The following is a 57,231-nucleotide window of genomic DNA, read 5'->3' on the forward strand; positions in this document are numbered from 1 at the left end:
TACAACGCCCTTCGCCTGCAAGGAAAACCCGGAAAGGTCGCGCTCATCGCAATCGCCCGAAAACTGCTCGTCACAGCCAACGCACTCGTCAAAGCAGACACGCCATATCAAGGTAAGACCCTTGACACATGAGACAGTCGCCGGGTGCGCACGAGCTGGCGCTCACGCGCCCCGGAATGACGCCCCGTGGCGGATCGCGGCGATCACGCGCACGTATCGACCGCCACGCGCCGTCGTCATCGAACCGTCATTTGCCGCTCCTACGGTCCCGCGCATCAATCAGGACCGTGATGATGATCAGGCATGTTGTGGCGGCGGCGGTTGCGTCGCTGATGTTGGTTTCGGCTGCCCCGGCCCAGACGATCTATCCGATCGACCGCGCCGAGATTCTGGTCGGCGCAACGTTCGATCTGAAGGTCGAGTTTGCCGACGAGGTCGCGGCCGACAAGGCGACGCTCACGGTCAACGGCGCCGACGCCGCGAGCGTGTTCGGCAAGGCGCCGGAGCTGATCGCGCGCGAGGCCGGCCAGCCGCGATCGGCGCTGCTGCTGCGCGACGTGACGCTGAATAAGCCCGGCCGCTACACCATCGAGGCCGGCGACGGCGCGGCACGCCGCAGCGTGAGCTGGACGGTGTACGACACCGGGCCGCGGCGAGCCAGGAACGTGATCCTGTTCGTCGGCGACGGGCTGTCGCCGGCGCACCGGGTGGCGGCGCGGCTGCTGTCGAAGGGCATCCAGCAAGGCCGGGCGCTCGGCAAGCTGGCGATCGACGACATGCCGCAGATGGCGCTGGTGTCGACCGCCGGCAGCGACTCGATCATCACCGATTCCGCCAATGCCGCCAGCGCCTACGCCACCGGCCACAAGGCCGCGGTCAACGCGATGGGCGTCTATGCCGATCGCACCCCCGACCCGTTCGACGATCCCAAGGTCGAGACGCTGGCGTCGCTGGCCAAGCGCCGGCTCGGACTGGCGGTCGGCATCGTGACCAATACAGAGGTCGAGGACGCGACGCCCGCCGCGGTGATCGCCCACACCCGCCGCCGCGCCGCCTACGACCAGATCGTCGCGCAGTTCTACGCCGCGCAGCCCGACGTGCTGATGGGCGGTGGCGCCGCTTACTTCCTGCCGAACAGCGCCGGCGGCAAGCGCAAGGACGACGTCGATTATCTGGCGAAGTTCCGCGACGCCGGCTACGCGGTCGCCACCAACGCGACCGAGCTGGACGCAGCAGGCAAGGAGAACCCGCGAAAACTGCTCGGCCTGTTCGCGCCCGGCAACATGGACGGCGTGCTCGACCGCCGCTTCCTCAAAGGCGGCGGCGTCGCGAAGAACCCGGATCAGCCCGATCTCACCCAGCAGGTCGCGGTCGCGCTCGATATCTTGGCGAAGAACGAGGCCGGCTTCTTCCTGATGGTCGAGTCCGGGCTGATCGACAAATACGCCCATGCGCTCGACATGGAGCGCGCCGTCTACGACACCATCATGCTCGACAACGCGGTGCGCCAGACCCGCGACTGGGCGCGTGCGCGCGGCGACGACACGCTGATCCTGGTGGTGGCCGATCACAACCATCCCAACGCGCTGGTCGGCACGGTGCGCGACGATCTCGCCGAGGGCGACGACGTGCCGCTGCGCGAGCGGATCGGCGTCTACGACCGCGCCGGCTTCCCGAACTATCCGGCGCCGGACCAGGACGGCTATCCGGACCGCGTCGACGTCAGCCGGCGGCTGGCGATCTTCTCGGCCAGCCTGCCGGATCACTACGAGACGCTGCGGCCGAAGCTCGACGGACCGAACCAGCCGACCGAGGCCGGCGACAAGCCCGGCACCTTCAAGGCCAACGACAAGTACAAGGGCGTGCCCGGCGCGGTGCTCAGAATCGGCAATCTGCCGGCGATGATGAACGCCAGCGTGCATTCCGGCGAGGACGTGATCCTGACCGCCGCCGGCCCCGGCAGCGACCGGGTCCGCGGTTCGATGGAGAACACCGACGTGTTCCGGGTGATGGCCGAGGCGCTGGGGCTAGGCGCCGAGGCCAAGTAACGGCGCAGCTCACGCCACCCGCACCGAGTCCATCGCGAATGGGGCGCCGGCCGAGACGCCGCTCTGCTGCAGGTCGAGCAGCCCGGCGATCTCGGCATTGGGCCGGGCGTGGCTGAACAGATAGCCCTGCGCTTCCTGGCAGCCTTCGGCGCGCAGCCAGCGCAGTTCCGCTTCGCTCTCGACACCCTCCGCCGTGATGGTGACGCCGAGACCGCTGCCGAGGCTGATGATGGCGCGGACGATCGCCTGGGATTCGCGGTTGTCGCACAGCCCGCGGACGAACGACTGATCGATCTTGATCTTGTCGAACGGGAAGCTGCGCAAGTAGCTCAGCGACGAGTAGCCGGTGCCGAAATCGTCCATCGAGATCCGCACCCCGAGCGCGCGCAGCGCGTGCAGCGTCGCCAGCACCTGGCTGCTCTTTTCGAGCAGCAGCGTCTCGGTGATCTCCAGCTCCAGCCGGCGCGGCGGCAGCCCGGACTGCTTCAGCGCGTCCATCACCACCGACAAGAGGTTGCCGACGCGGAATTGCAGCGGCGACAGATTGACGGCGACACGGACGTCGTCGGGCCAGCGCGCCGCGTCCATGCAGGCCGAGCGCAGGATCTGCGCGCCGATGGCGTTGATCAGGCCGGTGTCCTCGGCCACCGGAATGAACTCGGCCGGCGAGATCATGCCGCGCTCCGGATGCGGCCAGCGCACCAGCGCTTCGCTGCCGGTGATGCGGCCGTCGGCGAGCCGGACCAGCGGCTGATAATACGGGCGCAGCACTTCGTGCTGCAGCGCCGCGCGCAGATCTGTCTCGATCTTGCGGCGGGCCTGGGCGCGCGCATCCATCCCGGCCTCGAAGAAGCTGAAGGTGCCGCGGGTGTCCTTCTTGGCGCGCGACAGCGCCATGTCGGCGTTCATCAGCAGCTTTTCGGAATCGTCGCCGTCGCCGGGCGCCACCGCGATGCCGATGCTGGCACCGACCACCACCGAATGACCCTGCAGCAGATACGGCTCGGCGATCGCGTGCAGCAATCGCTTGGCGAGCAGCACGATGTCCTCGGGCCGCTTGATGCCGGTCTGGATCACCGCGAATTCGTCGGAGTTGAGCCGCGCCAGCGGGTCTTCCTCGCGCAGCGTCGAGCGCAGCCGGCGGGCGACGCCGCGCAGCAGCTTGTCGCCGACGGCGTGGCCGAGCGTGTCGTTGACCGCCTTGAAATTGTCGATACCGACGAACAGCACCGCGATCTTCTCGCCGGTGCGGCGGGTGTGGATCAGCAGCTCGTCGAGCCGCTTGCGCAGCGAATTGCGGTTCGGCAGCCCGGTCAGGCCGTCGTGATGCGCCATGAAGGCGAGCCGCATCTCGGCGCGCTTGCGCTCGGTGATGTCCATCAGCGCCAGCAGCACCGCCGGTTCGCCGTTGTAGACGAGTTGCCGCGAATAGATCGCCAGATCGATCAGCGATCCGTCGGCCTTGACGTGTTTCCAGGTGCGTGCGGTGCGCTCCTCGTGGGTCTGATCGCCGGCCCACGGCAGCTCGGTGTCGAACGCCTGCAGGCGGCGGACGGTCAGCGAGGCGAATTCGGACGGCGAATAGCCGTAGTGCTCGACCGCAGCGTCGTTGACCGCGAGGATTCGTTCGTCGTTCAGCGCGCAGACGATCATCGGCACCGGGTTGCTGTCGAACATCAGCCGGAACGACGCCTCGCGTTGCTTCAGCTCGGTGATGTCGACGCGCAGGCCGATGATGCCGCCGTCCGAGGTGGTGCGTTCCTCGATCTGGATGCAGCGACCGTCGGCCAGCACCTGCTCGTGGCTGGGGCCGGGATTGAACATCCGGGCCAGCCGCTCGGCGATCCACTCCTCTTCCCGGCCGATCGCCTCGGGGTAATCGCCGCGCGCGATGCCGGTCCGCAGCGTGTCCTGGATCCGCGCTCCGGGTTTGAACTGATCGGCGCTGGCCTTGTAGATTTCCGCGTAGCGCTTGTTCCAGAGGATGTAGCGACCGTCGGCGTCGAGAAACACGATGCCTTGCGGGATCAGGTCGATGGCTTCGCGCAAACGCTCGTGCGAACGCCGCGCCTGTTCGAGCGCGGCTTTGACGGCGCGTTCGCCGGCCTCGGCCGGAGCGTTCCTCCGGCGCCCGGGCTTCGACACCAGCTTCGGCGTCGGCATCCCGCACCTGCGGGATGGAGCGCTGACGGATTCCGGGCGGTATCGCGCCGCCTTCTTCTTTTTCAGCCGAAACTGCGGCATCCGCCACGCCCCACCACGCAAATGACGCCCTTGTTGTGCAATAAGTGTCTGAAAAAATTGTATAACCGCAGCATCGGGCCCGCCCCGCCGAGACGCCGCAGGATTCGGCGCTGCCTGATTGGCGGGCAGAACGACACTGTGTTCCGGTGCCAGGCGACCACTCCTCGGACGAATTCCGGAACCGGAGCCGGCATTCACCGGCTTCCTGCCTATGCGTTGAGCGATCTTGTGTCCGCCGCTGCAAGTTTCACCAAGGTTGCTTAGAGTTAGCAGGTCCTTAAGGAAGCCGAACGGACGGATGCGCGGGCCCCTGCGCGGCACGCTCGTTGCGGCGTGACGCGATCACGATCGAGATCGGCGGCAGGCTTGCGGTATAGTGGACCCATGCGCCCCGCGATTCTCGCCGTCCCGACGTGGTTCGCCGCTCTGCTGGCGACGATGATGACGTTCGTCACCGCCGCCGCAGCCCAGGACAAGGGCACGGTCAACCCCAGACCGCTGCCGCCCCTCGCCAATCCGAACGACCCGCAGCTCGCCGCCCGCGAGCTGTTCGCCCGCAAGCCGCTGCCGGCCGCGCTGCCGCCGCGACCGATCGGTTTCTACGCCAAGGGCTGCATGGCCGGCGGCGAGGCGCTGCCGGTCAACGGACCGACCTGGCAGGTGATGCGGCTGTCGCGCAACCGCAATTGGGCGCTGCCCGAGACGGTCAGACTGATCGAGCGCGTCGCCGCCAAGGCCCACGCCCAGGCCGGCTGGCCCGGCATCCTCGTCGGCGACATGTCACAGCCGCGCGGCGGGCCGATGCTCACCGGTCACGCCAGCCATCAGGTCGGGCTCGACGCCGACATCTGGCTGACGCCGATGCCGGACCGCCGCCTGTCGCGCAACGAGCGCGAAGAGATGTCGGCGGTGATGATGGTGCGCCGCGACCGGCTGGATATCGACCCGCCGGCCTGGACTTCGACCCATTGGAAAGTGATCCGCGCCGCTGCGCTGGAGCCCCGGGTGGACCGGATCTTCGTCAACGCGGCGATCAAGAAGGCGTTGTGCCGCGAGGCCAAGGGCGACCGGAGCTGGCTGCACAAGGTGCGCCCGATGTACGGCCACGACTATCACTTCCACATCCGGCTGAGTTGCCCGGCCGGCGTCGACGGCTGCACGCCGCAGCCCGCGCCGCCGCCGGGCGAAGGCTGCAGCGCGTCCGACTTCGCCTATTGGTTCAGCGACGCAGTGCTGCATCCGAAGCCGCCGACCAAGCCGCCGCCGCCGCGGCACCAGCTGACGCTGTCGGAGCTGCCGGCCGAATGCCGCGCCGTGCTGAACGCGCCCGACAAGAAGCCGGACTGACCGTTTCCAAAGCGTCTGGGCTAAACGCCTGCGAGCAGCGACCAGATTTCCGACAGCTTGGCCTTCAGCTTGGCGAACCGGGTCGGCGGCGGCGCTTCGTCCTCGTCTTCCGGCAGCCGCAGCCCGACCACGTTGACGCGTCCGCCGCCGAGGCTGCGCGCCACCAGCACGATCGAATCCAGCGGCAAGGTCGCGCCGACCATCGGCGCGTGGTCGAGATGGATGTCGAAGTAGTCGGCCAGCGTCAGCGCCTCCTGGCCGCTCGGCACACTGACCCCGTAGGCGGCGGCGAGATCGCCGAGCGAGGTCTCGCCGGGCACGATGAAATCGCCGAGCAGGTGCGGGTCCGGCGCGGTCGACGGCGGCATGTCGACGAAGAAGCGGTCGAGCGCCGCGGCTTTCTCCGGCGGCGCCAGCAGATAGACATAGTCGCCCGGCGCGACCGGCTCCGCCTCCTCCGGCGTCAGGATCCGCTCGTCGCGGATCACCAGCGTCGGCTTCGACCAGGACGGGATCAGGCCGCGTTTCAGATACAGGCTCTTCGGCCGCACCGCATAGCCGACCAGCTGCTGTTCGAGCTGGCCCGGCAGATCCAATTCGATGCGGCGCGGGCCGCGATCGCTGCGCGGCAGCGCGACGTGCAGCCTGCGGGCCGCCGGCGCCAGCGTCCAGCCCTGCAGCATCAGCGAGATCAGCACCACCACGAAGGCGACATCGAAATACTGGTAGGCGTTCGACAGCCCGACCAGCATCGGGATCGAGGCGAGGAAGATCGCGACGGCGCCGCGCAGGCCGACCCAGGCGATGAACAGCCGCTCCCGCCAGTTGAACCGGAACGGCGCCAGACAGATGAACACCGCGAGCGGCCGCGCCACCAGCATCAGGGCCAGCGCGATCACCACCGCGGGGCCGATGCTGCTCATCAGCCGCTGCGGCGACACCAGCAGGCCGAGCAGCACGAACATCACGATCTGCGCCAGCCAGGTCGCGGCGTCGAGAAACGCCACCACCGAATTGTGCGCGCGGGTCGGCTGATTGCCGATGATCATGCCGGCGAGATAGACCGCCAGGAAGCCGGAAGCATGCGAGATCTGCGCCGCACCGAATACCACCAGCGCGGCGGTGGTGACGAACGGCGCATGCAGGCCCTGCGGCAACGCCACCCGGTTCAGCGCCATCACCACGATGCGACCACCGACCACGCCGATCAGGGCGCCGAGCACGCCCTGCTGCAGCAATTCGAGCACGACGTCCCAGATCGAGCCCTGGCCGCCATGGGTGATCAGCTCGACCAGCATCAGCGTCAGGAACACTGCGAACGGATCGTTGGTGCCGGATTCGACCTCCAGCGTGGCGCCGACGCGCGGGCGCAGCCGCAGGCCTTGGGAATGCACCAGCAGGAACACTGCGGCAGCGTCGGTGGAGGCGACCACGGCGCCGGCCAGCAGCGCCTCGACCCAGCTCAGGTCGAGCATGTATTTCGCCACCGGCGCGGTGATCAGCGCCGTCAGCAGCACGCCGAAGGTGGCCAGCCCCATCGACGGCGCCAGCACCGCCTTGATGCTGGAGAACCGGGTCTTCAGCCCGCCATCGAACAGAATCAGCGCCAGCGCCACCGAACCGACCAGATAGGTGGTGCCGAGATCGTTGAAATTCAGCCCGCCGGGACCGGCATCGCCGGCCAGGATACCGACCACGAGGAACACCAGCAGCAACGGCGCGCCGAACCGCAGCGCCAGCAGGCTCGACAGGATCCCCGCCATCACCAGGACCGAGCCGAGCAGAATCGCGATGCTGACCGAGTCGAGGGACTCCATTGCCTCTCTGCGATTTGGGGTGAAGGACGCGCCTCGCATCCTTATCGTCGCCGGGTCGCGGCGCCAAGTGCGCGATGCGCCGGCGGCCGGCGCCATGCCGGGCCGGCGGAGCAGGCGGCCGGTGCCTGCGCTTGCTGCGCGCTGCCGCGGTCACTAGATTGGGGTTCAAATCATCCGCACGCCGAAAAGACTGGACCGCATGAGCTACGTCGACGCCTCCGAAGCCGCCCTGCGCAAGACCGGGCAGATCAAGCTGCACGGGCCTGCCGGCTTCGCCGGGATGCGCAAGGCCGGCCAGTTGGTGGCGCGCTGCCTCGACGAACTGGTCGACATCGTCAAACCGGGGGTCCCGACCTCGAAGATCGACGACTTCGTCCGCGAGTTCGCCTTCAGCCACGGCGCCTATCCGGCGACGCTGATGTATCGCGGCTATCGCTACTCGACCTGCACCTCGCTGAACCACGTGGTCTGCCACGGCATGCCGGGCGATCGGCCGCTGAAGGAAGGCGACATCGTCAACATCGACGTCACCATGATCCTGGACGGCTGGTACGGCGACTCCAGCCGGATGTACCCGGTGGGCCCGATCGCCCGCAAAGCCGAGCGGCTGATCGACGTCACCTACGAGTCGCTGCTGCGCGGAATCGCCGCGGTCAAGCCGGGCGGCACCACCGGCGACATCGGCCACGCCATCCAGAGCTTCGTCGAGCCGCAGCAGATGAGCGTAGTGCGTGACTTCTGCGGCCACGGCCTCGGCCGGCTGTTCCACGACGAGCCGAACATCATCCACGTCGGCAGCCCGGGTCAGGGCGTGGTGCTGAAGCCGGGGATGTTCTTCACGATCGAGCCGATGATCAATCTCGGCAAACCCTATGTGAAGATTCTGTCCGACGGCTGGACCGCGGTGACCCGCGATCGTTCGCTGTCGGCGCAGTTCGAACATTCGATCGGTGTCACCGAGGACGGCTGCGAGATCTTCACGCTGTCGCCGAAGAACCTCGACAAGCCGCCGTTCCAGAGCTGAGCGGATCCGTCGTCATTCCGGAGCGCGCCGTCAGGCGCGAACCCGGAATCCCAATGTCAGTGCGAAGAGAGATTCCGGGTTCGCGAGCGATGCTCGCGCCCCGGAATGACGCGTTGCGAGACCTCGCTCCGCGGAGCAAGCGCAGCGCGCGTAGGGTGGGCAAAGACGCTTGCGCCGTGCCTCTCCCCACGCAGCGCGCGCCCCCTCTCCCGCCTGCGGGAGAGGGTCGGGGTGAGGGCGTCACGGGCACTGCGGTTGCGGTGAACTAACCGGCCTTCCGGGCTTTGCTACCCGCCACGCTCCGTGCGGGCTTCTTTCCCTTCGCCGGCTCTTCCTTCGCCTTGCCGGCACCCTGGCCGGAGATCGGCAGCAGCATTTCCTTTTGGCCGGCTGCCGTCTTGCGCTTCTTGGCTTTCGCGGGCTTCGCGGCGGCGGGCTTGTCTGCAGCTGAGCTCTTGGGCGCAGCAGCCGGCGCCGACTTGCAGCTTTCGCCGAGGCTCCGGCGCAGCGCATCCATGAGGTCGACGACATTGTCGCCGCGCGGCCGGGCCTGCGGCTTGACCGGCTGGCCGGCCATCTTGCTGTTGATCAGTTCGGTCAGCGCGCTTTCGTAGTGATCTTCGAACAGGTCGGGCTGGAAATGGCCGGACTTCTGCTCGACGATGTGCTTGGCGAGATCGAGCATGTCCTTGGTGATCTTGACGTCCTGGATGTCGTCGAAATAGTCGGCGGCGTCGCGCACCTCGTAGGGATAGCGCAGCAGCATCCCGACCAGGCCTTTGTCGCGCGCCTCCAGCGCGATGACGTGCTCGCGATTGGTCAGCACCACCCGCGCCAGCGCCACCTTGTCCATGCTGCGGATGGTCTCGCGGATCACCGCGTAGGCGTCGTGGCCGACCTTGCCGTCCGGCACGATGTAGTACGGCCGCACCAGATACAGATCGTCGATCTCCGAGCGCGGCACGAACTGATCGATCTCGATGGTGCGGGTGGATTCCAGCGCGATGTTGTCGAGTTCGTCCTTGGTGATCTCGATGTAGCTGTCGGTGTCGACCTTGTAGCCCTTCATGATCTCGTCGGATGAGACCTCGTCGCCGGTTTCGGCGTCGACCTTCAGGTATTTGATCCGATGGCCGGTGGCCCGGTTGATCTGGTTGAAGCTGATCTTCTCGGAATCCGAGGTGGCCGGGTAGAGCGCCACCGGACAGGTCACCAGCGACAATCTCAGAAAGCCCTTCCAGTTGGCGCGGGGGGCCATGACGCATACTCCACTGCTACTCGAACCGGACTCAAAGCCGGAAGGACTCGGATTCGTTCCCCGGACCGACTATCTTGAGTGCCGAGGAGCGTCAGCGGAGCCGCCGCCATGGTCGATCGTCCCCGGGAATTGCCGCGCGATCTTGCGACGCGGATGGCGCGGCGCAGCACGCCGGCCGACGGCTTCCTGCGCGAGACCTTCGTGCTGCCGCGCCCCGCCGCGCGCGCCAAGGCGAAGGCGTTTCTCGAGGCCTGGCCCAAGGCCGCCTATATGAGCAGCGTCGAGAGCTGGCGCGAATTGCCCGGCGACACCATCGAATTCACCATGCGCCGGTTGCCGAGCGCCGACTGAGCCCCCGCCAGCCTGTTAACCGCCGGGCGCCACGACCGAATTCCGGTTGCAAAAGCCGTCCGGCACGGCATGGTTGTGACGACCGGACCATGCACGGCGGTGGAATTGCCGATGGACGACGCCGAGCGATCGCAGCAAGCGGGATTTGCTGAAGCGCCGCATTATCACGGCCATCGCGAGCGGCTGCGGGAGCGGTTCCGCGAGGCCGGCGCCGACGCGCTGTCCGACTACGAGCTGCTGGAGCTGGTGCTGTTCCGGGCGCTGCCGCGCCGCGACGTCAAGCCGCTGGCCAAGGCGCTGATCGCGCGGTTCGGGTCGTTCGCCGAGGCGGTCAATGCGCCGGCCGAGCGGCTGCGCGAGGTCAGCGGGCTCGGCGAGGTGGCGATCCTCGAGATCAAGCTGATCGCCGCCGCGGCGGCGCGGGTGACCAAGGGACAGGTCAAGCAGCGCACCGTACTGTCGTCGTGGTCGGCGGTGATCGACTATTGCCGCACCACCATGGCGTTCGCCGACAAGGAGCAGTTCCGCATCCTGTTTCTGGACAAGCGCAACCAGCTGATCGCCGACGAGCTGCAGCAGGTCGGCACCGTCGACCACACCCCGGTGTACCCGCGCGAGATCGTCAAACGCGGGCTGGAATTGTCCGCGACCGCGGTGATCATGGTGCACAACCACCCCTCCGGCGATCCGACACCGTCGCAGGCCGACATCCAGATGACCAAGTCGATCGTGGCGATCGCCGAGCCGCTCGGCATCGCGGTGCACGATCACATCATCGTCGGCAAGAACGGTCACGCCAGCCTCAAGGGGCTGAGGCTGATTTGAGGTTGACCGCGCAGGCTACCCTTGCCCCGCGCGGCGCCCTCGGCGTCGCTGACCGCGTCCGGCCGATTGGCGATCTGCTGGACGCCACTTGGCTGACCGGCCGGTGCGGGTGAAACGGAACTTTGCGGTAATCGATGATGGAAGAACGAAGATTCCGCCGAAAGTCTGTGATTGGTCGTTAAGAGATTTCGTTGACAATTCCTCGCGGGTCACCACGTAATGTGCCCGCATATCCGCTACGCCCGTAGGCGGGCAACGTATCAAACCCCTGCGGGAAACCGTGGGGGTTTTTATTTTGAAAGTTGCTGTTCTTATCGACGGCGGCCATCTGCGGGTTGCTGCGAAGCGCGCAGGACATAGGTACGACCCTGATTTTATTGAAAAAATGGCGCACTTATGCGTCCACGAGGGCGAATCCCTTTTGCGTGTGCTCTACTATGATTGCCCGCCGTTCAATGGCGAAGTGAAACTGCCTGTCTCTGGAAACCCTTACACCTTCGCCGGCTCGGACAAGTGGCTGCGCGACTTGGCGGCGAAAGACTTGTTCGCGGTCCGCAGAGGGGTCCTGAAATTTCGCGGCTACAAGCCAAAGAAAGTACCCGTTGCGACACAAGCGCTGACCGACGAGGACTTCGCGCCTGACTTTGAGCAGAAGGGTGTAGATATGAGGATCGGGCTCGATATGGCGAACTTTGCGGCCGATAGGACGGTTGACCGGATCATTTTGGTCACTGGCGACACTGATTGCGTTCCAGCTATGAAGAATTGCCGCATACGCGGTTTGCAGGTGGTTCTGGCCTCAGTCCCGCCCAACAGTGTGGCTGCTGAGCTGTTGTGGCACTCAGACTTCGAGCGAACGGTCGGCTGGCCCTAGTCTCCGAGTCTTCTTATGCACGTCCTAACTAGGACAGTACGGCTGACCGCGGGCGTTAGTCCGCGTTCGGCTTGGTGTCGGGACCGGCCGAGCGCACCAGCCGCACGGCGAGGCGGATGCCCCGGCTGTTGCTGTCCGGATGGCCGTCGACGAAGTCGAAATTCCAGTACAGATCGAGCATGCCGTACGGCGTGACGGTCCAGTATTTGGCGAGGCCCTCCTCGGTCGGCACGATGTCGGGAAACACCGTGGTATCGACCACCGGGCTGCCGCAGTCGCTATCGACGAGACTTTCGAGCTCTGCGCCCGACGGCACGCGCCAGCCAGCACCGGCACTGCCCGCCGCCGCGATCACCTGATCGAGGCCGAGATAGCTGACCGCTCCTTTGCAGCCGGCGTTGCCGCTCCAACTGTTGCCCACCGAGCAGCGCTGCCAGATCAGCCCGGTGCGCTGGTCGATCGCCTCTGCGGCCGTCAGACGAAAACGCGTCTGATGGCCGCTGCGGTCGCGGTCGTAACAATCGGCGCGGACGGAGGAGGCGGCGAGCGACAGCGCAGCACAGATCAACGCGGCCGCCACACTGCGATGCGATCTGCCGGCCCCAGCCTGCTCGCCGCGCCTGATCATGATGCCGGCTTGCCGAACGCTCCGTGGCGCCCTTCGCCCTGCGCGAAGCGGGTGGCGCCGGACAGGGTTTCGCCGGACTGGATCACTTTCAGCCCGCCGCGCATCTCGTTCATGATCGCGTCCTCTTCCGGCAGGTCCCATTGCTGCAGGGCGGACAGCCGGTCGGCGCGCAGGCAGGTCTGCGGGAATTGGGCGATCTGCTTGGCGAGCTCGATCGCCTGCGGCCGTGCTTCGCCGCGCGGCACCAGACGGTTGGCGAGCCCCATGCGCAGCGCCTCGGCGCCGCCGACCGGACGGCCGGTGAGGATCAGATCCATCGCCTGCGAATGGCCGATCAGCCGCGGCAGCCGGATGGTGCCGAGATCGATCAGCGGGACGCCGAAACGACGGCAGAACACCCCGAAGGTGGCGTCTTCGGCGACCACCCGCATGTCGGCCCACAGCGCCAGCTCGAGCCCGCCGGCGACCGCGAAGCCCTCGACCGCCGCGATCACCGGCTTGGATAGCCGCAGCCGGCTCGGCCCCATCGGCGCCTGGGTATTGTGGCCGGCGATCTCGCGCTTCTTCTCGGCGTCGCCCGCCGCCACCGCCTTCAGGTCGGCCCCTGCGCAGAACGTGCCGCCGGCCCCGGTGAACACCGCCACCGCCGCAGCTTCGTCGGCATCGAATGCCAGGAAGGCGTCGTACAGTTTCTGCGCGGTGGCGCCGTCGACGGCGTTGCGGCGCTCGGGGCGGTCGATCGTCACGATAGTCACTGGACCGTCGCGTTCGATCCGCACGGTATCCTGGCCGGGCATGGGTTTCTCCCTGTTGTTGTCGCCTGCGTCCCTTGGCGGGATCGTCATGACATTATCGCTGTCACGGCCCGCGACGGGGATCAAGACCGCCGCGCCGGGGGACGCACGTGCGGCGCCCATCCCGGTCCGTCGCCGGGCGACGCTGGCTCAGCGCTTCGCCACCAGACTGCGATACAGTTTCGCGTAGTGCTGCGCCGGGTTCTTCCAAGACACGTCGGTGGTCATGCCGTTGATCTGCAGATTGCGCCAGGCGACCACGTCGGCGAACAGCGCGCGGGTCCGGCCGAACGCCTTGATCAGCGCATCGGTCGTCACCGGTGCGAACTGCACGCCTGTCGCGACGCCGGTGGCGGTCGCCATTTCGTTGGCGTCGACCACGGTATCGGCCAGCCCGCCGACCCGCGCCACCACCGGGACCGCCCCATAGCGCAACGCGCACAACTGCGTCAGCCCGCAAGGCTCGAACCGCGACGGTACCAGCAGCGCGTCGGCGCCGGCCTGGATCTGATGCGCCAGCGCTTCGTCGTAACCGATCACCGCGCCAATCTGGCCGGGATATTTGCGCGCCGCAGCCCCATAGGCTCGTTCGAGTTCGGAATCGCCGGCGCCGAGCAGGGCGAGCTGTGCGCCGCCGCCGATCAGTTGCGGCAGGGCTTCGAGCAACAGGTCGAGCCCCTTCTGCCACGACAGCCGGCTGATCACGCCGTACAGCAGCGCGCCGGGCTCGGGCTTCAGACCGAACCGCGCCTGCAGCGCCTTCTTGTTGCGAGCGCGGGCCGCGACGCTTTCGACGTCGTATGTGGCCGCGATCAGCGCGTCATTGGCCGGATTCCAGACGTCGGTGTCGATGCCGTTGAGGATGCCGGACAGCCGGTCGCTGCGCAGCCGCAGCAGGCCGTCGAGCCCCATCCCGGCTTCCGAACCCTGGATCTCGGCCGCATAGGTCGGCGACACCGTGGTAATTCGGTCGGCAAGCTGCAGGCCGGCCTTGAGATAGCCGATGCCGCCGTAGTACTCGACCCCGTCGAGGCTGAAGGCGCGCTCGGGCAGGCCGAGCTTGGCGAGCAGTTCGTAGGGAAACCGTCCCTGGAACGCGAGATTGTGGATGGTGAAGACCGTCTTCGGTCCCGGCCGGCCGCTGTACTTCAGGTAAGCGGGCAGCAGCCCGGTCTGCCAGTCATGGGCGTGCAGGACGTCGGGCGCGTAGTCCGACAGCAGGCCCTGACCGATCAAAGCCCCGACCTGGGCGAGCGCCGCAAATCGCAGCCCATTGTCGGGCCAGTCCCTGCCGTCCGGGCCCACATAGGGATTACCGGGGCGGACATAGAGATGCGGAGCGTCGAGCACCAGCAGATCGAGTTCGCCGCAGCGCGCCGCCAGCAGCCGCGCGGTGCCGCCGAACAACTCGTGAAAGCCGTGAACCTCGCGCGGATCCTCGATGCCGCCGAGCACGGCCGGATAGCCCGGCAGCAGCGAGGTGACGGCGACGTCGTGCGTACGCAGGGCGGTCGGCAGGGCGCCGGCGACGTCGGCGAGCCCACCGGTCTTGATCAGCGGAAACAGTTCCGACGCGATCGACAGCGCCGTCAGAGAGGTCATGAGTCGAGCTTCTCGATCATCGCGCGGGTAATCAGACAAATGCCGTTTTCGGTGCGCCTGAACCGCTTGGCATCGAGTTCGGGGTCCTCACCGACCACCAGGCCGGGCGGCAGTTTGACTTCGGCGTCGACCACCACGTTGGTCAGCCGGCAGGAACGCGCGATATCCGCATAGGGCAACACCACCGTGTTCTCGACATGCGAGAACGAATGCACGCGGACGCCGGTGAACAGCAGCGTGTGCCGCAGCGACGCACCGGAGATGATGCAGCCGCCCGACACCAGCGACGACACCGCCTCGCCGCGGCGGCCGTCCTTGTCGTGGACGAATTTCGCCGGCGGAGTGATCTCGCCGTAGGTCCAGATCGGCCATTCGCGGTCGTACAGGTCGAGCTCGGGCACGATGTCGGTGAGGTCGATATTGGCGGCCCAGTAGGCATCGACGGTCCCGACGTCGCGCCAGTAGCTGACGGCCTCCGAACTGGACCGGCGGCACGATTTGTCGAAATGATGCGCCACCGCTTTGCCGTGCTTGACGATGTAGGGGATGATGTCCTTGCCGAAATCGTGCGACGAATTCGGATCAGCGGCGTCGCGCCGCAGTTCGTCCAGCAAGAACTTGGTTTCGAACACGTAGATGCCCATGCTGACCAGCGCCTTGTCCGGCTTGCCGGGCATCGCCGGCGGATCGGCGGGCTTTTCCAGGAACGAGATGATGCGGTCGGTTTCGTCGATGTGCATCACGCCGAAGGCGGTCGCCTCCATGCGGTCGACCTGGAGACAGCCGACGGTGACGTCGGCGCCCTGTTCGACATGCTGCTGCAGCATCTTCTCGTAGTCCATCTTGTAGACGTGATCGCCCGCGAGCAGGACGATGAATTTCGGATCGTAGCTCTCGATGATGTCGATGTTCTGGTAGACCGCATCGGCCGTGCCCCGGTACCACATCTCTTCGGAGACGCGCTGGCTCGCCGGCAGAATGTCGAAGCTTTCGTTGCGCTCCGGACGGAAGAAGTTCCAGCCGCGCTGCAGATGCCGAATCAGGCTGTGCGCCTTGTACTGCGTCGCCACCGCGATGCGGCGGATGCCGGAGTTCAGTGCATTCGACAGCGCGAAATCGATGATGCGGGACTTGCCGCCGAAATACACCGCAGGCTTGGCGCGCCAGTCGGTCAGCTCCATCAGGCGGCTGCCGCGTCCTCCCGCCAGCACGTAAGCCATCGCATGGCGGGCGAACGGAGCGGTGACACCTTGACTCATGCGGCCTCTCATTCCAGCGGCCGGAATCCGGCCATTCCTACTGTGCGCGACGGTGTCATGCGCACGACGACGGCGGTGTCGCAGCGCCACATAGTGGCCGACGCGTGAAAGCCTTGCAATGCCACCCCGCCGTGCGCAGACGCAACCCGATCATTCGATCGCAGCAATCCGCAAGCCGGCAGGATGACGCGCATGCGACACGACGCATCCTGCCGCGGCTTAATCGAACGGCGTGAACGGGCGATGACTTGGATCAAGCTGGAAGACCGCCTCAGGTCCGAATCCGCACCGGCACCGACTTGGCCGCGGGCGTCTTCGACGGACCGTCATGGTGCCAGACGGGAATCAGCGGATTCATCTCCGGGTAATAGGCGCCGAGGCAACCATCGGGCAGCCGGAACGGTGTCACCCGCAGCGGCCCGGCCTCGCGATGCACGCCGTCGCCGGCGTCGCCTTCGAGCCAGACTTCCTGCCCTTCGCTCAGTCCAGCCTTCGCCATCTCGTCCGGATTGATCAGCAGCACGTCGCGTCGACCTTCGATGCCGCGCAGCCGGTCGCTCATCCCGTAGATCGTGGTGTTGAACTGGTCGTTCGACCGCATCGTGATCAACCGATAACGTCCCGGCGCATCGTCGAAGCCGATCGAATTCAGCCGCTCGGGCGTGGTGAACTCCGCCTTGCCGCTTTCGGTGTTCCAGATCCGCTCGCGCGCTGCATTGCCCTTGTAGAAGCCGCCGGGCGTGAACATCCGCGCGTTGAAGTCGTGGAACATCTCCGGATAGCTCTCGGCGATCAGGTCACGCACCAAGCCGTAATCGCCGACCCAGTCGTCCCATTTCAGCTTCGGGTTGTCGGGAAGCGTCGCCTTGGCGATGCCGGCAACGATCGCGAGCTCCGACTTCAGATGCTCGCTGGCCGGCTTGCGTAGCCCGATCGAGCCCTGAATGCAGCTGAAGGTGTCCTCCATCGTCACCGCCTGCGGGCCGCTGGCCTGGACATCCTGTTCGGTGCGACCCAAGCAGGGCAGCAGATAAGCGGACTTGCCGTTGACCAGATGGCTGCGGTTCAGCTTGGTGGCGATCTGCACGGTGAGCTGCATCCGCGGCCAGGCTTCTTCCATCGCGTCGCGCTCGGGAATTGCCCGGACGAAATTTCCGCCGAGACCGATAAACGCCCGGACCTTGCCCGCCAGAATGCCGTGGCAGGCCTCGACCGTATTCAGGCCCTTGTCGCGCGGAGGATCAAAGCCGAACTGCTCGGCCATCTTGTCCAGCGGCACCAGCTCGGGCTTTTCGGAGATGCCGACGGTGCGCTGCCCCTGCACGTTGGAATGGCCGCGCACCGGTGAGATGCCGGTGCCGTCGCGGCCGATATTGCCCTTCATCAGCAGCAGGTTGACGAACATCGCGATGTTGAGGAAGCCGTGGGCGTGCTGGGTAAGCCCCATGCCGTAGATGCCGATCACCCGGTCTGACTTCACATACACTTCGCCGGCCGCCTCGATCGCCGCGCGGCTGAGGCCGGACTCGCGCTCGATCTCCTCCCACGAGGTGGCGCGAACCTTGTCTTCGAACGCGTCAAAGCCATGGGTATGCGCCTCGATGAAATCGACATCGAGCACGCGGCGACCTTCGCGCTTGGCCTCGTCGTCGCGCGCGAACACGTGCTTGCAAAGCCCGATCAGCACCGCGACGTCGCCACCGGCCTTGACCTGGTGATACTGGCTGCTGATGCGGGTCTCGCGTCCCGTCAGCATCTCGGTCGGATTCTGCGGATTGACGAAGCTTTCGAGGCCTTTCTCGCGCACCGGATTGAAGGTGATGATCTCGACGCCGCGTTTGGCGGCCTCCTGCAGCGGATGCAGGAAGCGCGGGCTGTTCGATCCGGTGTTCTGGCCGAAGAAGAACATCGCGTCGCAGTTCGACAGGTCGTCGAACACCACCGTGCCGACGCCGACCCCGAGAAGCTTTTTCAGCGCCACCGAGGTGGTCTCGTGACACATGTTGGAGCTGTCGGGCAGATTGTTGTGACCGTACAGCCGGGCGAACAGCGCATACAGATACGACGTCTCCAGGCTGGCCCGGCCGGAGGCGTAGAAGACCGCCGATTTCGGATCGAGCGAGCGCAGATGCTCGCCGATCTCCTGAAACGCTTCGTCCCACGAGCACGGCACATAATGGTCGGTGTCGGCGTCGTATCGCATCGGGTGAGTGAGCCGGCCCTGCATCTCGAGATCGTAATCGGACCAGTCGCGCAGCTCGGTGACGCTGTGCTCGGCGAAGAACTCCGGCGTACAGCGCGCGCTGGTCAGCTCCCACAGCGTCGCCTTGGCGCCGTTCTCGCAGAACTCGAAGGTGTGATAGTCGGCGGGCTTCGCCCAGGAGCACGACACGCACATGAAGCCTTTCGGCTTGTTCTGGCGCATCAGGGTTTCGATCGCGGCCGGCGAGCTCCACTCCTTGCCGAAGACCCGGCTGATCCCTTGCAGCGATCCCCATCCACCCGCGGGACCGTCATACGCGACCGTGCCGTCGGCCTGATCGGAGATTTCGGCGTCGTGAAGTCGGGCTTGGTCTTGAGACATGCGAACTCCTGGCAACGGGCCGCCAGCCAATGCGGCACGTCAACCAGAGGGGTCGCGAACGGTTCCTGCGCGGTGGTCAGATCGGCTCGATGATCACCTGCGCATAGAGTCGCTCGACCTCCGCCGGGCCGCACAATTGCGTGCCGTGCACCGTCAGGGTCGCGGACCCCGCCGCAAGACCGAGCCGGAACGCATCCGCGATGGAGCCGCCCTGTGCGACGTGGTGGGCGATTGCGCCGAGGAAGCTGTCGCCGGCGCCGACGGTCGATACCGGCGTCACCGGCAAGGCCGGCGAGCGCAGCGCCTGGTCCTTGGTGACCAGCAGCGCGCCGAGATGGCCGAGCGACAGCGCCACGATCTCGACCTGGCCGGCCGCGATATGCGCGCGCGCGGCGTCGACCCATTCCTTCTCGCAGCCGAGCGGGCGGCCGGCGAGCTCCTGCATCTCGCGCAGGTTCGGCTTGATCAGAGTGACGCCCTGCGCCAGCGCTGCGGTGAGCGGCTTGCCGGAGGTGTCGAGGAAGAACTTGGCGCCGAGCTGCTTGGCCACCGCGGCGGCCTGCGCGTAGAAATCGACCGGCACGCCCGGCGGCAGGCTGCCGCTGCCGATCACGATCTTCGGTGCCGGCGAGGTCGCCGCCAAGGCATCGAGCATGCCGCGCCATTCGTGCTCGGCGAGCGGCAGGCCGGGCAGCACGAAGCGGTATTGTTCGCCGGTGGCGTTCTCGGTGACCGAGAAATCCTCCCGCGTCTCGGCGACCGCTTCGACGATCCGGCTCGGCACGTTCTCGTCGTCGAGCAGCAGCTTGAGCAGCTTGCCGGTGAAGCCGCCGGCCGGGAAGATCGCCTCGACGTCACCACCGAACCGCTTCACCACCCGCGCCACGTTGATCCCACCGCCGCCGGGATCACGCTTCTGCGCCGCGCAGCGCAGCTTGCGGCTCGGCACCAGACGCTCGACCGACGTCGACAGATCGATCGCAGGATTGGGCGTAAGGGTGACGATGTCGACCATCGCGGGGCGCACTCCGGTTCGATGCTTTTGATGAAATTCCGACAGGCGGGGGCGGGAGGCAGTGTGGCGTGGCGATGTGCCGGTGCCGTTGATCGGCGTCAAGACCGCAGCCGCACGGTTGCGGTTCACTTCAGATCCGTTCGCAGCGGATAGCAGGCAAAAGCCCGTGCGCGGATCTGCCCGCTTCACGCGGCTAACCGGCCTGCCGGCGGAGTCGATCCGAGATGCCCAACACCACCAAGATCGTGTTTCTCGGCGCTTCCAGTGCGTCGTTCGGTCTCAGCATGTTTCGTGACCTGTTCGCGTCGCCGGTGCTGGCCGGCTCGACGCTGACGCTGGTCGGACGCAATCCCGAAACGCTCGGCCGGATGACCGAGCTGGCGAAGCTGTTGAATGCGCGATCCGGCGCCGGACTGGTGATCGAACACACCACCGACCGCCGCGCCGCGCTGGACGGCGCCGGCTTCGTCATCAACGCCACCGCGATCGATCGCAACCGGCTGTGGAAGCAGGACTTCGAGGTGCCGAAGAAGCACGGCATCCGTCACACCCTCGGCGAGAACGGCGGCCCGGGCGGATTGTTCTTCACGCTGCGCACGCTGCCTTTGGTGTTCGACTTCATCCGCGACATCGAGGAGCTGTGCCCCAGCGCGCTGTTCCTCAACTACTCCAATCCGGAGAGCCGGATCATTCTGGCGCTCGGCCGCTACACCAAGGTGCGCCACATCGGCCTGTGTCACGGCATCTTCATGGGCCGCGACGCGGTCGCCTACATCATGCAGATGCCGCGCGACGACATCGAAGTGTGGGGCGCCGGGCTCAATCACTTCCAGTGCTTGACCGAGATCCGCCATCGCGACACCGGCGAGGACCTGTATCCGCGGTTTCGCGCCGCCGAGCAGAGCTTCGATCCGGACGCGTGGCGATTCACGCGGCGGCTGTATCGCGCCTTCGGCTACTGGCTGACCTGCAGCGACGACCATCTCGGCGAGTATCTGCCGTATGGCTGGGAAGCCGGCGAGAAGGGCTACGATTTCGACCAGGACGAACGCTGGCGCGGCGAATTTCTCACCCAGCTGAACGGCGTGCTGGCCGGCACCCTGCCGATCCCGCAATGGTGGACCGAGCCGTCCGGCGAGCGCGGCGCGGCGGTGATCGCCGCGATGCTGCACGACCAGAAGCGCTTCATCGAATCCGGCATCGTGCTCAATCGCGGCGTGATCCCCAACCTGCCCGCCGAGCTGGCGGTCGAGGTCCCGGTGACGGTGGATGCGGCCGGCGTGCATCCGGTCTCGCTCGGGCCGCTGCCCGACCCGATCGCCAAGCTGATGCTGATGCAGGCCAGCGTGCAGCAGCTCGCCGTCGAAGCCGCAGTGCACGCCTCGAAAGAACTGGCGCTGCAGGCGCTGCTGATCGACCCGGTGGTCAACTCGGCGGTCGCGGCGGAGAAAATCCTCGACGAACTGTGGGAGATCAACCGGCCGTATATCCGGAAGTGCGTGTAGGAGGATGCGGCCGCGCACTTCCGTCATTGCGAGCGAAGCGAAGCCATCCAGCGGTCATTCCGGGGCGCTTGCGTCAGCAAGCGAACCCGGAATCTCGACGTGGCGGAAACCGCCTGGTGCGCAACAATCTCGGGATTCCGGGTTCGCGCTGCGCGCGCCCCGGAATGACGGTGACTTGAATGGTCTCGTCGCGGAGCCTGTGCTCGGGCGGCGTGGAGCGCCGATCCGACTGGTCCCTCGCAGTCACGCGGAGAGCAAGGACTCTTGTTTCAGCTCTCAATGCGACATCAGTACCGGCACGGTCATCGACGCCAGCATCTCGCGGGTGACGCCGCCGAGCACGAATTCGCGCAGACGGGAGTGGCCGTAGCCGCCCATCACCAAAAGGTCGGCGGAGGTGTCGGCGACATGCGACAGGATGGTGCCGGCGACGCCGATGTCCGGCGCCGTGATGGTCTTGATGTCGACCTTGACGTCGTAGCGCGCGAGGTGATTAGCCATCTCGATGCCGCGCAGCTCGTTGGGATCACGAACCTTGTGGTCCCGCACGATCAGCAGCTCGACCTGGCCGGCGCGGCGCAGGAACGGCTTGGCGTCGTTGATGGCGCGGGTCGCGGCGCGGCTGCCGTCCCAGCAGCAGACGACGCGGTCGAGCTTGACCGGGGTCTTCTGGATGTAGGGCAGGATCAGCAGCGGCCGGCCCGAATCGAACAGCACCTGCTCGATCAGGATGTCGTTGTCGCCGTTCTCGGCGTCGGACTGCATGATCACCGACAGATCGAACCGGCGCGCCATCTTGGGGAAGCGCCCGGAGGTGCCGTAGGCGGTCTCCAGCAGATGATGCTCGGCGGAGACACCTTCGCGCTTGCAGGCGGCTTCGAACTGCACGACCGCGGCGCGCGCCGCTTCCTCGCTGGCCGCCAGCATCTTGCTGAGCACGTCGGACGGGAAGTCCGGCATCGTGAAGCTCGGCAGCGAATCGTAGGCGAAGCAGCAGCCGGCCACATGGGCGCCGAACATCTCGGCGATGCCGATTGCGACGTCGGTGACCTGCTGGCGCTCCTGGCTACGTTCGAGATTGACGATGAGATCCTTGATCATGTCGCGCTCCCCGGCGGCGTCTTGTTGGATTTGAGTCGAATCGGTCGGAAAGGGGCCGTGGCGGGCGCCAGCGACCGAGCAGTTCAAACCTTAGCACCGCCTTTGTCCTAGACCGATGAAGATCGGGCAATGCTGATCTTCCGCAACATCGATCATCGGTTTTCGCGGGTGGTGCGGCCGGCCGGCTCCGCCTGCTGCCAGCCTTCGGCGCCGAGCAGCGGCACGAAGCGCACGTCGCCGAGACGATCGTGCTTGAAATCGGCGTCGCCGAGCCGCGTCAGCCGCAGCAGCTGCTGGGCGTGCTGATCGGCTCCGACCGGCATCACCAGCCGGCCGCCGATCTTCAATTGTGCCTTCAGCGAGTCCGGCACCTGTGGTCCGGCGGCTGCGACCACGATGGCGTCGTAGGGAGCGTCCGGCGGCCAGCCGCGGCTGCCGTCGCCCTGATGCACCTCGACATTACGATAGCCGAGCCCCGCGAGCTTCGCGGCGGCGGCCTCCGCCAGCGCGGCGATGCGCTCGACCGTGGCGACGTGGCCGGCGATCTCGCCCAGCACCGCGGCGGCGTAGCCGGAGCCCGCGCCGATCTCGAGCACGTTGTCGCCGCCCTGCAGCAGCAGCGCCTCGGCCATCAGCGCCACGATATAAGGCTGCGACATCGTCTGCTCGCCGGCGATCGGCACCGGCGCGTCTTCGTACGCCAGATCACGCATCGGTTCGGGCAGGAAGGCTTCGCGCGGCACCTTGCGCATCGCGGCGAGCACGCGGGGATCATGCACGCCGCGCGCTGCGATCTGGCGCTCGACCATCAACTCGCGCAGCACCGCAAACGATCGGCCGTTCAGCGGCGGCGGGCTTTCCGAAGCCGGAGAGGTCATCGCCATCTCCCTCTGCTTGGTATTGGCCGGCCTCGTCGGCCAATCGTTTCAGTCTAGGAGCCGTAACGCGCCGGCCGATTGACCGGCGTCAATGCCAGAGCCGCGACGCGACCTTGCCGCAATCGGGTGCAAGCGTCGCAACAGTTTGCGACGTACAGCCCAGGAACGGGCGATTCCCCTCGCCGGTTCCTCGGCGAAGCGTCGCCACAAGGGAGGGCCCGGGTGCCTTATGCTTCCACCGACGATCTTCCGCCGGGGCTGCAAGTGCGGCTGCCGCTGCACGCGCAGGAGATCTACGTCGCGGCCTTCAACAACGCTTTCGCCGAATACCAGGACCGCGGCCCGGACGAGCAGGAAGCCACCGCGCATCGCGTCGCCTGGGCCGCGGTGAAGAAGCTGTACCGCAAGCAGGGCGAAAACTGGGTGGCACGCGATCGGAGCTGACCGGCTCGGCTTTGATCGACCGCGCCAGCGCCATATAATTGAACCTATCCGATCTCCGACCCGGGAGGCCCGTGATGGATGCGATGGTGCTGACGGCGCCGGGCACGTCGCTGCAATGGCAGCAGCGCGACACCCCGCACCCGGGCGACGGCGAAGTGCTGGTGACGGTGAGCGCCTGCGGCGTGTGCCGCACCGATCTGCACGTCGTCGATGGCGAACTGCCGAACATCCGCTACCCGATTATCCCCGGCCACGAAATCGTCGGCCGGATTGCAGCGCTCGGCGCCGGCGTCTCCACCCCTCGCATCGGCGACCGTGTCGGCATTCCCTGGCTCGGCCACACCTGCGGCATCTGCCGCTACTGCCGCAGCGGCATGGAAAACCTGTGCGACGCGCCGCTGTTCACCGGCTACACCCGCGACGGCGGCTTCGCGAGCCACGCCATCGCCGACGCGCGCTACGCGTTTCCGCTAGGCGAGAGCGGTGATGACGTCGCGATCGCGCCGCTGCTGTGCGCCGGACTGATCGGCTGGCGCTCGCTGGTGATCGCAGGCGAAGCGGAGCGGCTCGGCATCTACGGCTTCGGCGCCGCCGGGCACATCGTGGCGCAGGTGGCGCGCTGGCAGGGGCGAGAGGTGTACGCCTTCACCCGCGGCGGCGATGTCGCCGCGCAGGAGTTCGCCCGCAGTCTCGGCGCAGTGTGGGCCGGCGCGTCGGAAGAGCTGCCGCCCGAGCCGCTCGACGCCGCCATCATCTACGCGCCGGTCGGCGGCCTGGTGCCGGCGGCGCTGAAGGCGGTGCGCAAAGGCGGCCGCGTGGTCTGCGCCGGCATTCATATGAGCGACATCCCGAGCTTTCCGTACGATCTGCTGTGGGAGGAGCGCCAGCTCGTCTCGGTCGCCAATCTGACCCGGCAGGACGGTGTCGATTTTCTTGCCGTCGCAGCACGCGCCGGCATCAGGACCGAGACTCACGCCTTTCCGCTGCGTGAGGCCAACGCGGTTCTGACCAAGCTCCGCGCCGGCGAACTGCTCGGTGCGGCGGTGCTGGTGCCGTAGCGACGCCTCGCCCCGTCATTGCGAGCGCAGCGAAGCAATCCAGCAGCCGCGCACGCCGAGCCGGATTGCTTCGTCGGCTTCGCCTCCTCGCAATGACGCAGACGACCACTACATCTGTCGGCGAGGAGGCTCCGATCATGTCCGACCATCTTGTGGTGTGTACGCATTGCGGCGGCGTCAACCGGCTGCCGGAGCAACGTCCGGCGCAGGACGGCAAATGCGGCAAGTGCGGAAGCAAGCTGTTCGAAGGCCATCCGGCCGATGTCGGCGGCGAGCTGTTCGACAAGCAGGTCGCGCGCAGCAGCGTGCCGGTGCTGGTCGACGTCTGGGCGCCGTGGTGCGGCCCGTGCCGGGCGATGGCGCCGGCCTACGAGCAGGCGGCGCGCGAGCTGGAGCCGGCGGTCCGGCTGATCAAGCTCAACTCCGACGCCAATCAGCAGATCGCCGCCCGGCTCGGCATCCAGGGCATCCCGACCATGATCCTGTTCGAGCGCGGCCGCGAGCGCGCCCGCACCTCCGGCGCGATGCCGGCGCAGCAGATCGTGCGCTGGGTGCGGCAGCATTTGCCGGCGTGATCAGACCGCCGGCAGCGGCAGCGGGCCGCTGAGCTTGTAGCTGCGCATCGCGAACGAGGTGCGGATGTCGCGCACCGTCGGCAGCGCCAACAGGCCGCGCAGCACGGTCGCCTCGTAGCTGGCGATGTCCGGCACCACCACTTCGAGCAGGAAATCGCTGTCGCCCGACACCAGATGGCAGGCGATCACCTCCGGCATGGTCTGCACCGCGGCGATGAAGCTTTCGGCATTGTCGCGGGAATGCCGCTCGACCCGGATGAACGCGAACGCCGTCACCGCCAGCCCGACCGCGGCACGGTCGACCAGCGCGCGGTAGCTCGCCAGCACGCCCGCCTGCTCCAAGAGCTTGACCCGCCGCGAGCACGGCGATGGCGACAGCCCGACCTTCTCGGCCAGCACGATGTTGGGAATCCGGGCGTCCGCCTGCAGCTCGGCGAGGATCTTGAGGTCGATCGCGTCCAAAGCAATCTTGGCAGGATTGGTCATATGCTGCGCAGCAATGTAGCGAAGATTGCCAAATCGTAGCTTCAACATAGCATGATTGGCAAGTTCGGCATCGCGATTCGAGCCATACTGGCCACGAAGGAGCCCCGCCATGACCGAATCTGCCCGCTTGCCCGGCTTTGCCACCACCGCGATCCACCACGGCTACGACCCGCTGGCGCATCACGGCGCGCTGAACCCGCCGCTGTTCCTGACCTCGACTTACGCGTTCGCCAGCGCCGCCGAAGGCGCGGCGCGGTTTGCCGGCGAGGCCGAGGGCTTCATCTACAGCCGGGTCGGCAACCCGACCGTGGCGGTGCTGGAAAGCCGGCTCGCGGCGCTGGAGGGCGGCGAGGCCGCGCTCGCCACGTCGTCTGGCGTCGGCGCCCTGACGGCGCTGATCTGGACGCTGCTGCAGGCCGGCGACCATATCGTCGCCGACCAGATGCTGTATGGCTGCACCTTCGGGCTGTTCGAGCATCACCTGCCGCGGTTCGGCATCCAGGTCACGTTCGCGGACCTGACCGAGCCCGCCAACCTGCAGGCCGCGCTCGCGCCCAACACCAGGCTGGTGTTCACCGAGACCCCGACCAATCCGAACATGCGGCTGGTCGATATCGCGGCCTGCGCGGAGATCTGCCGGCGCGCCGGCATCCGCCTGGTCGTCGACAACACCTATTGCACGCCGTATCTGCAACGCCCGCTCGATCTCGGCGCCGATCTGGTCACCCATTCGGCGACCAAATATCTCGGCGGCCACGGCGATCTGCTGGCCGGCGCGGTGGTGGGGCCAAAGGAGATCATCGATCAGCTCCGCTTTGTCGGCGTCAAGGAGCTGAACGGCGCCTGCATCTCGGCGTTCGACGCCTTCCTGATCCTGCGCGGCCTGAAGACGCTGAACCTGCGGATGGACCGCCACAGCGTCACCGCCGCAAAGCTCGCGCACGACCTGGAAGCGCATCCCGCCGTCGCCGCGGTGTACTACCCCGGCCTCGACAGCCATCCGCAGCGCAAGCTGGCACAGCAGCAGATGCGCGCCATGGGCGGCATGATCGCGCTGGAACTCAAAGGCGGCTTAGCAGCAGGGCGCGGCTTCATGGATCGGGTGAAGCTGGCGACCCGCGCGGTCAGTCTCGGCGACGCCGAGACACTGATCCAGCACCCCGCCAGCATGACGCATGCGACCTACGATCCGGCCGAACGCGCCCGGCATGGATTTACCGATGGACTGATCCGGATCTCGGTGGGGCTGGAGGACTACGAGGATCTGAAGGAGGATTTGTTAGGGGCGTTGTGAACGACGCGCCCCCGGGTTCACTGACCTCCGCGCTTCTCGGGACGAGCCGAAACGCCGAAGATGCGCCTCCGCGATGACCATGGCGGCGCCTCACCAGGTCGCGGGAGGCTTCACGCAAATTATACCACGATAGCGAACACTCTGATCTCGTTGAAACTTCCGCTCTGACGGCGCGCCGCCTCATGCTACGACCGTATCATGGTGAGGTTCGCCTTGGGTGGGAAAAATGGCCGTTCGGGGAGTGTCACTACGGCGGTCATACCCACGAGAACCGCGGGGATGGCATCAGGAGTGGTCGCTGCGTCGCGCGCTGCGGATGGCACGCATCGCCTACTGGGAATCGTACAGCGTCGCCGCGACCGACTTCTGGATGTCGCCCGAATTCGCCTCCCTTTACGACTCTCAAACTTCGGAAGAGTCCGCTCCGATCACTACGACGCGTGAACGCGACCCCGCCGAACGCCGCGATGTTTTGCAGGCGCATTACGCTGCGTGCTGGAGCGAAGGCCGCCCGTTTGCGGTGGAAACGAAGCTCCTCAAGCCTGACGGCACTCTGCTCGATTGCGTCGTGCACGGCGAACCGGAGTTCGATGCGAACGGGCAAGTGCAACGGGTGTTCGGCATCGTCCGCGACGCAACCCCGGAGACGTCTGCGCTCCGGCAGTTAGCCGAGAGCGAACAGCGTTTGGCGGATTTCGTCAGCACCGCCTCGGACTGGTGCTGGGAATCCGGCCCCGACCACCGGCTGCTTCCTTATCCGAAATCACTCGATGGCAACGCCGCGCTGCAAACCGTCGCGTCCGGCCGGAGGGCGCGATGGGAGCTGTCTTACGCGCCCGAAGAAGAAGCCGCCATGGCCCTGCACCGGGCCGACATGGAAGCCCATCGCCCGTTCCGCGACTTCGTCTACACCTCGATCGGGGATGACGGCTCGCGGATCAGTATCAGCACCAGCGGCAAGCCGATCTTTGCCGACGACGGGACATTCCTCGGCTATCGCGGCACGGCGAGCGACATCACCCAGCTCGAAGTCGCGCGCAGCCTGCTCGATCAGCGCACGCGCGCTCTGGAACAGGCTCACCGGCTCGGCAGGATCGGGACCTGGCACTACCGACTGGACACCGGCCGAACCGTCTGGTCGCCCGAACTCTATCAGCTTCTCGGCTTGGAGCCTGGCGCGTTCGAGCCGACCTATGAAGGCACGACGGCTTACTTTCTCGACGACGATGCCGCCCGTCTTCTGAAGCTGCAGGCGCGCGTCCTGCGCACCAGCGAGACCGAGGCCACCGACATCCGGATTCGGCACCGCGATGGCGCGCCGCGCGATCTGGCGATCATCTGCAAGGCCGAGATCGCGAACGGAAAGATCATCGGCCTGATCGGCACCGCGCAGGACGTCACCGATCGCAAAGAGGCCGAGCGCCGGCTCGAGCAGCTCGCCTATACCGATCCTCTGACCGGACTTGCCAATCGCGCGCTGTTCAAGCGCAGGCTCGCCGATCTGTTCGACGAGGCGGCTTCCGAAGGCGGCTTCAACACGCTGTATCTGATCGACCTCGACCGCTTCAAGGAGGTCAATGATTCGCTCGGCCACTCCACCGGCGACGCCTTGCTGATTCACGTCGCGGGCGTGTTGCGCCGGGAGCTGGATCCGCGCGCCTTCATCGCCCGGATCGGTGGCGACGAATTTGCGGTGCTGACCAACACTCCGTCTCACTCGGCCGAAGCGCCGACCGCTCTGGCGGATCGGTTGATCGCGAAACTGTCGGTGCCGGTCGAGCTCGCCGAAGGCGAGGCCTGCATCGGCGCCACGATCGGCATCGCCCTCTTGCCGGAGCATGGCGCAACCGCCGAGAAGGCCTCGCGCAACGCCGACCTTGCGCTCTACATGGCCAAAGAAGCCGGACGCGGCCGGGCGCAATTGTTCGAGCCGATCTATGCCGAGGCGGTCGATCAGCGGCTCGACCTCGGCCGGCGTCTGCGCCACGCCGTCGAGAGCGGCGGCCTCGAGACGCACTACCAGCCGCAGATCGATCTGAAGACCGGCCGGGTCATCGGTTTCGAAGCGCTGCTGCGGTGGAGCCACCCCGAACGCGGACCGATTTCGCCGGCGGAGTTCATTCCGATCGCGGAAACCACCGGCCTGATCGTCGAGCTCGGCCATTGGGTGCTGCGCGATGCCTGCAAGCAGATGCGGAGCTGGCTCGACGCCGGATTGCCGGCCAGGACCATTTCGGTGAACGTGTCGCCGGCGCAGATCTGGAACGGCGATTTCGAAAGCGTCGTGGCCGCGGTGCTGGCCGAAACCGGCCTGCCGCCGGAGCTGCTCTGCCTGGAGCTGACCGAGAACCTGTTCGTCGATCATACCAAGCAGAAGGTCAGCACGACGCTGACGGCGCTGTCGAAGCTGGGCATCGGGCTCGCGCTCGACGATTTCGGCTCCGGCTATTCGTCGCTCGGCTATCTGACGCGTCTCCCGTTCAACTGCCTGAAGATCGACCGCAGCTTCGTCGACGGCATCGCCACCGTGCCCGAAAAGCGCAAACTGCTCGGCGGCATCATCGCGCTGTCGCACGGCCTCGGCATGAGCGTCGTCGCCGAAGGCGCCGAACTGACCGCCGAGGTCGACCTGCTCACCGCCTTCGACTGCGATTTCGTTCAGGGCTACGTGTTTTCACGGCCGGTCGGGGCGGATCAGGCAGTGGTGGTGGCGGCGGAGATCGAACGGGGGCGGGGGACGGGTGAAGGCGAAGAGCCGCGCTGAATCACGGCTTGTTCGTCGGATGAATAGGATGAGCTGCCATCGTTTGGTCCGCGGCTTCGCAGGGCACGGATTTTCCCGACGGTCTGATCCGGCTCTCGGTAGTCCGGAGGACCATGATGATCTGAAAGGGGATTTGCTCGGGCCTGTGAATGACCTCAAGGGCCAAGCTAGAGTGATTGCACGTGAGCCCTCAGGACGTCGACGGTTTCCGTTAGTCCCTCCGCCTCCATGTCGAGCAGAAGAATTTGCGGTGTCTTTTCAGGCCTTTTCAACCTGAGGCGCATGTTACGAATGACGGCGACTGCCCTCCCTAGATCGAGGGAGATGGTATCTGCGATGAATGCGTCAGTTGATCGAGCTTCGATATTGAGCGGAGTGAGAATTGTCTCGGGGAAATCCTTGAGATTGTCAGTAACGATCGTTGCGGCTTGTGTCTTGAGAGCTGCTGCCAACACATGGGCATCATTTGCATCGGGCAAACTTATGCACGCGGAAAGGAAGTCGTCGTAGTCATCGACGGAGGCGTCTTCGAACGCCTCCTCCATAAATCCTCGAGCCCGTGCAGCGCGGTCCACAGCATCAGTTACGCCCTTGTTTAGGAGGATTTTCTGAATCGCCTGTTCTGTCTCGGTGAGAACCCGAGACGACCAGCGGAGGCGGAAGAATTCGCCCTCCGCCAATGTCAGTAAGAGATTGCGCTTAAGCGCTCCAGCGAGCGAGCATGCGTCGATAAATGCGGTGTAGCGGTTGGCAAACAAAGCTACAGGTTCTCGCCGTCGAGCTCGGCTAGACCGCTGAGGGCATTCCCTCGCTTTTTATCGCGCTGTTCTTTGTACGCAAAAAGGCGGTCGGCCTTAATGCGTCGGTGCCGTCCAACCAGCGAATGCTCGATCTCTCCCTTTTCGAGAAGTGAAATGAGGAAAGGACGGGAGACATTTAGGATGTCGGCGGCCTGTTGTGTCGTCAGCATCTGACTTACGGGGACGAGCGTCACTGCATCGCCACGCCCGACATGGCGCAGCAGCTCCATCAGCAGGCTCGATAGCGCCGGGCTAAGTGTGATCTCCGTCGGTAGTTTTGTCTCTTCGTCCAGCACTCTTAGCTTCGTGTCCTCGGCCGCATGCGTCGCCAAGATTCTGCGCAAGTGGTTCGCGGCCGCCTTTTCGCTAGCGGATGGCAAACGCCCGCCAAGCCCCTCCGAAAATGCCGGTAATGTCATCGTTGGCTTCTCCCCTTGCACAAGTTCATTCTATGCAATAATCGCAATAATCGCAATAAACGAAACAACCGAAAGAGCGCTCGGTTCCAGATGGAGCGGGTGGTCTAAAGCTTCCGCTCGAATGAGTTGAGGCGAGTAGTGCCGCGGCACCTGTCACCTACCGCGCGGGCAACCTTGGAGAGGGTCTATTCACGATTGCACCCGTCGACGTACACGCAGCGCTCCACGTCGCGCTGCTGCAAGTAAGCGTGTTGGCTCAGCTCGTTAACGCATCGGAGACGATCGACAAAGACGGCTGCAGCCACCGTGAAATCGGCCCCGCGCCCCAAAAAAACCTATACAAATCAAGGCCTTCGGAGATGGCGCTCCCTAGGGGAATCGAACCCCTGTTTCAGCCTTGAGAGGGCCGCGTCCTAACCGCTAGACGAAGGGAGCGTGAGGGCCGAACCAATAGCCGCGAAACCGCGCCGCCGCAAGATCGGGGGCGGGCAATTTCTGGCGTCATGCCCGGCCTTGTGCCGGGCATCCACGTCTTTGGGCCGTGCGGGTGGGCGTGGATGGCCGGGTCAAGCCCGGCCATGACGACGTTGGTGGGGCAGGACATCGATCTAAAGGCAACGCGCTCGTCTTCAAGACGGCCGACGGGACCGAACGAACGACGCCCCGCCGCCTACGGCTCGCTGGCAAACGTCAGGCGGCCGGTCGGTTTCAGGGTCTTGGCGTCGAAGGTGCGCAGTTCGGTGGCGCCGCCGATGTCGAGGGTGACGACCACATAGTCGCCGGCCGAGGCGGTCGAGACCACGCGGGCGCCCTTCGGCAGCCGCAGGGTGTGCTCGGCGGCGGCCGGCGCGCTTCCCTCGGCGCGGAAAAGCTTATAGCCGATGGCGATCAACACCGCGGCCACCGCCAGCGTGGTGGTCAGGCCCGCGATCAGCATCATCCGCCGCACCCGCGCAAACAGCGCGGCCTGCTCGGGGGTGGGTTCGGGCGTGGCGGTGTCGGTCATGCAGGGCTCTTGGCAAGGCGTTTTGGGAAGGCTCGAAATTGAACGATTCGGCGCAGACTCTGGTGGAAGTGACGGTCGCCGGCGACGAGGGCTCGGCGCGGCTCGACCGCGTGCTGGCGGCGCGCTGCCCCGAGCTGTCGCGGTCGCGGCTGAAAGCGCTGATCCTCGACGGCCGGGTGGCGATCGCCGGCAACCCGGTCCGCGACCCCGCTTATCACGCCTCCCCGGGCGAGACGATCACAATCGACGTGCCGCCGCCGGCGCCGGCCGAGCCGGCCGGCGAGGCGATCGGGCTCGACATCGCCCATGAGGACGCCGACATCATCGTGCTGAACAAGCCGCGCGGGCTGGTGGTGCACCCGGCCGCGGGGCACGAGACCGGCACGCTGGTCAACGCCCTGATCGCGCATTGCGGCGCGTCGCTGTCCGGGATCGGCGGGGTGCGGCGGCCGGGGATCGTGCACCGGCTCGACAAGGACACCACCGGGCTGATGGTGGTGGCAAAGAATGATCGGGCGCATCAATCCTTGAGCGCGCAATTCGCCGACCACGGCCGCACCGGGGAACTGCGCCGCGGCTATTTCGCCTTCGTCTGGGGGGTGCCGGGCCGCACCTACGGCACCATCGACGCGCCGATCGACCGCCATCCGCACGCCCGCGAGAAAATGGCGGTGCGTCAGGGCGGCCGCGAGGCGATCACCCATTGGGAGGTGCTGGAAAGCTTCTCCGGCAAGGACGGCAAGCCGGTCGCGGCGCTGATCGCCTGCCAGCTCGAGACCGGGCGGACGCACCAGATCCGGGTCCACCTCGCCCATATCGGCCATCCGCTGCTCGGCGACGACGTCTATGGGCCGCACTTCAAGACCAAGGCGAATCAGCTCGCCCCGGCGGCGCGTGCCGCGCTGGCGGAGCTCGGGCGGCAGGCGCTGCACGCCTATCTGCTGACGCTGGAGCACCCGTCGAGCGGCGAAGTGATGAGCTGGGAATCACCGCTGCCGGCCGACCTGAGCCGGCTGAAGGCCGCTCTGGCGGCGGCGGAATGACGCAGTTTGGTCAGAAAACGTAAATCATTTCACCGGGTTGTTGCGGCGTAACAACGACGTGACAAGACCGTAACTAAACTTGCGCGACCAACGTATTGTATATTGCGGATGCGTTGGATGAGCCAACGCGGAACATCGCAGGCCGGTCGGCTTTGACACAGCGGCCCGTCTGCCTGGCCGCCCGCTGTCGGGGGCCTGAAACCAATTGGAGGGCGCTGAATGGCCCGTGCTGCTACGCTCCCGGTTCTCAACGGAGAATCCGGCCTTGCTCGTTACCTTGCGGAAATCCGCAAGTTTCCGATGCTCGAGCCCGAGCAAGAGTACATGCTCGCCAAGCGCTGGCGCGAACACGGTGATCGCGACGCCGCGCATCAACTCGTCACCAGCCACCTTCGTCTCGTCGCCAAGATCGCGATGGGCTACCGCGGCTATGGCCTGCCGATTTCCGAAGTCGTTTCGGAAGGCAATGTCGGCCTGATGCAGGCGGTGAAGCGGTTCGAGCCCGAGAAGGGCTTCCGCCTCGCCACCTACGCGATGTGGTGGATCAAGGCGTCGATTCAAGAGTACATCCTGCGTTCGTGGTCGCTCGTGAAGATGGGCACCACCGCGAACCAGAAGAAGCTGTTCTTCAACCTGCGCAAGGCGAAGAGCAAGATCTCGGCGCTCGACGAGGGCGATCTGCATCCCGATCAGGTCAAGCTGATCGCCAGCCGGCTCGGCGTCACCGAGCAGGACGTCGTCGACATGAACCGCCGGCTCGGCGGCGACGCCTCGCTCAACGCGCCGATCCGCGACGACGGCGAGCCGGGCGAATGGCAGGACTGGCTGGTCGATCAGTCGCCGAGCCAGGAAGCGGTGATGGCCGAGCACGAGGAGCTCGACCAGCGCCGGGCCGCGCTGAACGGCGCGATCCAGGTGCTGAACCCGCGCGAGCGGCGGATCTTCGAGGCGCGCCGCCTCGCCGACGAGCCGATGACGCTGGAAGACCTCGCGTCCGAATTCGGCGTGTCGCGCGAGCGCGTCCGCCAGATCGAGGTGCGGGCGTTCGAGAAGGTGCAGAGCGCCGTCAAGGGCACCATCGCCCGCCAGGAGCAGGCGGCGCTGGAAGCCGCGCACTGAGCGCGGCGCGCCGGCTTGGCCGGGCGACGCGGTCTTTCGCCGACGCCAGGATTTCACCAACGACAAAACCCCGCCGGCTTCGGCGGGGTTTTTGTTTGCGATGTGGTGCGGCGGGCGAGCCGGAAGGCGGGCGGCTCAGCTGCGCTTGGCGGTACCGGTGAGGAGGCTGACCTGACTGGTGACCGGATCGGTGACCGCGGTGCGGATCGAAGCGCTGCCGTTGCTGCCGAGGGTGAACTTGGTGTCGCCGATCCGGAACGAATTGTCCTTGATCAGCACGCTCTGGTACTTGATCGTGCCTTCGCTCTGATACTTCACCTGGGCGCGGAAGCCGTCGACGTTCGACACCGTGATGGCGAACTTCTTGGTGTTCGAATAGGTGCCGCTCCAGGTGCCCTGATAGGCTTCCGGATCGACGTTCTTGTACGGCGTTCGCGACGGATTGAGCAGCGCCGCCTGGCTGTAGCCGGCGGCGATCGCGCTGAGAATGTCGCCCATCGTGCCCTCCATGCCATCGGGATTTCGACGGCTGCCACTCCACACCGTTCGGGTTAATGCGGCGTTAAGGATTGCGCGGTCGCCGTTGCACCCGGAGCATCAGCGCCGGGGCACGCGGCACGCCGGGCCGCAGCGCCACGGAGGCCGGCGTCAGCCGACCGCGGCTTCGGCGCCGGCACGCGGCCGGACCGGCAGCAGCAGATAGTGCACGCCGTTGTGCTGCGCCTTCGGGAACCGGCCGGCCCGGATGTTGACCTGGATCGACGGCAGCAGCAGCGTCGGCGCCTTCAGGGTGGCGTCGCGCTCGGTGCGCATCGCCACGAATTCGTCCTCGGTCACGCCGCCGCGCAGATGCACATTGCCGTCGCGCTCGGCCTGCACCGTGGTCTCCCAGGCGTAAGTGTCGCGGCCGGGCGCCTTGTAGTCGTGGCACATGAACAGCCGGGTCGGCGGCGGCAGCGCCAGCAGTTTCTGAATCGAGCGATACAGCTGGTGGGCGTCGCCGCCCGGGAAGTCGGCGCGGGCGGTGCCATAGTCCGGCATGAACAGCGTATCGCCGACGAACACCGCATCGGCGATCTTGTAGGCGATGTCGGCCGGCGTGTGCCCGGGCGTGTGCATCACCTCGACCGTCAGGCCGCCGATCGTGAACCGCTCGCCGTCCTTGAACAGGTGGTCGAAATCGCTGCCGTCGGTGGCGAGATCGTCGGCGTTGAACAGCGGACGGAAGATCTTCTGCACGTCCTTGATGTGCTCGCCGATGCCGATCCGTGCCCCGGTCTTGCCCTTGATATACGGCGCCCCGGACAGATGATCGGCATGTGCATGAGTCTCCAGCACCCAATCGATCGTCAACCCGCCGTCGCGCGCCGCGGCCAGGATGGTCTCGACCGAGCCGACGTCGACCGACCCATCGCGATGGTCGTAGTCGAGCACCGGATCGATGACCGCGGCACGGCCACTCGCCGGATCAGAAACCAGATAGCTGACGGTGTTCGTGGTCTCGTCGAAGAACGCCCGGATCGACGGCTGGATTGCACCTGTCATGATCACAGTCCTGTCGTTGGGAGAATGAGCATTGCGCGCAGGTGAGATTTATTAGCATATTCGCATTCTTCAAGATCAGATCTGGAGAATTCCATGCTCCGCACGGCAAGTTCGACGGTTTCGGCGCAGGAGCCTGCGCGGTGACGGGACTGCTGACGTCCGGCGATCTCGTCACCGTCGGCTCCGGCGCCCTGGTCGGGTTCATCCTGGCGCTGATCGGCGGCGGCGGTTCGGTGCTGGCGGTTCCGCTGCTGGTCTACGTCGTCGGGGTACGCTCGCCGCACATGGCGATCGGCACCTCGTCGATCGCGGTGGCGATCAGTGCGCTCGCCAACATGCTGTCGCATTGGGCCGCCGGCAATGTGCGCTGGGCCTGCGCGGTGGTGTTCTCGGCATCGGGAATCGGCGGCGCATTCGCCGGCGCCACCATCGCCAAACAGATCGACGGCCAGAAGCTGCTGATCCTGTTCGGGCTGCTGATGATCGTGATCGGCGCGCTGATGTCGCGCAGGCGGAGCGGCGGCGGCGATCCGATGGTGAGGCTGACGCGGGACACCGCCAGGACGATGCTGCCGCGGCTGATCGGGATCGGCTTCGGCGTCGGACTGCTCGCCGGCTTCTTCGGCATCGGCGGCGGCTTCCTGATCGTGCCGGGCCTGATCCTCGCCACCGGGATGCCGCTGACCTCGGCGATCGGCACCTCGCTGGTCGCCGTGGTGGCGTTCGGCGCCTCGACCGCGACCAGCTACGCACTGTCCGGACTGATCGACTGGCGGCTCGCCGGCGCCTTCATCGGCGGCGGCCTCCTCGGCGGCCTGGTCGGCATCGGCACCGGCAAACTGATCGGCGGCCACGACAAAGTGCTGCGCAGCGTGTTCTCCGCGGTGGTGATCGCAGTCGGACTCTACGTCTGCTATCGCGGCGCGATGTACTTCCTGGGATAGCGTACGAGAGACGGCACCTTTCAAACGCACCGCGTCCTCGTTCCGAGAGGCTGACCGAGAATGCGGGCAACAAAATTGGGGTCTTTTGTAAGTCCTTCAATTGACGATGAGTTCGTCATGGCCGGGCTTGTCCCGGCCATCCACGTCTTTCTTGCGGCGTTCGCTGTAAGACGTGGATGCCCGGCACAAGGCCGGGCATGACGGGTTGAAACGAAAACGCTCGATTTTTCAGTGGCAGCATATCGGGCCAGGCATTGAGGAGGCCGGCAACGCTGCTCTATCTGCCGAACGCCCGCACGACTTCGGCGCCCACCGCAGCGATGATCTTGTTCTGCTGATCGCGCGCCACCGTCGCGCCGGTGAGATACACGGTCACGATCAGCGGTGGACGCTGCGGCGGCCACAGCACGGCGACGTCGTTGGCGGTGGCGTGGTCACCGGTGCCGGTCTTGTCGCCGACGGCCCAGCCCGCTGGCACACCGGCGCGCAGGCGGGTACCGCCGGTGGTGTTGGCCTTCAGCCAGGCGATCAGTTGCGCACGCGACGTCGCCGACAGTGCGTCGCCCAGCGTGAGCGCGCGCAGGTCCTGCGCCATCGCGCGCGGCGAGGTGGTGTCGCGCGGATCGCCGGGCAGCGCTTCGTTGAGTTCGGTTTCGATGCGGTCGAGCCGCGTGGTCTCGTCGCCGAGTGATCGCGCGAACGCGGTGAGCCCGACCGGCCCGCCGAAGCTCGCCAGCAACAGATTGCCGGCGGTGTTGTCGCTCAGCGTGATCGCCGCCTCGCACAGTTCGGCGATCGTCATGCCGTCTTCGACGTGCTTCTCGGTCGCCGGTGAGTAAGTGACGAGGTCCGACGCGGCATAGCGCACCCGGCGATCGAGGCTTTCCTGCCCGCGGTCGACGCGCGCCAGCACCAGCCCGGCGGCGAGCGCCTTGAAGGTGCTGCACATCGGAAACCGCTCGTCGAGACGATGGCCGGTCATACGACCGTTCGCAGTGTCGAGCACGCCGACGCCGAGCCGGCCGCCGCTGCCGGCTTCCAGGTCAGCGAGCTTTGCGGCGAATTGTTCGTCGGTGGCGTGGGCGCTGTGCGGCCTGCCGAGCAGGCCAGCACCGAGCGCGCCGGCGACCGCGGCGATCATCCGGCGTCGATCGATCATCATGCGTCTTTCCTGTGTGGTGGACGCATCCGAGCAAACGAAAAGGGCGACCTCGCGGCCGCCCTCACGCAATTCAGAAGTAACGAGCCGGCTGCTTATTCGGCGGCCATCTTGACGTCCGGCGCGGCGGCGCGGACTTCGGCGTCGACCTGCGCTTCGAACTTGGCGAAGTTCTTCTGGAACATGCCGACCAGCTTGCGCGCGGTGGTGTCGAACGCCGCCTTGTCGGCCCAGGTCTTCACCGGGTCGAGGATTTCGCTCGGCACGCCCGGCAGCGCGGTCGGCACCGCGAAGCCGAAATACGGATCGGTGCGGAACTCGACGTTGCGCAAGGAGCCGTCGAGCGCTGCGGTCAGCAGCGCGCGAGTCACCTTGATCGGCATGCGGTGGCCGGTGCCGTAGATGCCGCCGGTCCAGCCGGTGTTGACCAGCCAGCAGTCGACATTGTGCTTGGCGATCAGCTCGCGCAGCATGTTGCCGTACACCGACGGATCGCGCGGCAGGAACGGCGAGCCGAAGCAGGTCGAGAATTCCGGGGTCGGCTCGGTGACGCCGCGCTCGGTGCCGGCCACCTTGGCGGTGTAGCCCGACAGGAAGTGATACATCGCCTGCGCCGGCGTCAGCTTGGCGATCGGCGGCATCACGCCGAACGCGTCGGCGGCGAGCATCACCACGTTCTTCGGCTGGCCGGCACGGCCGGTCAGCGACGCATTCGGGATCGACTCGAGCGGATAGGCCGAGCGGGTGTTCTCGGTCTTGGAGCCGTCGTCGAAGTCCGGCTTGCGATCGACTTCGCCGAGCACGACGTTCTCGAGCACCGCGCCGAAGCGGGTCGAGGCGGCGTAGATTTCCGGCTCGTTCTCGGCCGACAGCTTGATGCACTTGGCGTAGCAGCCGCCTTCGAAGTTGAAGACGCCGTCCTTGCCCCAGCCGTGCTCGTCGTCACCGATCAGGGTGCGGTTCGGATCGGCCGACAGCGTGGTCTTGCCGGTGCCCGACAGGCCGAAGAAGATCGCGGTGTCGCCGTTCGGGCCGACATTGGCCGAGCAGTGCATCGGCAGCACGCCCTTCTCGGGCAGGTAGTAGTTCAGCGTGGTGAACACGCTCTTCTTCATCTCGCCGGCGTATTGGGTGCCGCCGATCAGCACGATCTTACGGGCGAAGTCGATCGCGACGACGTTTTCGGAGCGGCAGCCGTGGCGCTTGGGATCGGCGCGGAAGCTCGGCAAATCGATCAGCGTCAGCTCGGGAACGAAGTTCTCCAGCTCGGCGCGCTCGGGACGGCGCAGCAGCGTGCGGATGAACAGCGAATGCCAGGCGAGCTCGGTGTAAACGCGGGTCTTGATGCGGAAGGTCGGATCGGCGCCGCCGTACAGGTCCTGCGCGAACAGGGTCATGCCTTCGGCGTGCTTGAGAAAGTCCTGGTACAGAGTCTCGAACTGCTCGGCAGTGATCGACTGATTACCACCCCACCACATGGTGTCTTCGGTGGTGGCGTCGCGGACCGTGAACTTGTCCTTCGGGCTGCGGCCGGTGAACACGCCGGTGTCCGCGACCAGCGCGCCGTCCGACGACAACACCGCTTCGCCGTTCTTCAGCGCGTGCTCGTAGAGCTGGGGCGCGCCGAAGTTCCAGTACACGCCTGTGAGATTTTTGAGGCCAAATTTGTCGGCGCCGTAAGCACCGTTATGCACGCCCGTCTCTTGCACGAATAGATCCTCCTGAGGAATCCGCGTTGTCTCGATCGCGCGATTGCCGCCAACGCGCATCACCGGCCACGGTAGAACGTCAGTATATACCTGCCGGGTCCGGTGGGGCGACTGAATAGTGGCGAACGAGGGCTTTGCCAACCCGGCGGGCATTATTTCGTTTACCGCGCAGCGACATTGCGCTGGCTCAAGTCATTCCGTTTTGCGGGCTATGTCAGCCATGCGTTTCAGCATGTCCCGCAATGCAACAGGAGTTTCGACCCGGGACGTAAAATCGAGCCGCAGCGTCGCGCGGTCGCATTGCAGATCCAGTCCTTCCGGGTCGATGCCGATGCAACGCCAGTCGGCTTCGGCTGCGCCGAGTAACTGAGTGGCGTACAACTTCATCGTATCCGAATGGTCCGCATTGATGTGTTCGACCGCCGAAGCCTCGACCTCGAGCAGAGCCCCGGCACCGGTGAGATCGGTCAAGTAACGGTCGGGCGAAAGGTCCAGGATCCGGCCGAACCCGGCCACCAGATGCAACCCCGATGTCTCGATCTTGAACAGCGAGAAATCGGCGAAGTCGATGTAGCCCTCCGCCGCCGGATGCGCCGCAAGATACCGCCGGCGCCACAGCGGCTGTTCGTCAGGGCGCGCCGGCACGGCCCGGCCCAGCAGCATGATGCGCGCGCCCTCGAGCGGGTCGCCGACGGCCCGCTCGTCCAGCATCAGCGAGACCCGCGGGTCGGCCAGCAGGTTGCGGGTGTGGATCGCCAGCCGCGAGATCAGCAGCAGCGGCGAGCCGTCGGGATGGCTGGCGAGATTGACCAGTGAGCAATACGGGGCACCGTCGTCTTGCATCAGCGTCGCCAGCGCGCCCTCGCGGCGGCGGCGCAGCAGCGATTTGGCCAGCTTGGGGGCGCTGAAATCGGGGGTCGGCTGCATCGGAGACCTGTCGATTGGAGTTCAGTTCCTGCCAATGATTGGCAGCTCGGGCCCTTTGCAGCCCGAAAAGGCGGCATATATCAGGGCCGGCTCGGCCCGATCGCGCGAATTCGGAACCGGCCACATTTCAGCCCAGCTTGCATTGCTGGTTGACTGTGCTTTCTGGGCCACCTCACACCGCGGATCGCCGAATCGTTTCGCTGTCTCGCCACGCCGTTTCGGAAAGAAGCTTCATGCCTACAATCGCTTTGGTCGACGACGACCGCAACATCCTGACCTCGGTGTCGATCGCGCTGGAAGCCGAGGGCTACCGGATCATGACCTATACCGATGGCGCCTCGGCGCTCGACGGCTTCCGCACCACGCCGCCCGACCTCGCGATCCTGGATATCAAGATGCCGCGGATGGACGGCATGGAGACGCTGCGGCGGCTGCGGCAAAAATCCGATCTGCCGGTGATCTTCCTGACCTCGAAGGACGAGGAGATCGACGAGCTGTTCGGCCTGAAGATGGGCGCCGACGACTTCATCCGCAAACCGTTCTCGCAGCGTCTGCTGGTCGAACGCGTCAAGGCGGTGTTGCGGCGTTCGGCGCCGAAAGACCCGGCGGCAGCTCCGAAGGAGAACGATGCCAAGGCGCTCGACCGCGGTCCGCTGCGGATGGACCCCGAGCGGCATACCTGCACCTGGAAGAACGAACCAGTGACGCTGACCGTCACCGAGTTTTTGATCCTGCAGGCGCTGGCGACCCGGCCCGGCGTGGTGAAAAGCCGCAACGCGCTGATGGACGCCGCCTATGACGACCAGGTCTATGTCGACGACCGCACCATCGACAGCCACATCAAGCGGCTGCGCAAGAAGTTCAAGGCGGTCGACGACGAGTTCGAGATGATCGAGACGCTGTACGGCGTCGGCTATCGCTTCAAGGAAATCTGAACGGGGCACCTTGCCGCCGGCGCTGCGGCTGACGAGGGCGCCGCAGTGCGCTACACTCCGCGATGCGCGCCGCGCGCGTGTCGGCAACCATCGGGCTGATGGCCATTGCTAGATCGCACCTCGCCTGATCCAGACGTCGGTGACACCGCGGACAAATCCGCGGTGCGCGACGAGACTCCGGTGCACGGCCGCCGGTGGCCGCGTCCGTTCGATTGGGTGCGTCGCACCGGCCAGTTCTTCTTCACGCTCAGCTTCTCGAGCCTGACGCGGCGGATTTTGTCGCTGAACCTCGCCGGGTTGCTGGCGCTCTCGACCAGCATTCTGTACCTGTCGCAGTTCCGCGCCGGGCTGATCGACGCCCGCGCCCAGAGCCTGCTGGTGCAGGCCGAGATCATCGCCGGCGCGATCGCGGCGTCGGCAACGGTCGAAACCAACACCATCACCATCGATCCCGACCGTCTGCTCGATCTCAAGCCCGGCGAGAGCTATGGCCCGCCGGACGAATACGCCCTGCTGGATTTTCCGATCAATCCGGAGCGCGTCGCGCCGGTGCTGCGGCGGTTGATCTCGCCGACCAAGACCCGCGCGCGGATTTATGATCGCGACGGCGTGCTGATCCTCGACAGCCGCAGCCTGTACGGGCGCGGCGACGTGCTGCGGTTCGACCTGCCGCCGCCGGCGGCGGAGAAGCCCGGCATCGTCGAACGGGCGATGATCGCGATCCGCACCTGGCTCAACCGCGGCGACCTGCCGCTGTATCGCGAACTCGGCCCGGAGAACGGCAACGGCTATCAGGAAGTCGCGCAGTCGCTCAAAGGCCAGAAGAGCAGCATGGTGCGCATCAACGATCGCGGCGAAGTGATCGTGTCGGTGTCGGTGCCGGTGCAGCGCTTCCGGGCGATCTACGGTTCGCTGATGCTGTCGACACAGGGCGACGACATCGACCAGATGGTCACCGCCGAGCGACTGGCGATCCTGAAAGTGTTCGGCGTCGCCGCGGTGGTGATGTTCGTGCTGTCGGTGCTGCTGGCCTCGACCATCGCCGGCCCGGTGCGACGGCTCGCCGACGCCGCCGAGCGGGTCCGCCGCCGCATCCGCGCCCGCGTCGAGATTCCCGACTTCACCAAGCGCCGCGACGAGATCGGACACCTGTCCGGCGCACTGCGCGAGATGACCGATTCGCTGTACAATCGGATCGAGGCGATCGAACGCTTCGCCGCCGACGTGTCGCACGAATTGAAGAACCCGCTGACGTCGCTCCGCTCGGCAGTCGAGACGCTGCCGCTGGCCAAGACCGACAGCAGCCGGGCCCGCCTGCTCAGCGTGATCGAGCACGACGTCAAACGGCTCGACCGGCTGATTTCGGACATTTCCGACGCCAGCCGGCTCGACGCCGAATTGCAGCGCCAGGACGCCGCGCAGGTCGATCTGCGCCGGTTGCTGACGACGCTGACGCTGGTGGCCAACGAAACCCGACTGGGCAACAACGCGCCGGTCGAAGTCAAATTCGAAGGTCCGGCCACCGATCAGTTCTCGGTGCCCGGCCACGATTCCCGGCTCGGCCAGGTGATCTCCAATCTGCTGTCGAACGCGCAATCGTTCTCGTGCGAAGGCGGTAAGGTTCGTATCGTCTGCCGCCGCCGCAAGGCCGACATCGAGATCGTCGTGGAGGACGAGGGCCCCGGCATTCGCGAAGACGCGCTGGAGAAGATCTTCGAGCGGTTCTACACCGACCGACCGCACCAAGGCTTCGGCCAGAATTCGGGTCTCGGCCTGTCGATCTCCAAGCAGATCGTCGAAGCCCATGGCGGCAAGATCTGGGCCGAGAACCGCGTCGGCCCGCGCGGCGAGGACAGCGAGCCGACCATCGGCGGCGCCCGCTTCATCGTCCGGCTGCCGGCGACATGACCGACGCTCCCCCGCGCACCGTCCACGCCTCCGCCGTCAAGGTCGGGGACCTGGCGGTGGTGATTCGCGGCCCCTCCGGCTGCGGCAAGTCGCGACTGGCCTGGGCGCTGATCTGCGCCGGCCGCGCCGGCCAGATCCCGCCGGTGGAACTTATCGGCGACGATCGGGTCTTTATGGAACCCGAGCGGGGGCGGCTGACGATCCGGCAGGTGCCGGAGCTTGCCGGCATGATCGAAATCCGCGGACTGGGGCTGCGGCGGACGGCATCGACAGCCGAAGCCGTCGCTGGCCTGGTAGTCGATCTGGACGCTGCGGATGCGTCGCGCATGCCGGAGGCGGCGTCGTTGCGGACCGACATCGGCGGCGTCGTATTGCCGCGGGTTGCGGTCGGAGCCGGCTACGATCCGCTACCCCTGGTGGTGGCTGCGCTGACGACAACCGACGTCACCGACGAGGATGCTTAATTGGAGGTTTGCTCGCAGCGATTTGGTAACTATATCAGCCACACAATCGTCACTGAACGGCCCCGCCGCAGCTCCTCAGCGCCTCGCCTTTGACGGAGAATCGCGAAGACCCCCTTGCATAGGGGCTCTGGATGGTCAAAGTGACCGGTTCGCGCGGTGCACCAAAGGCACCCGCGAGGAGTTTCCGATGATTGGTCTGGTACTTGTGACCCACGGGCGCCTTGCCGACGAGTTCAAGGCAGCGCTGGAACACGTGATGGGGCCACAGCAACAAATCGAAGCCGTCACGATCGGCGCCGAGGACGACGCCGACCTGTGTCGCAGCGACATCATCGAGGCGGTGAACCGCGTCGACAGCGGCGAGGGCGTGGCCATCCTGACCGACATGTTCGGGGGCACGCCGTCCAATCTGGCGATTTCCTGCATGAGCCGGCCGAAAGTCGAAGTGCTCGCCGGCATCAATTTGCCCATGCTGGTGAAGCTCGCCAAGGTCCGCGAGGAACGTACGCTGCCCGAGGCGATCGCTCTGGCGCAGGAGGCCGGGCGCAAATACGTCACCATCGCCAGTCGGGTATTGGCCGGTAAATGACCATCGACGCGCCTCAGCCCGGTTCCGGACCGGACCAAGCCTCCGGCGCTTCCGGCGACAAGATCTCCCGTGAGATTCCCGTCATCAACAAGCGCGGTCTGCACGCGCGGGCTTCGGCCAAATTCGTGCAGATGGCCGAGCGCTTCAACGCCGAGGTCTGGGTCACCCGCAACGGCGAGACCGTGGGCGGTACCTCGATCATGGGCCTGATGATGCTGGCTGCCGGGATCGGCACCACCGTCATCGTCTCGGCCAGCGGCCCCGAAGCCCGCCAGGCGCTGGATGCGCTCACCGAACTGATGGGCTCGAAGTTCGGCGAAGAAGAATAGCCGCCGGCCGAAAGGTCGCCGGCCTGACCGGCACCTGTGCTATTTCGCAGCCGTCGCAGGCGGCAGCACCAGAAAGAATACGTCGCTCACCCGCCCGCCGGGCTGGCCGAACAGCGGCCGGCTGAGCCACACCTTACCGCGCAGGATCTGCGACTGGCCGGCGACGATCTGCTCGGCGGTCGCGAGGCAGCCCTTGTCCTCCGCCGGACACACCAGCACGGCGCCGCGCGCCGTGGCGCGCTGCTGCAGCGCCGCGAGGTCCGCAGTCTCGAACCCCAGCGTGTCAGTGCGCAGATAGAACGCGGTGTTCTCCGCCAGCACGGTTTCGCCGGCGACCAGCGGCACCGGCTGGTCGCTGTGCCGGCGCCATTCGCGGTCGACATGGTCGGCGAGCAGCGAGGCGTATTCGAACGGTCCCGGCGGATCGTTCAAATGGATCACCAGCGCCACCACCGGCGACAGCGCCAGTGAACCGAACGACACCGCGGACGCCACGATCAGCCCGCGCCGCACCGCCTCGCGCCCGACCGCGATCAGCGGCGAGGCCAGCAGCACGACCGGCAGCAGCGTGTAGGCCGGCATCGCCCACAGCGGCACGATGCGGATGCCGGTGACGAGCGCCACCGGCACCGCGGCGACGATCAGCAGCGCCTGCACGATCAGGATGGTGCGGCGCTGCGGATCGCCCGGCCAGGCGATGTCGGCCAGCGCCGCGCGCGACGGCCGCAGCAGCAGCGCCGCGACGATCAGCGCCACCGCCGCATAGCCGACGCAGCCGGCCAGATAGCCCAGCGTGTCGCGCAGATTGTCGGCGAAGCTCCCGGCCTCGTGGGCCTCGGCATAGGACAGCGTCGGGAAGTCGTGGACGTAGAGCCACCACAGATGCGGCGCCAGCACCAGCCCGCCACACAGGATCATCAGCCACGGCGCGGTTGATCCGAAGAACCGGCCGCGCCGCGGATCGAGCAGCGCCGCCAGCCCGAGCGCGACCACCAGCACGATCGACCAGTATTTCCCCAGCATCGAGGCGCCCGCGAACGCCCCCGCGAGCGCCGCCCACAGCGCCGCACGGCTTTCCAGCGCGCGCAGGAAACAATGGATGGTCAGCGCCCACAGCGGCAGCAGCACCGCATTGGCGTTGTATTTCAGCGCGATGAAATTGAAGAACGGGATCAGCGTCAGCAGCGCCAGGCCGAACAGCGACTTCTCGGCGTCCATGTAGCGCCGCATCGTCCGCCAGGCGATGTACAGCGTCAGCGCGATGTTGGCGGTGGCCAGCAGATGCACCGACAGGTCGGACGCCGGAACCAGCGTGAACCAGGCGCGCGCCACCCAGGCCGAGAACGGCGGGTGCTTGTCGGTGCCGAACGCCAGATGCCGCGACCAGGCGTACAGCTCGGTCTCGTCGGCGTGCAGATCGCGCGGCCAGGTGGCGATGATCCGGTACGCGGTCCACACCGCCATATAGGCGAGCAGCGTCCAGATGACGGTAAGCTCCTGCCGCTTGGGATCGAGCAGGGCATCGAGCCAGCGCGTCAGCGGGGCGAAGGGGCGGCGGGAAGTGGCGGGAGGAGACATCCGGGCCCTGGGCTGGAAGCGTTCGCGGCGGACATCATCCGCTTCCGCCGGCCGCGTCAAGCGCGGCAAAACCAGCGGTTTTTCGGGAGCTTGCGGCTTCCGTTCGCCTTGCCGGGCCACAGGCGCGATGCTATCTGGCCGCCATGACCACCGCTCCCATCGACAACATCCGCAACTTTTCCATCGTCGCCCACATCGACCATGGCAAGTCGACGCTCGCCGACCGGCTGATCCAGATCACCGGCGGCATGTCCGACCGTGAAATGGCCGGCAAGGAGCAGGTGCTCGATTCGATGGACATCGAGCGCGAGCGCGGCATCACCATCAAGGCGCAGACCGTGCGCCTGAAATACCACGCCAAGGACGGCAAGGACTACATCTTCAATCTGATGGACACGCCCGGCCACGTCGACTTCGCCTACGAGGTGTCGCGGTCGCTGGCGGCCTGCGAGGGCTCGCTGCTGGTGGTCGACGCCAGCCAGGGCGTCGAGGCGCAGACCCTCGCCAATGTCTATCACGCGCTCGACGCCGGCCACGAGATCGTGCCGGTGCTCAACAAGGTCGACCTGCCGGCCGCCGAGCCGGAGAAGATCAAGCAGCAGATCGAGGACGTGATCGGGCTGGACGCCTCCGACGCGGTGATGATTTCGGCCAAGACCGGCCTCGGCGTGCCCGACGTGCTGGAGGCGATCGTCACCCGCCTGCCGCCGCCGAAGGGCGACCGCGACGCGCAGCTCAAGGCGCTGCTGGTCGATAGCTGGTACGACGTCTATCTCGGCGTCGTGGTGCTGGTGCGGGTGGTCGACGGCGTGCTGAAGAAGGGCCAGCGCATCCGGATGATGGGCACCGGCGCCGCCTACGACGTCGAGCGGGTCGGCTTCTTCACCCCCAAGATGGTCAATGTCGACGAGCTCGGCCCCGGCGAGGTCGGCTTCATCACCGCCGCCATCAAGGAAGTCGCCGACACAAGGGTCGGCGACACCATCACCGACGACAAGAAGCCGATCACCGACATGCTGCCGGGCTTCAAGCCGGCGATTCCGGTGGTGTTCTGCGGCCTGTTCCCGGTCGATGCCGACGATTTCGAAACGCTACGCGCCGCGATGGGCAAGCTGCGGCTCAACGACGCCAGCTTCTCGTTCGAGATGGAGACCTCGGCGGCGCTCGGCTTCGGCTTCCGCTGCGGCTTCCTCGGCCTGCTGCATCTCGAGATCATCCAGGAACGGCTGTCCCGCGAGTTCGATCTCGACCTGATCGCAACCGCGCCGAGCGTGATCTACAAGATGAAGCTCACCGACGGCACCGAGATGGAGATCCACAATCCGGTCGACATGCCGGACGTGGTCAAGATCGCCGAAATCCAGGAGCCGTGGATCGAGGCGACCATCATGACGCCGGATGAATATCTCGGCAGCGTGCTGAAACTGTGCCAGGACCGCCGCGGCAATCAGAAGGAGCTGACCTACGTCGGCGCCCGCGCGATGGTGAAGTACGACCTGCCGCTCAACGAGGTGGTGTTCGACTTCTACGACCGGCTGAAGAGCGTATCGAAGGGCTACGCCTCGTTCGACTATCACCTCACCGACTACAAGCCGGCGGATCTCGTCAAGATGCAGATCCTCGTCAACGCCGAGCCGGTCGACGCGCTGTCGATGCTGGTGCATCGGACCCGCGCCGAAGGCCGCGGCCGCGCCATGGTCGAGAAGATGAAAGAACTTATCCCGCCGCACATGTTCCAGATCCCGATCCAGGCGGCGATCGGCGGCAAGGTGATCGCCCGCGAGACCGTCCGCGCCCTGCGCAAGGACGTCACCGCCAAATGCTACGGCGGCGACATCACCCGAAAGCGCAAACTTCTGGAGAAGCAGAAGGAGGGCAAGAAAAAGATGCGCCAGTTCGGCAAGGTCGACATCCCGCAGGAGGCGTTCATTGCGGCGCTGAAGGTGGATAGTTGAGGGACGTTACGTTTCGTCCTCGTCGTCCTCTGCCTCGGGCGCGGCCAATATTTCGGTTTCGCCCTCCGCCCATTTGAAGGCGGATTTGTTGCGTGCGTCGTACGCCTCGACGATCTTGTCGATCGCTTGCTCGAAGGTCATCAGCGCAGAAGGACGTCCGGTTCGTGGCGGCGCATCCATCACGTCGAAGAACCCGGTTGTTCCGAAGCACGGCGAGCCCGCATCATACAGACCGACGAGAATTCGCTCGAACAGCGTCGCATCGTCGACCGGTCTTTCGCGCCCCGCCCGGTAGCGAAAGATTTGGACGGCTTGGCCGAAACTTGACGGCGCACTTCCTCCGTCGTCGCAAGCGTCGAGCGGAATGAACACCACCGCGCACAGCACCGCATACGGCTGTCGCTCGTGGTAGTCCGCGGCTTCGGCTCGGAGCTCGTTGTCGACTCGTGTGTAATTCTTCGTATAGCGCTTCGTCTTGGCGTCGCGGAAGTTGATGGTCTTGATCGATACGCCGAGGCCGAGGCCCAATTCCACGGTGGAATAGTTTACGTCCAGCTTCTTCAAACCCTTTCCGGTTCGCGCCTTCGACTCTTGGCCGAATCCATCGACGTCGGGCAAAATACCGTCGAACGACTTTCGAAGCGCGTCGGCGAAGCGCTGTGACAGCGCACGCGAGAGGCCTTCGGCATAGTTCTTCTTGTCGGTCGCCGATCCTTTCTCGACGACGCTCCGGTCCCCGGCCCAATCGAGCTCGCGTCGGATCGAATTCTCCAAGAGGTTCGCCTGGTCCGTCGCGAATTTTCGCGCGATCTTCTTGTTCTTCGCCATGGAGCTATCGCAACCTTTGCAGCCGGCGGCGCACATTGGAGGGATTGCGAGTTTCGCACTCCCAGATCGTCAAAACCTTGAACCCCATCGCGCGCAGCAATCGCGCTTTGATTGTGTCTCGGTTCACATTAGCTGCGAACTTGGCGAGCCAAAAATCCCGATTCCGGGTCGGCGTCGTGGTGCGAGGACACCCTTCGTGACGATGCCAGAAGCACCCATGGACGAATATCGCCCATTGGTTGGTCTTGTTGGCGAAATCGGGCGACCCCGGCAAAGATTTGACGTTGCGGCGAAAACGCAAACCGGATTGACGGAGGATCGCTGCCACCTCGTCTTCGGCCTTGGTACCTGTCTGACGGACGCGCCGCATCAATGCGGAGCGGGCCGGGTCCGTGGGCTTTTCGAAGCCAGGAGACGTCATTCCGCCGCGACAAGCAAACGGCTCGGTTCGACGAACGAGTCGATTGCTCGCACATGCTCGAGATGCGCCCGAACCTTGTCCTTGAAGCCGGGCACGAACCGCAAACTGCTCTTTTCGATCCGCGACAGAAAGCCGGCCGTCGCGCGTACCGAGAGCAGATTTGGTTGGTGACGCAGGAAATCTTGCAGGCTTTCCCGCTTGGCCCATTTCGGAAACTCGGAAATCATCACCTCGCGCCGAACCTCGCCGTCGGATCGGGCCGCCTTCGGCCAGTTTCCCTTCACGACGGCAGCACCATCGCGCGCTGGATCGAATTGACCAGGTTTCACCAGACGCTTGCCTATCCAAGCGGCCACCGGAGTGCTCACGGCGTTTCCGACGAGCGACCACCGGAAAGATGCCCGCGTAACTTGCGCCGCCGGCTTCGTCCAATCCGCGGGCAAACCCTGTAGCCGCTCTGCATCACGAATATCGGGGGTGACGATCTCGCCATTCGTCAACAGAATCGCCGGCGGCGAGGGGATGCCAATCGTGGATCCATTCTTGAGGGTCGGTATGCAGTCCGGCCCCCACCCCAAGCCGCGCGTTCCCTCCGTCCAATAGAAGCCGTGGGCGTGGCTCCGTAGGTCGGTCTGCGGCTCCGCAGGTTCCGCGTCATCGACCAACAGCACATCGGCAGGGTCGCCTTCGAGGCTCGCCAAGAAGAACACGCGCGCGCGTCGATGCGGCAAAAAGCTCAGCGAGTTCACAACGCGATAAGCCCACCGATAACCGCGCTGTTCGAATTCCGAAACAAGGCGGGTCATGGCGCTGCCGGCGTCCAGCCGCAACATGAACGAGACGTTTTCCAGCAGCACCCATTTCGGCCGGCTGCGGTCGATCAGCCGGAAGACGTGACTGACCAAACCCGACTTTCGTCCCCTGATTCCAGCCGTCTTTCCAGCTTGGCTGAGATCCTGGCAAGGAAAGCCAGCGGTCATCAGGTCCACATCCGCAGGCAGCGACTTCAAACTTGCAACGTCGCCGACGTTGGGCACACCACCAAAGCGCCGTTCGAGCACGGCGCCCGCGGGGTCCCAAATTTCAGAGAATACGAGCGTGTCGTGCCCCGCTCGATGCAAACCGAGCTCAAGGCCTCCGACGCCGGCGAAAAGTCCCGCAACTTTCATGGTCCCCTCTCGACCAATGTTCCCTAATCGTTCGCGTTTGGCAAGCCACTTTGGGCGGCTCGGGGCAGGTCGACGATTCCGAGGGAACAGCGTGCTCGAGCCGCACGCGACGTAGGCGCCGAGCCCTTTCTCCAGACGGTCAGAATTGGCGCTCGCTCAAGGACAAAGATTCGAAGGGCTGCTATGTGGCGACGATTCGAGGCGCTGTGAGGTCGTTGAGATGGCGAAGCTGACTCAGTTTCTGATTTCTGGCGCTTGTGCACTGCTTATCACCGCAACCTCCGCCCTCGCCGATCCCATCGCACCGGCCGGCAAGGCGATCGGCCAGGACGGGGGCGGTCATACGATCTATCAGGTCGCCGCCAACGGCATCTCGATCGGCTACAAGCTGATCGGCCAGGGCGCGCCGATGGTGATGATCATGGGGCTCGGCGGCACCGCCGAGCATTGGCCGCCCCAGGTGGTCGAGGCGCTGTCGAAGACCCATCAGCTGATCCTGATGGACAATCGTGGCATGGGGCACACGACCGCCAACGACACCGCCTTCAGCTATCCGCTATTCGCCGCCGACGTGATCGGCCTGCTCGATGCGCTCGGCGTCAAGCGCAGCGATGTGCTCGGCTATTCGATGGGCAGTACGATTACCCAGGAACTGCTGCTGCAGTATCCGGGCCGTTTCAACAAGGCGCTGATCCACGCCACCTCGACCGACGGCAGCAACGTCGCCAAGGCGCTGCACGGAAGGGTGCCGGCCGACCCGATCGTGGCGCGGCAGGTCGAGGCGACTACGCATTGGAAGACCCCGCTGGATAAGCTGCCGGCGATTCCCAATCAGGTGATGCTGGTGGTCGGTACCGCCGACAACGTGGTCGGCACCGACAGTTCGAAGACGATCGCCTCCGCGATTCCCGGAGCGTGGCTGGTCCAGTTCAAGGGCGCAACGCACCATCTGATGTACGAGACTCCCGAAGGCTTCTCGGCCGCCGCGCTGACGTTCTTCGAGACCAACGAGACCGTGCCCCCGAAGATCGAGCCGAACGCCTCCGTCGCTCCGCCACCCGCGCAGCCATGAGGCAGGCTGAAGCGGGGCGATGTCGTCATAAGCTGTCGCACCCGGTGATATTGGAAGCCCAAAGACGTTACGCCGGACAGGCTGGACATCGCACTGTTGCTCGTCCGGGCTTCGCCGCTAACCGGCCGAGTTCGGTCGATCGGACCGCTCGCTCGCAATCCTGCCGCCCCGGCAGAACGTCGCATCCGTCTTTCGGTAGGGAGTGTTTTGCGTCAGATCACGCTTCGAGGGGCCAAAGCCTCCCATGATGGCGGGATCGCCCCGGTGGTTCGGTCCGGCGGCCGGCCGAGAGGCCGGCGCTGACGGGCGGCCGGAGGCGCAGAACGACGAGATGCGCTGACCCGACGCTATGACCGCCCCCGTTTCCCACACCCGTGCCCGACCGCTCGGCGCCGCCGAGATCGAGCACGCCACGCGGATCGCCGAGCCCGACTTCGACCTGCTCGACGCGCTGTATCGCACCGACGACCCGGACGACCAGGCCCGGCTGCTGGCGCGGGTGGTGCTGTCGGCGTTCGACAATTACTACACGGTGTCGCGGCGGATTCCGGCGCTGGCGCAGTCCGCCTTCGAGGCGCGCGACTGGCCGGTCACGGTGCGGCTGTCGAAGACCCGGATCGGGCTGTACACCGCCTGCATCGACCAGCTGGTGCCGCTGCTGAAGGCCGGGCTGCCGGAGCTGGCCACCGACGAGCAGCTCTGGCCGGCCGCGGAGGCCGAACTGCTGGCCGGGATCGAGGGCCGCTACGAGGCCGATTTCGCGTTCGCGTTCTGGCAGTCGCTGCGCCGCAAGCTGGTCAGCGACGAATGGCGGCCGGTGTCCTACGACGCCGGCGCCACCGCGCGGCGCACCGCCTCGCCCGCCGCGGTGCTGAAGACCACCACCACGACGCTGCCGATCACCGCCGAGGTGATCGCCGGGATCCTCGACGACGCCGGCTTTCGGGTGCGGTGGCGCGACCGCGACGGCGATGCGGCACTCGCCGCGCAGGCGATCGCGGCGGCGCTGGAGCCGCTCGGGCCGCGGCCCGGCGAACCGGTGAAGATCGAAATCGCCGACTCCGGGTTCTTCCGCAACCGCGGTGCCTGCCTGGTCGGCCGGATCAAACTGCGCGATCGCGGCGACATGCCGATGCGCAACCTGCCGCTGTTGATCGCGCTGCTGAACGAGAAGGACGGACTGGTCGTCGACGCGGTGCTCACCGACAGCGACGAGCTGCAATACGCGTTCTCCTCGACGCTGGCGAACTACCACGCCACCAATCCGCGCTACCACGAACTGGCCCGGCTGCTCCACGAGCTGATGCCGAAGCGGCCGCTCGGCACGCAATATTCCTGCATCGGCTTTCATCACCTCGGCAAGGTCGCGGTGATGACCGAGATCCTGGCCGAGCACCGCAGGACCAAGGAGAAGCTCGCCACCGCGCCCGGCTTCAAGGGCACGGTAGCGATCGCCTTCACGATGCCGTCCTCGGCCTACGTGCTGAAGATCATCCGCGACCACCCGACCGACGACTACAAATTCGATTATTTCGACGGCCTCGACGAAGTGCTGCGCAAGTACAATCTGGTGCACGAGATCGACCGCGCCGGCTCGATGCTCGACAACATCATCTACTCGAACGTAAAGCTCGACCGCGCGATGTTCGCGCCGGAGCTGCTCGACGAGTTGCTGGAAGCCGGGATCGGCACGGTGACGCTCGATCGCGACGCGCTGGTGTTCCGGCATCTGATCGTGCAGATCAAACTGACGCCGCTGCCGCTGTATCTCGCCAACGCGTCCGCGGCGGAAGCCCGCACCGCGGTGATCAATCTCGGCGACTGCATCAAGAACAACGCCGCGGCCGACATCTTCAACAAGGATCTCGACGGCCGCAATTACGGGGTCAGCCGCATCCGCAAAGTGTATCTGTTCGATTACGACGCGGTGGAGCCGCTGACCTCGGTCACGGTGCGCCGCGACGGCGCCGTGCCCGGCGAATTCGAGAACGGGATGGTGTTCCGGCCGCCGGAGATGCTGGAGGGGCTGCGGATCGATGATCCCGGCCTGCGCCGCGCCTTCCGCGACGCGCATCCCGAGCTGATGCAGGCCGACTATTGGGAAGACCTGCAGCGCGCGCTGCGCGACGGCAAGGTGCCGAAGGTGATGAATTATCCGGCGTCGCGGCGGCTGCGGCGGTAGGAGCCGCACACCCGGGGCTCGTTCGTGGCCCTTGCCGAATATCGGCGCGGTCTCTACCTGTTCGGGGCTGTTTTTCGGGACGAGGACGCCGCCATGCTCGACGCCGCCTTCAAGGCGCTGACCCAAATTCTGTCGCCGCCGATGCGCTCGATCCTGTGGCGTTCGGTCGGCTTTGCGCTGGCCTTGATCGCGGTGGCGGCGATCGGATTGCAGCGGCTGCTGAGCTGGGCGGCCACATCGAGCGAGCTTTGGGCCGAGGCGGCGCTGGGCGGCTTCCAGACCCCGCTGAATATCCTGTCCTGGGTGCTGTCGATCGCCGCCGGGCTCGGCATCGTGGTCGGCGCGGTGTTCCTGATGCCCGCCGTGACCTCGCTGGTCGCCGGCATTTTCGTCGACGAGGCCGCCGAGCACGTCGAGCGCGCATCCTATCCGCACGAAACTCCAGGCGTCGCGCTGCCGATCGGCCTCGCCACCTGGGAGACGGCAAAGACCGCGCTGCTGACCATCCTGGTCTACCTGGTGGCGCTGCCGTTCCTGTTCGTCGCGGGCGCCGGCGCGATCGTGTTCTTCGTCGCCACCGCCTGGCTGCTCGGCCGGGAATATTTCGAGCTCGCCGCGATGCGCTTCCGCCCCGCGCCGGAAGCCAAGGCGATGCGGCGCGACAACGCCACCACGGTGTTCATCGGCGGCCTGATCATCGCCGCCTTCGTGTCGATCCCGATCGTCAACCTGGCGACGCCGTTGTTCGGCATGGCGTTCATGGTGCATCTGCACAAGCGGCTGTCCGGATCGCGGCCGGAAGTGCTCGCGCCGGATCGGCGCAGTATGTTGCGCTGAACCGCACGCAGATGCGCCGGACCTTATTCGCTGCGCGGCGCGCTGCGCAGTTTTCGGCGAACCGCGGAGGACACCTCCTGCACCGCACCGCCGACGATCATCATCAGAAAACTCGCAAGGTGAGACATCTTCATCGCTGAGCACTCCTCGGCAGGCCACCGCGCCATATCGGGTACCGAACATCCTCTCGGTTGAACCTGGACCGGATCGCGACGTTCCAAGCTGCGCTTGAAGTATCAATTAGTTTGCGTGCGGCGGATACACGAAAGAACCCGTGTCGCTGCATCCGTCGACTCGATGTCGGCTGTGCCTGACACATCGCGTCAACGTTGCACGACGCCGACGTGAGTAGTTGCGTCGACTGTCGCGCGCCCTTGACGAATCACTGTCAACCACGCGCCGCATGCGGTGGAGCTGTTAGTTGCGCCGCGCCGAGGATACCCGGCACATCTGCACTGATTACCTTTCTGCGCCTATAGAGCGTGAAAGTGATTCGCCGAAGGAACTCTCCGGTGGGTCGGCATTTGTCTGGATGCGCCGCGATCTTCCGGCGCCAAGGAGACGATCAGCTTTGGTCCCTCATCCGGCGCGCGATCCACTTCACACCTCATCGACCACGGCGATCGTGACGCGGCTGCCGCACCCCAAGCCTGACTGGGAGCGCGACGGCCACGACTGGCCGCACCGGGCGAGCAGCCGCTTCGTGGAAACAGCCGGCCTGCGCTGGCACGTCCAGCAGATGGGCCGCGGCCCCGTCGTGCTGCTGCTCCACGGCACCGGCGCGGCGACGCATTCGTGGCGCGACCTGGCGCCGCTGCTCGCCGCGCACTTCACGGTGGTCGCACCCGATCTGCCCGGCCACGGTTTCACCGCAACGCCCGCGCGCGAGCGGATGTCGCTCGAGGCGATGGCGCAGGATCTGGCCAGCCTGCTGCGCACGCTGGGACATCGTCCGCTGCTGGTGGCCGGTCATTCGGCCGGCGTCGCCGTGCTGGCGCGGATGTGTCTCGACGGTGCGATCGCGCCGGCCGGACTCGTCAGCCTCAACGGTGCGGTCCTGCCGATCGGCGGCCGGGCCGGGCGCTGGATGCTGCCGCTGGCGCGGCTGTTGGCAGCGAACGCGATGGTGCCGAGGCTGGTGGCGCGGTTCGCCCGCACGCAAGGCATGGTGGAGCGAATGATCATCGACACCGGCTCGACGCTGCACCCCGTGGGAGTCGAATATTATCGGCGTCTGGTATGCAGTCCGGGTCACGTTGCGGCGGCGCTGACCATGATGGCGAGCTGGCGGCTGGAGCGGATCGCCGATCAGCTGCCGCACCTCGTACCGGGCCTGCTGCTGATCGCCGGCAGCAACGACAAGACCATTGCCTCGACCGATGCCGAGCGGGTGCAGGCGATGGTCCCCGGCGCCCGCACCGTGATCATGCCCGGGCTAGGCCATCTCGCCCACGAGGAACGCCCGCAGGACGTCGCCGGCCTGATCGTCGAGTTCGCCCGCGAGCGCGGCGTGCTGCCGCCGGCGCTCGCCGCGGCGGAGTGACGCTGCTGGCGGCAGCGGCCGCAGCGTCGCCAAACTGACGCAGTCCTGCGCTCAGACTCGGTCCCGACCATTTCAAGCCCCATGCCCAACGCCGCGGTGAAGCCGCGGCGTTGCCGAAGGAGATGTCGATGCCGCTGTCGCCCCGGTCCGCCGTGACCGCCACGTTGTTGATTGCAGCACTGGCGCTGCCGCAGCTCGGCTTGAGCGCCGTCGCCCAAGAGGCGCGGCCCGCAGCACCGCACGCCGATCGGGCCAAATCAGCGGCCGACCAGACCGACACAGCCGCGACTAAAGCCGAGCCCTCACCGGCTCGCGCCGAGCTCAATAGCCTGCCGCCGGATGTCACCACCAAGCACAGCCTGGCGCTGCCGGGCCGCACCCTGGCGTTCACCGCCACCGCCGGCTCGATCCGGCTGTACAATGGCAAGGGTGAGCCGCAGGCCGACATCGCCATCACCGCCTACAAGCTGGACGGTGCAGATGCACGCACCCGTCCCGTGACGTTCCTGTTCAACGGCGGCCCCGGCGCATCCTCGGCGTGGCTGCAGCTCGGCGCCGCCGGCCCGTGGCGGCTGCCGATCGGCAACAGCGTGGTGGCGTCTTCGCCGCCGGTGCTGCAGGCGAACGCCGAGACCTGGCTCGACTTCACCGACCTCGTCTTCATCGATCCGGTCGGCACCGGCTACAGCCGCTTCGTCGCCAGCGGCGACGAGGTACGCAAGCATTTCTATTCGGTCGACGGCGACATCTCGGCGATGGCGGTGGTGATCCGGCGCTGGCTGGAGAAGAACGACCGGCTCGCTTCGCCGAAATATCTGGCGGGCGAAAGCTATGGCGGCATCCGCGGGCCGAAGGTGGTCGACAACCTGCAGACCAAGCAGGGCATCGGCGTCAACGGCCTGATCCTGGTCTCACCGGTGCTCGACTTCCGCGACCTGTCCGGTTCCAGCCTGCTGCAATATGCGGCGCGGCTGC

General features: G+C 66.2%; 50 protein-coding genes, 1 tRNA gene and 1 pseudogene (1 of these 52 only partly in view). 27 read left to right on the top strand and 25 right to left on the bottom strand.

Annotated elements, in window-relative coordinates; genetic code table 11:
- Together DWA33_RS25770 and DWA33_RS19375 are read left to right on the top strand one after the other, a co-directional pair.
- Positions 1-132 (top strand): annotated as a pseudogene (locus tag DWA33_RS25770) (IS110 family transposase); the annotation flags it as partial.
- A 158-nt stretch (positions 133-290) separates the two neighbouring features.
- Entirely contained in the window at positions 291-2,048 is a 1,758-nt protein-coding gene (locus DWA33_RS19375; RefSeq protein WP_114360161.1) for an alkaline phosphatase, read from the top strand.
- A gap of 9 nt (positions 2,049-2,057) precedes the next feature.
- Here DWA33_RS19375 and DWA33_RS19380 read toward each other — a convergent pair whose 3' ends face one another.
- Positions 2,058-4,292, bottom strand: coding sequence for a putative bifunctional diguanylate cyclase/phosphodiesterase (locus DWA33_RS19380; protein WP_114360162.1), 2,235 nt, complete (start codon positions 4,290-4,292; stop codon positions 2,058-2,060).
- 384 nt (positions 4,293-4,676) lie between these two features.
- Here DWA33_RS19380 and mepA point away from each other — a divergent pair, with 384 nt between their 5' ends.
- Complete coding sequence (gene mepA, locus DWA33_RS19385) at positions 4,677-5,639, top strand: penicillin-insensitive murein endopeptidase (protein ID WP_114360163.1); 963 nt, start codon at positions 4,677-4,679, stop codon at positions 5,637-5,639.
- A gap of 20 nt (positions 5,640-5,659) precedes the next feature.
- Here mepA and DWA33_RS19390 read toward each other — a convergent pair whose 3' ends face one another.
- Positions 5,660-7,456 (bottom strand): potassium/proton antiporter, encoded by a 1,797-nt coding sequence (locus DWA33_RS19390; RefSeq protein WP_114360164.1) that lies wholly within the window; start codon positions 7,454-7,456, stop codon positions 5,660-5,662.
- Between the two features lie 199 nt (positions 7,457-7,655).
- Between DWA33_RS19390 and map the strand changes: the two genes are divergently transcribed.
- Positions 7,656-8,480: a type I methionyl aminopeptidase gene (map, locus tag DWA33_RS19395; RefSeq protein ID WP_114360165.1), complete on the top strand. Its 825-nt coding sequence runs from the start codon at positions 7,656-7,658 to the stop codon at positions 8,478-8,480.
- A gap of 265 nt (positions 8,481-8,745) precedes the next feature.
- Here the strand turns inward: map and ku are convergent, their stop codons facing one another.
- Positions 8,746-9,738 (bottom strand): non-homologous end joining protein Ku, encoded by a 993-nt coding sequence (gene ku, locus DWA33_RS19400; RefSeq protein WP_114360166.1) that lies wholly within the window; start codon positions 9,736-9,738, stop codon positions 8,746-8,748.
- Positions 9,739-9,846: 108 nt separating this feature from the next.
- On the opposite strand from ku, the gene DWA33_RS19405 reads away from it, so the two are divergent.
- From DWA33_RS19405 to DWA33_RS19415, 3 genes are all read left to right on the top strand, one after another.
- Complete coding sequence (locus tag DWA33_RS19405; protein WP_114360167.1) at positions 9,847-10,089, top strand: hypothetical protein; 243 nt, start codon at positions 9,847-9,849, stop codon at positions 10,087-10,089.
- 111 nt (positions 10,090-10,200) lie between these two features.
- Positions 10,201-10,914, top strand: a complete 714-nt coding sequence (radC, locus tag DWA33_RS19410) for a RadC family protein (RefSeq protein ID WP_114360168.1) — start codon at positions 10,201-10,203, stop codon at positions 10,912-10,914.
- 280 nt (positions 10,915-11,194) lie between these two features.
- Positions 11,195-11,788, top strand: a complete 594-nt coding sequence (locus DWA33_RS19415; RefSeq protein WP_244601346.1) for an NYN domain-containing protein — start codon at positions 11,195-11,197, stop codon at positions 11,786-11,788.
- A gap of 55 nt (positions 11,789-11,843) precedes the next feature.
- Here DWA33_RS19415 and DWA33_RS19420 read toward each other — a convergent pair whose 3' ends face one another.
- The 6 genes from DWA33_RS19420 to DWA33_RS19445 all read right to left on the bottom strand — a co-directional run bounded on the left by DWA33_RS19420 (position 11,844) and on the right by DWA33_RS19445 (position 19,670).
- Positions 11,844-12,368, bottom strand: a complete 525-nt coding sequence (locus tag DWA33_RS19420) for an Lcl C-terminal domain-containing protein (protein ID WP_244601347.1) — start codon at positions 12,366-12,368, stop codon at positions 11,844-11,846.
- A gap of 44 nt (positions 12,369-12,412) precedes the next feature.
- Entirely contained in the window at positions 12,413-13,213 is an 801-nt protein-coding gene (locus tag DWA33_RS19425; RefSeq protein ID WP_114360170.1) for a crotonase/enoyl-CoA hydratase family protein, read from the bottom strand.
- A 147-nt stretch (positions 13,214-13,360) separates the two neighbouring features.
- Positions 13,361-14,812 (bottom strand): glycogen synthase GlgA, encoded by a 1,452-nt coding sequence (gene glgA, locus DWA33_RS19430; RefSeq protein WP_114360171.1) that lies wholly within the window; start codon positions 14,810-14,812, stop codon positions 13,361-13,363.
- Positions 14,809-16,071 (bottom strand): glucose-1-phosphate adenylyltransferase, encoded by a 1,263-nt coding sequence (gene glgC / locus DWA33_RS19435; RefSeq protein ID WP_114360172.1) that lies wholly within the window; start codon positions 16,069-16,071, stop codon positions 14,809-14,811. Before glgC ends, glgA begins: the two co-directional genes overlap by 4 nt.
- Before the next feature lie 271 nt (positions 16,072-16,342).
- Positions 16,343-18,655: an FdhF/YdeP family oxidoreductase gene (locus tag DWA33_RS19440; RefSeq protein ID WP_114360173.1), complete on the bottom strand. Its 2,313-nt coding sequence runs from the start codon at positions 18,653-18,655 to the stop codon at positions 16,343-16,345.
- A 76-nt stretch (positions 18,656-18,731) separates the two neighbouring features.
- Positions 18,732-19,670 carry a 1-phosphofructokinase gene (locus DWA33_RS19445; protein ID WP_114360174.1) on the bottom strand — a complete coding sequence of 313 codons (939 nt, stop codon included), beginning with the start codon at positions 19,668-19,670 and terminating at the stop codon, positions 18,732-18,734.
- A 224-nt stretch (positions 19,671-19,894) separates the two neighbouring features.
- On the opposite strand from DWA33_RS19445, the gene DWA33_RS19450 reads away from it, so the two are divergent.
- The gene (locus DWA33_RS19450) at positions 19,895-21,175 is read left to right on the top strand and encodes an alpha-glucosidase/alpha-galactosidase (protein WP_114360175.1); all 1,281 of its coding nucleotides are present in this window, start codon (positions 19,895-19,897) and stop codon (positions 21,173-21,175) included.
- A 276-nt stretch (positions 21,176-21,451) separates the two neighbouring features.
- On the opposite strand, the gene DWA33_RS19455 is transcribed toward DWA33_RS19450, so the two are convergent.
- On the bottom strand, positions 21,452-22,276 hold the full coding sequence (locus DWA33_RS19455) for a universal stress protein (RefSeq protein ID WP_114360176.1): 825 nt from the start codon (positions 22,274-22,276) through the stop codon (positions 21,452-21,454).
- 152 nt (positions 22,277-22,428) lie between these two features.
- On the bottom strand, positions 22,429-23,154 hold the full coding sequence (locus DWA33_RS19460; RefSeq protein WP_114360214.1) for a protein-L-isoaspartate(D-aspartate) O-methyltransferase: 726 nt from the start codon (positions 23,152-23,154) through the stop codon (positions 22,429-22,431).
- A 222-nt stretch (positions 23,155-23,376) separates the two neighbouring features.
- On the opposite strand from DWA33_RS19460, the gene DWA33_RS19465 reads away from it, so the two are divergent.
- The 3 genes from DWA33_RS19465 to trxC all read left to right on the top strand — a co-directional run bounded on the left by DWA33_RS19465 (position 23,377) and on the right by trxC (position 25,231).
- The gene (locus DWA33_RS19465; protein ID WP_114360177.1) at positions 23,377-23,598 is read left to right on the top strand and encodes a ChaB family protein; all 222 of its coding nucleotides are present in this window, start codon (positions 23,377-23,379) and stop codon (positions 23,596-23,598) included.
- A gap of 74 nt (positions 23,599-23,672) precedes the next feature.
- Positions 23,673-24,656 carry a zinc-dependent alcohol dehydrogenase family protein gene (locus DWA33_RS19470; protein WP_114360178.1) on the top strand — a complete coding sequence of 328 codons (984 nt, stop codon included), beginning with the start codon at positions 23,673-23,675 and terminating at the stop codon, positions 24,654-24,656.
- A gap of 137 nt (positions 24,657-24,793) precedes the next feature.
- Positions 24,794-25,231: a thioredoxin TrxC gene (gene trxC / locus DWA33_RS19475; protein WP_114360215.1), complete on the top strand. Its 438-nt coding sequence runs from the start codon at positions 24,794-24,796 to the stop codon at positions 25,229-25,231.
- On the opposite strand, the gene DWA33_RS19480 is transcribed toward trxC, so the two are convergent.
- Positions 25,232-25,717 (bottom strand): Lrp/AsnC family transcriptional regulator, encoded by a 486-nt coding sequence (locus tag DWA33_RS19480; protein WP_114360179.1) that lies wholly within the window; start codon positions 25,715-25,717, stop codon positions 25,232-25,234.
- Positions 25,718-25,826: 109 nt separating this feature from the next.
- Here DWA33_RS19480 and megL point away from each other — a divergent pair, with 109 nt between their 5' ends.
- A complete protein-coding gene (megL, locus tag DWA33_RS19485; protein ID WP_114360180.1) occupies positions 25,827-27,011 on the top strand; it encodes a methionine gamma-lyase in 1,185 nt (394 codons plus the stop codon).
- A 226-nt stretch (positions 27,012-27,237) separates the two neighbouring features.
- Positions 27,238-29,775, top strand: coding sequence for a sensor domain-containing protein (locus tag DWA33_RS19490; protein WP_114360181.1), 2,538 nt, complete (start codon positions 27,238-27,240; stop codon positions 29,773-29,775).
- Between the two features lie 167 nt (positions 29,776-29,942).
- On the opposite strand, the gene DWA33_RS19495 is transcribed toward DWA33_RS19490, so the two are convergent.
- The 4 genes from DWA33_RS19495 to DWA33_RS19510 all read right to left on the bottom strand — a co-directional run bounded on the left by DWA33_RS19495 (position 29,943) and on the right by DWA33_RS19510 (position 32,000).
- Positions 29,943-30,533: a PIN domain-containing protein gene (locus DWA33_RS19495; RefSeq protein WP_114360182.1), complete on the bottom strand. Its 591-nt coding sequence runs from the start codon at positions 30,531-30,533 to the stop codon at positions 29,943-29,945.
- 2 nt (positions 30,534-30,535) lie between these two features.
- Complete coding sequence (locus DWA33_RS19500) at positions 30,536-30,994, bottom strand: helix-turn-helix domain-containing protein (RefSeq protein ID WP_114360216.1); 459 nt, start codon at positions 30,992-30,994, stop codon at positions 30,536-30,538.
- A gap of 360 nt (positions 30,995-31,354) precedes the next feature.
- Positions 31,355-31,429, bottom strand: a tRNA-Glu gene (locus tag DWA33_RS19505).
- Between the two features lie 235 nt (positions 31,430-31,664).
- The gene (locus tag DWA33_RS19510) at positions 31,665-32,000 is read right to left on the bottom strand and encodes a hypothetical protein (RefSeq protein WP_114360183.1); all 336 of its coding nucleotides are present in this window, start codon (positions 31,998-32,000) and stop codon (positions 31,665-31,667) included.
- A gap of 38 nt (positions 32,001-32,038) precedes the next feature.
- On the opposite strand from DWA33_RS19510, the gene DWA33_RS19515 reads away from it, so the two are divergent.
- A complete protein-coding gene (locus DWA33_RS19515; RefSeq protein ID WP_181902435.1) occupies positions 32,039-33,043 on the top strand; it encodes an RluA family pseudouridine synthase in 1,005 nt (334 codons plus the stop codon).
- Positions 33,044-33,262: 219 nt separating this feature from the next.
- Entirely contained in the window at positions 33,263-34,162 is a 900-nt protein-coding gene (rpoH, locus tag DWA33_RS19520; RefSeq protein ID WP_114360184.1) for an RNA polymerase sigma factor RpoH, read from the top strand.
- 135 nt (positions 34,163-34,297) lie between these two features.
- Here the strand turns inward: rpoH and DWA33_RS19525 are convergent, their stop codons facing one another.
- The gene (locus DWA33_RS19525; RefSeq protein ID WP_114360218.1) at positions 34,298-34,660 is read right to left on the bottom strand and encodes a hypothetical protein; all 363 of its coding nucleotides are present in this window, start codon (positions 34,658-34,660) and stop codon (positions 34,298-34,300) included.
- Positions 34,661-34,810: 150 nt separating this feature from the next.
- On the bottom strand, positions 34,811-35,707 hold the full coding sequence (locus DWA33_RS19530; RefSeq protein WP_114360185.1) for an MBL fold metallo-hydrolase: 897 nt from the start codon (positions 35,705-35,707) through the stop codon (positions 34,811-34,813).
- A gap of 140 nt (positions 35,708-35,847) precedes the next feature.
- On the opposite strand from DWA33_RS19530, the gene DWA33_RS19535 reads away from it, so the two are divergent.
- A complete protein-coding gene (locus DWA33_RS19535) occupies positions 35,848-36,651 on the top strand; it encodes a sulfite exporter TauE/SafE family protein (protein ID WP_114360186.1) in 804 nt (267 codons plus the stop codon).
- A 277-nt stretch (positions 36,652-36,928) separates the two neighbouring features.
- Here DWA33_RS19535 and bla read toward each other — a convergent pair whose 3' ends face one another.
- The 3 genes from bla to DWA33_RS19550 form a co-directional block, all read right to left on the bottom strand.
- Positions 36,929-37,792: a class A beta-lactamase gene (gene bla / locus DWA33_RS19540; RefSeq protein WP_430707906.1), complete on the bottom strand. Its 864-nt coding sequence runs from the start codon at positions 37,790-37,792 to the stop codon at positions 36,929-36,931.
- A gap of 113 nt (positions 37,793-37,905) precedes the next feature.
- Positions 37,906-39,519, bottom strand: a complete 1,614-nt coding sequence (locus tag DWA33_RS19545) for a phosphoenolpyruvate carboxykinase (protein WP_114360220.1) — start codon at positions 39,517-39,519, stop codon at positions 37,906-37,908.
- 192 nt (positions 39,520-39,711) lie between these two features.
- Positions 39,712-40,446, bottom strand: coding sequence for a HugZ family pyridoxamine 5'-phosphate oxidase (locus tag DWA33_RS19550; protein WP_114360187.1), 735 nt, complete (start codon positions 40,444-40,446; stop codon positions 39,712-39,714).
- Between the two features lie 233 nt (positions 40,447-40,679).
- Between DWA33_RS19550 and DWA33_RS19555 the strand changes: the two genes are divergently transcribed.
- The 5 genes from DWA33_RS19555 (at position 40,680) to DWA33_RS19575 (ending at position 44,671) form a co-directional block, all read left to right on the top strand.
- Positions 40,680-41,381 (top strand): response regulator transcription factor, encoded by a 702-nt coding sequence (locus tag DWA33_RS19555; RefSeq protein ID WP_011155926.1) that lies wholly within the window; start codon positions 40,680-40,682, stop codon positions 41,379-41,381.
- Positions 41,382-41,486: 105 nt separating this feature from the next.
- Positions 41,487-43,289, top strand: a complete 1,803-nt coding sequence (locus tag DWA33_RS19560) for a sensor histidine kinase (RefSeq protein WP_114360188.1) — start codon at positions 41,487-41,489, stop codon at positions 43,287-43,289.
- Entirely contained in the window at positions 43,286-43,753 is a 468-nt protein-coding gene (locus DWA33_RS19565; protein WP_114360189.1) for an HPr kinase/phosphorylase, read from the top strand. The genes DWA33_RS19560 and DWA33_RS19565 overlap by 4 nt, the downstream gene beginning before the upstream one ends.
- Positions 43,754-43,940: 187 nt before the next feature.
- A complete protein-coding gene (locus tag DWA33_RS19570) occupies positions 43,941-44,342 on the top strand; it encodes a PTS sugar transporter subunit IIA (protein ID WP_114360190.1) in 402 nt (133 codons plus the stop codon).
- A complete protein-coding gene (locus tag DWA33_RS19575; protein WP_114360191.1) occupies positions 44,339-44,671 on the top strand; it encodes an HPr family phosphocarrier protein in 333 nt (110 codons plus the stop codon). Before DWA33_RS19570 ends, DWA33_RS19575 begins: the two co-directional genes overlap by 4 nt.
- A gap of 39 nt (positions 44,672-44,710) precedes the next feature.
- Here DWA33_RS19575 and DWA33_RS19580 read toward each other — a convergent pair whose 3' ends face one another.
- A complete protein-coding gene (locus DWA33_RS19580) occupies positions 44,711-46,249 on the bottom strand; it encodes a glycosyltransferase family 39 protein (protein ID WP_114360192.1) in 1,539 nt (512 codons plus the stop codon).
- Positions 46,250-46,392: 143 nt separating this feature from the next.
- Here DWA33_RS19580 and lepA point away from each other — a divergent pair, with 143 nt between their 5' ends.
- Positions 46,393-48,204, top strand: a complete 1,812-nt coding sequence (gene lepA / locus DWA33_RS19585) for a translation elongation factor 4 (RefSeq protein WP_114360193.1) — start codon at positions 46,393-46,395, stop codon at positions 48,202-48,204.
- A gap of 6 nt (positions 48,205-48,210) precedes the next feature.
- Here the strand turns inward: lepA and DWA33_RS19590 are convergent, their stop codons facing one another.
- From DWA33_RS19590 to DWA33_RS19600, 3 genes are read right to left on the bottom strand one after another with little or no spacing between them, the layout of a single operon-like run.
- The gene (locus DWA33_RS19590; RefSeq protein ID WP_012494086.1) at positions 48,211-49,032 is read right to left on the bottom strand and encodes a hypothetical protein; all 822 of its coding nucleotides are present in this window, start codon (positions 49,030-49,032) and stop codon (positions 48,211-48,213) included.
- A 4-nt stretch (positions 49,033-49,036) separates the two neighbouring features.
- Complete coding sequence (locus DWA33_RS19595; protein WP_011155918.1) at positions 49,037-49,453, bottom strand: very short patch repair endonuclease; 417 nt, start codon at positions 49,451-49,453, stop codon at positions 49,037-49,039.
- A complete protein-coding gene (locus DWA33_RS19600) occupies positions 49,450-50,622 on the bottom strand; it encodes a DNA cytosine methyltransferase (protein ID WP_114360194.1) in 1,173 nt (390 codons plus the stop codon). Before DWA33_RS19600 ends, DWA33_RS19595 begins: the two co-directional genes overlap by 4 nt.
- A 220-nt stretch (positions 50,623-50,842) precedes the next feature.
- Between DWA33_RS19600 and DWA33_RS19605 the strand changes: the two genes are divergently transcribed.
- From DWA33_RS19605 to DWA33_RS19625, 5 genes are all read left to right on the top strand, one after another.
- Positions 50,843-51,694, top strand: a complete 852-nt coding sequence (locus DWA33_RS19605; protein ID WP_114360195.1) for an alpha/beta fold hydrolase — start codon at positions 50,843-50,845, stop codon at positions 51,692-51,694.
- Between the two features lie 349 nt (positions 51,695-52,043).
- Positions 52,044-53,876, top strand: a complete 1,833-nt coding sequence (gene aceK / locus DWA33_RS19610) for a bifunctional isocitrate dehydrogenase kinase/phosphatase (protein ID WP_114360196.1) — start codon at positions 52,044-52,046, stop codon at positions 53,874-53,876.
- Positions 53,877-53,969: 93 nt separating this feature from the next.
- On the top strand, positions 53,970-54,713 hold the full coding sequence (locus DWA33_RS19615) for a sulfate transporter family protein (protein ID WP_114360197.1): 744 nt from the start codon (positions 53,970-53,972) through the stop codon (positions 54,711-54,713).
- 571 nt (positions 54,714-55,284) lie between these two features.
- Positions 55,285-56,256, top strand: coding sequence for an alpha/beta fold hydrolase BchO (gene bchO, locus DWA33_RS19620; protein ID WP_244601349.1), 972 nt, complete (start codon positions 55,285-55,287; stop codon positions 56,254-56,256).
- Positions 56,257-56,384: 128 nt separating this feature from the next.
- Positions 56,385-57,231: the 5' portion of a S10 family peptidase gene (locus tag DWA33_RS19625; protein ID WP_114360221.1), read on the top strand. 719 nt of this gene lie beyond the right edge of the window; 847 of the gene's 1,566 nt are visible here — the first part of the coding sequence; the start codon lies at positions 56,385-56,387; its stop codon lies beyond the right edge, outside the window.

Source organism: Rhodopseudomonas pentothenatexigens (assembly GCF_900218015.1).
GTDB lineage: Bacteria > Pseudomonadota > Alphaproteobacteria > Rhizobiales > Xanthobacteraceae > Rhodopseudomonas > Rhodopseudomonas pentothenatexigens.

Excerpts from the sequence above, each read along its gene's own strand:
- DWA33_RS19375 (WP_114360161.1), top strand. The coding sequence starts at position 291 with ATGATGATCAGGCATGTTGTGGCGGCGGCGGTTGCGTCGCTGATGTTG.
- DWA33_RS19380 (WP_114360162.1), bottom strand. The coding sequence starts at position 4,292 with ATGCCGCAGTTTCGGCTGAAAAAGAAGAAGGCGGCGCGATACCGCCCG.
- mepA (WP_114360163.1), top strand. The coding sequence starts at position 4,677 with ATGCGCCCCGCGATTCTCGCCGTCCCGACGTGGTTCGCCGCTCTGCTG.
- DWA33_RS19390 (WP_114360164.1), bottom strand. The coding sequence starts at position 7,456 with ATGGAGTCCCTCGACTCGGTCAGCATCGCGATTCTGCTCGGCTCGGTC.
- map (WP_114360165.1), top strand. The coding sequence starts at position 7,656 with ATGAGCTACGTCGACGCCTCCGAAGCCGCCCTGCGCAAGACCGGGCAG.
- ku (WP_114360166.1), bottom strand. The coding sequence starts at position 9,738 with ATGGCCCCCCGCGCCAACTGGAAGGGCTTTCTGAGATTGTCGCTGGTG.
- DWA33_RS19405 (WP_114360167.1), top strand. The coding sequence starts at position 9,847 with ATGGTCGATCGTCCCCGGGAATTGCCGCGCGATCTTGCGACGCGGATG.
- radC (WP_114360168.1), top strand. The coding sequence starts at position 10,201 with ATGGACGACGCCGAGCGATCGCAGCAAGCGGGATTTGCTGAAGCGCCG.
- DWA33_RS19425 (WP_114360170.1), bottom strand. The coding sequence starts at position 13,213 with ATGCCCGGCCAGGATACCGTGCGGATCGAACGCGACGGTCCAGTGACT.
- glgA (WP_114360171.1), bottom strand. The coding sequence starts at position 14,812 with ATGACCTCTCTGACGGCGCTGTCGATCGCGTCGGAACTGTTTCCGCTG.
- glgC (WP_114360172.1), bottom strand. The coding sequence starts at position 16,071 with ATGAGTCAAGGTGTCACCGCTCCGTTCGCCCGCCATGCGATGGCTTAC.
- DWA33_RS19440 (WP_114360173.1), bottom strand. The coding sequence starts at position 18,655 with ATGTCTCAAGACCAAGCCCGACTTCACGACGCCGAAATCTCCGATCAG.
- DWA33_RS19445 (WP_114360174.1), bottom strand. The coding sequence starts at position 19,670 with ATGGTCGACATCGTCACCCTTACGCCCAATCCTGCGATCGATCTGTCG.
- DWA33_RS19450 (WP_114360175.1), top strand. The coding sequence starts at position 19,895 with ATGCCCAACACCACCAAGATCGTGTTTCTCGGCGCTTCCAGTGCGTCG.
- DWA33_RS19455 (WP_114360176.1), bottom strand. The coding sequence starts at position 22,276 with ATGATCAAGGATCTCATCGTCAATCTCGAACGTAGCCAGGAGCGCCAG.
- DWA33_RS19460 (WP_114360214.1), bottom strand. The coding sequence starts at position 23,154 with ATGACCTCTCCGGCTTCGGAAAGCCCGCCGCCGCTGAACGGCCGATCG.
- DWA33_RS19470 (WP_114360178.1), top strand. The coding sequence starts at position 23,673 with ATGGATGCGATGGTGCTGACGGCGCCGGGCACGTCGCTGCAATGGCAG.
- trxC (WP_114360215.1), top strand. The coding sequence starts at position 24,794 with ATGTCCGACCATCTTGTGGTGTGTACGCATTGCGGCGGCGTCAACCGG.
- DWA33_RS19480 (WP_114360179.1), bottom strand. The coding sequence starts at position 25,717 with ATGACCAATCCTGCCAAGATTGCTTTGGACGCGATCGACCTCAAGATC.
- megL (WP_114360180.1), top strand. The coding sequence starts at position 25,827 with ATGACCGAATCTGCCCGCTTGCCCGGCTTTGCCACCACCGCGATCCAC.
- DWA33_RS19490 (WP_114360181.1), top strand. The coding sequence starts at position 27,238 with ATGGCCGTTCGGGGAGTGTCACTACGGCGGTCATACCCACGAGAACCG.
- DWA33_RS19500 (WP_114360216.1), bottom strand. The coding sequence starts at position 30,994 with ATGACATTACCGGCATTTTCGGAGGGGCTTGGCGGGCGTTTGCCATCC.
- DWA33_RS19510 (WP_114360183.1), bottom strand. The coding sequence starts at position 32,000 with ATGACCGACACCGCCACGCCCGAACCCACCCCCGAGCAGGCCGCGCTG.
- rpoH (WP_114360184.1), top strand. The coding sequence starts at position 33,263 with ATGGCCCGTGCTGCTACGCTCCCGGTTCTCAACGGAGAATCCGGCCTT.
- DWA33_RS19525 (WP_114360218.1), bottom strand. The coding sequence starts at position 34,660 with ATGGGCGACATTCTCAGCGCGATCGCCGCCGGCTACAGCCAGGCGGCG.
- DWA33_RS19530 (WP_114360185.1), bottom strand. The coding sequence starts at position 35,707 with ATGACAGGTGCAATCCAGCCGTCGATCCGGGCGTTCTTCGACGAGACC.
- bla (WP_430707906.1), bottom strand. The coding sequence starts at position 37,792 with ATGATCGCCGCGGTCGCCGGCGCGCTCGGTGCTGGCCTGCTCGGCAGG.
- DWA33_RS19550 (WP_114360187.1), bottom strand. The coding sequence starts at position 40,446 with ATGCAGCCGACCCCCGATTTCAGCGCCCCCAAGCTGGCCAAATCGCTG.
- DWA33_RS19555 (WP_011155926.1), top strand. The coding sequence starts at position 40,680 with ATGCCTACAATCGCTTTGGTCGACGACGACCGCAACATCCTGACCTCG.
- DWA33_RS19565 (WP_114360189.1), top strand. The coding sequence starts at position 43,286 with ATGACCGACGCTCCCCCGCGCACCGTCCACGCCTCCGCCGTCAAGGTC.
- DWA33_RS19570 (WP_114360190.1), top strand. The coding sequence starts at position 43,941 with ATGATTGGTCTGGTACTTGTGACCCACGGGCGCCTTGCCGACGAGTTC.
- DWA33_RS19575 (WP_114360191.1), top strand. The coding sequence starts at position 44,339 with ATGACCATCGACGCGCCTCAGCCCGGTTCCGGACCGGACCAAGCCTCC.
- DWA33_RS19580 (WP_114360192.1), bottom strand. The coding sequence starts at position 46,249 with ATGTCTCCTCCCGCCACTTCCCGCCGCCCCTTCGCCCCGCTGACGCGC.
- lepA (WP_114360193.1), top strand. The coding sequence starts at position 46,393 with ATGACCACCGCTCCCATCGACAACATCCGCAACTTTTCCATCGTCGCC.
- DWA33_RS19590 (WP_012494086.1), bottom strand. The coding sequence starts at position 49,032 with ATGGCGAAGAACAAGAAGATCGCGCGAAAATTCGCGACGGACCAGGCG.
- DWA33_RS19595 (WP_011155918.1), bottom strand. The coding sequence starts at position 49,453 with ATGACGTCTCCTGGCTTCGAAAAGCCCACGGACCCGGCCCGCTCCGCA.
- DWA33_RS19600 (WP_114360194.1), bottom strand. The coding sequence starts at position 50,622 with ATGAAAGTTGCGGGACTTTTCGCCGGCGTCGGAGGCCTTGAGCTCGGT.
- DWA33_RS19605 (WP_114360195.1), top strand. The coding sequence starts at position 50,843 with ATGGCGAAGCTGACTCAGTTTCTGATTTCTGGCGCTTGTGCACTGCTT.
- aceK (WP_114360196.1), top strand. The coding sequence starts at position 52,044 with ATGACCGCCCCCGTTTCCCACACCCGTGCCCGACCGCTCGGCGCCGCC.
- DWA33_RS19615 (WP_114360197.1), top strand. The coding sequence starts at position 53,970 with ATGCTCGACGCCGCCTTCAAGGCGCTGACCCAAATTCTGTCGCCGCCG.